The organism is Bartonella raoultii (assembly GCF_019659805.1).
GTDB classification, from domain to species: domain Bacteria; phylum Pseudomonadota; class Alphaproteobacteria; order Rhizobiales; family Rhizobiaceae; genus Bartonella; species Bartonella raoultii.
In genome coordinates this window covers 262,672-320,342 of sequence record NZ_JAIFRO010000001.1, presented here as the reverse complement: position 1 = coordinate 320,342, position 57,671 = coordinate 262,672, and the positions used below count along the sequence as shown (strand labels likewise).

Here is a 57,671-nt window from a genome sequence, read left to right as displayed (position 1 = left end):
CCTGCACAAGCACCGCGCATGTTGAGAGAGACAACGTCCTTTTCAAAACCGTGGAAAGGAATATCTCTTTCATTGTCCAAACCAACCCATTCCTAACATCACTGGCAACGGCTGAACAAATACGTATTTTTCGCTGCTCTTTGATTGTTAAGACGATATCGGTGTCCTTTTCGTCATAAAATTCTTTATGATGAATATGCACTTTGCATGAATTTTATTGCGGCATGGCCTCAACCCCTCGTACTTCAGGAATAAAATGTCGTAGAAGATTTTCAATACCATGTTTGAGTGTTGCTGTTGAAGCGGGACATCCTGCACAAGCACCGCGCATGTTGAGAGAGACAACGTCCTTTTCAAAACCGTGGAAAGGAATATCTCTTTCATTGTCCAAACCAACCCATTCCTAACATCACTGGCAACGGCTGAACAAATACGTATTTTTCGCTGCTCCTTAATTGTTAAGACGATATCGGTGTCCTTTTCGTCATAAAATTCTTTATGATGAATATGCACTTTGCATGAATTTTATTGCGGCATGGCCTCAACCCCTAGTACTTCAGGAATAAAATGTCGTAGAAGATTTTCAATACCATGTTTGAGTGTTGCTGTTGAAGCGGGACATCCTGCACAAGCACCGCGCATGTTGAGATAGACAACGCCATTTTCAAAACCACGGAAAGTAATATCTCCTCCGTCATTGGCAACAGCTGGACGAACACGCGTTTCAAGCAGCTCCTTAATTGTTAAGACGATATCGGTGTCCTTTTCGTCATAAAATTCTTCATTAAGAGCGTGAGCATGGGCGTGTGTGGTAGCATTTGTCGTGATAACTGGATCATTGGAAAGAAAATGTTCCATAATGGTACCCAAAATAACAGGTTTGAGATGTTGCCATTCTCCTTCTTTTTTGCTCACAGTGATAAAATCATAGCCCAAAAAAACACCATTAACATTTGGAATATTAAATAATTTCGCAGCCAAAGGAGAACTTTTAGCAGCTTCTTCAGGGTCACGAAATTCCAATACACTTTCAGGAAGTACCACACGACCTGGAAGAAATTTTAGCGTTGCAGGGTTGGGCGTGGTTTCAGTTTGAATAAACATACACTCTCCTTTGAATAGAGGGGATGAAGAATGGAATCTCCCTCTTTATTACTTAGGCAATAGATTCAATATCTTCATCTGCAAGGTTACTTGGAATGATGGTGACAGGGATGGAAAAAGCTGTCCCACGATTTCCAATGAGTTGTACAAGTGGTCCTGGTCCTTCTGAATGTCCACTGGCTGCTAAAACAATCAGTGCAATTTCTTTATCTTCTTCGATCAGCTTGGAAATTTCATCAATTTTTTTGCCTTCACGGATAACAATTTGTGTTTGAAGAGCATGTGTGGCGCGTACACCACTGGCAATCTCTCCCAACACTTTATGGGCAATTTGCGTTGATTCTGATCGCATAACATTATTTACGCCTAAAAAATGTTGAAAATCTGAACTGTCAACAACACAGAGCAAGACCAATGTTCTATTGGTATTTTGAGCATATTGTGCTGCAAAAGCAACAGCACGACGACATTCCGGCGTTTCATCAATAATGACTAAAACTTTTCGTTTGTACTTTGCTTTTATATTTTCTTGTTTAGAGTCCATATATTTTCTCTACTGTTTAAAAGACGGCTTTCTTCACTTGTTAGGTTTTTAAATGCTATTGTTTCATGAATTTTGTAAAAATCCAACAATTTCACGGATTTTTTTCATATTTTTTTCTGCCATTGTGCTGGCACGTTCTGCACCATTTTGTAAAATAGAATCAATATAACTGCTTTCTTGTTGAAGGCGACGAAATTCTTGTGTGATAGGTGCAAGTTTATGAACGGCAAGCTCAACAAGGGCTGTTTTAAAAAGCGAAAATTGTTGCCCAGAAAATTCTAAAAGAGCCTTTTCTTTGCTGGTTTCTGCAAAGGCGGCATAAATACCAAGCAGGTTATCGGCTTCTGGACGTCCTGCTAAGTCTGCAAGTGTATCAGGAAGAGGAGCAGAGTCTGTTTTGGCTTTGCGTATTTTTTTGGCAATAAGATCAGCATCATCCATCAAATTAATGCGTGAAAAATCGGAAGGATCTGATTTCGACATTTTTTTTGTTCCATCACGCAAAGACATAATCCGCGTTGCTGTTGTTCCAATCAACGCTTCTGGGAGTGGAAAAAAGATTTGCTTCTTTTCTTCCCCTTTTTGCGGGCAGATACCAAAATTTAAATCTGCAATTTGGCAAGCATAATCATTGTTGAATTTTTGTGCAATATCACGTGTAAGTTCAACATGCTGTTTTTGATCTTCGCCTACCGGAACATGGGTAGCACGATAGACTAAAATATCAGCCGCCATAAGGCTTGGGTAAGCAAAAAGTCCAAGAGAGGCTTTTTCACGATCTTTGCCTGCTTTATCTTTAAATTGTGTCATACGTTGAAGCCAGCCAATACGCGCAATGCAATTGAAAATCCATGCCAATTCAGCATGTTGATAAACCCGTGATTGATTAAAAATAATGTGTTTTTGTGCATCAATGCCTGAAGCTAAAAAGGCCGCTGTGACAGATCTGGTCGTTTCACGCAAAATATGGGGATCAGGATTGACGGTTAATGCATGCATATCAACAACGCAATAGAGGCAATGATGCGATGTTTGCAGTTTAACCCAATGTTTAATAGCTCCAAGATAATTGCCAAGATGCAAGTGACCGCTTGGTTGTACGCCAGAAAAGACAAGTGGTGTGAAGGTTTCCATAAAATAGCTCTTTCTTCCGTAAAATTACTTATTTTGTGTTTTTTTTGACAAAGCCTTTTTTTGAAAGCAAGAAAAATCTCAAAAGAGGTGTGTGTGAAATGTTAGTGGCGCTTTTTTAAATTTTTAAGGGTAAGCAAAAAAGAACGCGTGTCGAGAAGAAAATAAGCAATGACATAGAGTAAAAAAAGGGCAAGCATGATTCCTGCCAAAGTGATTGCACGCAAAAAAAATGAGGCTTGTGTGGATAAAGGAAAAGATAAAAAATCAAGCACAGAAAAGAGATAATGGAGAACAAAAACACTAAAAAACGTTATAACAATCAAGCAGGCTATTCGCTTTATGAATTGTAAATCATATTGCCAATAACCACGTTTGAACAGGATACTCCAAAGCAATAATGCATTAACCCAGCCAGAGGTAATTTCAGCAATGACGATACCACGTGCTGATAAAAGAGGAAATAAAGTTAAAGCGAGGCCTATATTGATAAAAACGCAAATACCTGTAAAAATCATCGGGGTTTTGGTATCTTCATGGGCAAAAAAATTGGGAATAAAAACTTTTATAAGAACAAAGGCTGGAAGCCCTAGTCCATAAAGCTCTAATAATTGGGCAACGTGTTGCGTGGATTGACTGGTAAACTGTCCACGTTCAAAAAGCAAACTGACAATGGGAGTAGAGAGCAGCAAAAAAGCAACAGATGCTGGGAGCGTTAATAACAACGTTAACTCAAGAGAGCGGTTTTGCAAATCGTGGGTTTCTTGATGTTTTTTGCTACGCAGGGCACGGGTTAATTCTGGTAAAAGAACAGTAGCAACAGCAATGGCGATCACTCCGAGAGGCAATTGATAAAGACGATCAGCATACATTAAAGAGGAGACAGCACCAGATTGACTAGACGCAATGTTGGTATTGATTAATAAGTTAATTTGTGTAATCCCTCCGGTGATAGCAGCAGGAAATGCTAAAGTTAAAAGTTTGCGGACATTAGAGCTGAAACGAGGACGGCGAAAAAAAATTTTCATACCACTTTGACGTAAAGCAATTGTAATCAAAGCGAGTTGAACCACTCCTGCGGCTAAAACACCCCAAGAAAGATTTAAGCCAATATGCCAAGCATCAAGCTGATAAACCCAAGCATAGGCAAGCACACAAATTAAAATAATATTTAAAAAGAGAGGCGCAATGGCGGCAATAAAATAGCGCCGTAAGGCATTGAGCATGCCCCCCATCATTGCGGCTAGAGACATGCATGTTAAATAGGGAAACATAATGGCAGTAAAATGAATAGTAGCGTTAAATTTTGTCGCATCCTCTGTAAATCCTGGCGCAATGATCGTACGTACCAAAAAAGGCATACTTAATTCCATGGCAATAGTTAAAAGTATCAGCACGGAAAAGAGAACGCCAAACACTTCTTCGGCGAAGGTGCATGCCGTTTCTGTTCCCTCTTCCGTGATTTTTTTGGCAAAAAGAGGAACAAAAGCTGCATTAAAAGCGCCTTCAGCAAAAAAACGACGGAATGTATTGGGAAAACGAAATGCTGCGTTAAAGGCATCAGAAACAGGTCCTGTTCCCAAAGCAGCTGCCATCAACATCTCGCGAACAAAGCCAAAAATACGGCTCATAATGGTTCCAGAAGCAACAGTGGCAAATTTTTTAATCAAGCTCATAAAGATATATTGGGTTGAATAGAAGAAAAGGTGGCGACAGGATAAATAAAATCATTTTAAAGTGTAAAAAATGCATGAACGTGCCAAGACAATCAGATATTTTAAAAATGTTTTACGATGCCTCTTAGCTCTCTGTCAATAAGACTATACGAATGTGAATCCTCTTTGGAGAATACTTTTTACGGATACATAAAGGTTTGCATTGCTTTTATCAAACAATAAAGCGCTCCTTTTTAAAAAATATGTGGGGCGCGCTGAAAAAGAGAAAAGAGCACAGGCTCGTAAAAACTGCGTGATGCTTGTTTCATTGTTTCTAGAGCAGATAAGGACATTATCGCTTTGCTTTTCGTGTATTGGCTTGCATATTCGCTATTGAGCATTCCTTTTATCTTTGCGTTTTGGTTAAAGAGAGTAGCAATTTTTTTACGCGTTTAGATGATCTGTCTGCTTAAAAATACAAAGAGTAGAAAGAGAGAGGATATTATTTGATAAGATAAAGAAGTTTTTGTTTTTTGCACATATTCTAAAATACGATAGTTTCGAGCATGCTCTTGAGAGAGGACATTTATACTATAAAAGTTCTTCTCATTGCATCTGTGATATATATTGAAATGGTTTTCTTTTTGGGGGAGAAGATCCCTATTGCGTTAGGGATGGGGTATAAAATGGTTGGAAGAATCCTCTCATCATAACAATAATGCAGTAAAATTTGATAAAATCGTTTTATTTGAACAACAGAGCATAAAAAGAATTGTACGATCGTTTTATTGAAGCTGATATTTAAAAAAAGCCCTACTTTTCTCGACATAAAATAATCAAAGGCGGTTTTAAAATCTTTTTTATAAGAGAAAGTTTTTGTATGAATGTTTTTGCCCCGCCATGAATACATGATTCATGCTCCATAATTTATGCATGTCATTTCTTCTTAAAAAAGAAAGAATGGAACAGTTGTTGAAAAGCTGTCATACTACTTTGTTAAAGGTTCTTCATAAAAGCTTATATATGTTTACTGGTTATACGAGCCATTGTGCTGTTGCATATTTCGCTTTTGGGGGGTGTGGATTTTGTTTTATTTCTTTTTCTTGTTTGGTATTTTCTTTCATTTCCTTTGCTTTAAATGGTGATTGATCAAGGAGAATTGTGCTTTCTTCTGTTGATTGGCGCAAGTTTGGTGCAGAATGCGCGTTGTATTCATGATAAAAAAAAGACATCCTTTGTAGGTTTTGTTTTATTTCTTTTGTTTGCTGAAAAATATCGGTAATTTCTTTTGCTCTAATCGTAGAGGTACCAAGACTCTGTGCTAGTTTTTCGTAATTTTTTTCTTTTACTGCTTCATGTTCACTTGTTGATAAGCGGGCATTGAGGTTGCAAAGATATGTCTTCGTTTCTGCTTTGAGTTCAGGAGAGCGTGAGAGGGCTTCTTGCTGTTGATCTGGTGATAAGGAAAGGAGATCTTGTATCTTTTGGCTGGGCATATCAACCGCTTGTTCACAGCGTTTTTGTTGCGCATGATGGTTTTGTAAAACCTCTTGTTCTACTTGTTTGAGCGTTTCTGCATAACGCTCTATAGCTTTAGAGAGAGGGAAAATATTTTCTTCTGCTTGCGCGCGCGCGCGGCTTTTTATACCAAACATCTGAACACCAGAAAGCTTAGAAAGAGATGTGGGGAATTCTACAACTTGAAAGGCTAGCCGTTCTCCTTGTGCAAAATTTTCATCAATTTTCTCTATTTTTTTCTGCAAAACATATGGTTTGCCATAAACAATTTTACACAAATATTCGATTTCTTTTCTTTTTTCTTGAACTAAGGCGTTTTCTTGAATCCTTTCGGCAATTTCCTCTTTTGAAAGAGGGGGGATTGTCTCTTTTGGAATAAGCGTTTGATGTTGTTCTTGTGCTGTAAAGGAGAGCAGTGTACCAATTTTTAAAGTCTTTATTTGCTCTGGTGTGAGATCTTTTTTATTTCCTATGATGAAAGTTCCGTGAACATCGACCATAAAGCTATTTAAGCTACAGCCTCTATATGTGCCATGATAGGTTTTACCATCTTGTGCAACAACAGCAAGACGATAATTTTTTTCATCAAGCCCATTTTCTCTCATAATATTGGTAAATTCCTTTAAAAGGAGCACTTTTTCTGGGTGAGAAATATCCTCAAGCATATGTTTCATGGGGCCTGAATTGCCATATTCTATAGCGGCATTATTGATAAATTGGTGGCGTTTTCTCGTTACAAGAGAAAAATCGAATTTATGGCCTGCAGATTCAGCAAGCTTTTCAAAAAATGCATGTTGCGTACGTCTGTTGCCTTCTCTAAAGGGATGTGTACAATATAAATTGGCCATTAATTCAGCAGCATGTGCAACAAATTCTTTACGAGGTAAGCCTTGTAAATTATTTTTTTCAGTAAGCGTTTTATCAAGCTTGTCAAGCTCTGCTTGTATTTGAGAGCCGATAGCAAAAGGTTTTGTATATTCTTTCCTTTTCATATACGGCATAGAGGCTGTTGTGCCATCTGCAAATGTAAAGGAATGTTCACGTGTTTGACCAGCCCATTCAAATGCTGGAGTAAAGAGAACTTTATGAATATGTTTGAGATAGGAAGAGTTAAACTGCTCTGGTGGGGCTTCTTGGCGTATATTGATCATTTGTTGTGAGACATCATGGGCACATTGTGTTTTCAGGATTTCTGCATCAGTGATGTGATATTTATTTTTGAGAACATGGTTCTTAGAATCAAAAAAATTCTGTGATGCTTCCTTTAATTGCCTAGAAAGAGCTGTCTGTTCTATGTGGTGCTGTTTGGAAAATTCTTCTTTTGTGTGAGAGGCTGGATGATCAGCTTGGTTTTTTTTCATGCATGTTTCCTTTCAAGTCTTTTCAATTTTTGGGGAAAAACTCTATGGTACATTCTCTCTTTTTATCGCTTTACTTTTATGATTGCAGCACTACTTATCTGATGGAGAATGCTTTCGTTCACTATTTTAAAATGTTTTTTATAGGCGTTGTTTATGCGGATGATTGTTAATCAATGGGTGTTACTCTTTTGTTGTTTGGGGATAGCAACTTTCTTCTCAAAAACAGAAAATGTTTTATCGTAAAAGAAGAGAAAAAGCTCTTGGTGCATACTGCTTTATCTGTTGCACCAAGAAAGCAGATGAAAAGTTAAAGTTTTAGATGTTAGCAGGTGAGAGACATGGCTTTTGGTGTCTTCGTTTTTCGCGGAATTTCTGGTGGGTGTTTACCGGCATGTTCGCAAGTTTCAAGAGATATGCTGGGTGCGTTTTCTACTGCATGTTGAGAAAGTGGAGGCGACTTTGATAAAGTTTGCTTTTTTTGTAGGTTTTGTGTCTGTTCAAGAGAGGGGCTATGGCGTAGTTGTGTTGCTTCGTGAGTGAGCACAATATGCTCTCTTACTTGTTTTACAGTGTCTGCATAACTTTCAATAACACCACATAGGGTAGAAAGATTTTTTTCCGCTTCTTTACGTGTTTCACTTTTTATGCCAAGTAGTTTCTTGCCAGCAAATGGAGAAAAAAACGCGGGCTGTTTTGAAACTTGCCATGCAAGCTCTTCTCCCATATCAGGACATTTTTGAATGTCTTCCATGTTATATTCTAAAAGATTTGGATTGTTAAAAACAATTCCGCACCAATATCGCACTTCCGTTTGACCATATTGGACCAATGGATCTTTTTGAACTTTTTGGGCTATTTCCTTATCGGAAAGAGGTTTCCATTTTTTTTGGGAATGAGGTGAGTTTTGAAGATTTCCGTCTGTTTGCATCTCTTGTCTTGTTTGTTGTTTTTCTCTTTCTTGTTGATGGTGTTTTCCTTCTGCATGAGGGCGCTGTTGAATGTTTTCTTGTATATATTGAAGAGCATTGACATAACCATCAATGGCTGCACATAGGGATGATAAACCTTCTTCTGCTTTTTTACGTGAATTGCTTTTCACACCAAGTATTTTGCTACCAGCAAATTTGGCAATAGATTTAGGATTTTCCACAATCTCCCGTGAAAATTGCGTACCTATAGCGGGGTTTTCTTGAATTGCTTCTATTTTTTCCTCTAAAGCAAGTTGATTACCATAAACAGTTCCACACCAATATCGGATCTCTTCTTTATAGACATCAACTAAGAAGCTATATTGCATGCTTCTAGACCGTTCCCCTCTGGTAGATAATGTTCTTGATAAAGTTGATGTTGTGTCATGTGGAACACTTTCTTCAGAAGATGTACTGCTTTGTAGATTTTCTCGCATCCGGGGTGGTTTTTTAGGCGCTAGCGTGTCGTAAAGATTTTCGTTTTCTTGAACAGAAATGTTGCTTTGCACCTTGCTTTCCATAGGAGGCGTATGGTGTGGAGAAGATGGTGTGGGGGCAGTTCTTTTTGAAGATATGCCGCTTTGTAGATTTTCTCGCATCCGGGGTGGTTTTTTAGGCGCTAGCGTGTCGTAAAGATTTTCGTTTTCTTGAACAGACATGTTGCTTTGCACCTTGCTTTCCATAGGAGGCGTATGCTGTGGAGAAGATGGTGTGGGGACAGTTCTTTTTGAAGATATGCCACTTTGTAGATTTTCTCGCATCCGGGGTGGTTTTTTAGGCGCTAGCGTGTCGTAAAGATTTTCGTTTTCTTGAACAGAAATGTTGCTTTGCACCTTGCTTTCCATAGGAGGCGTATGGTGTGGAGAAGATGGTGTGGGGGCAGTTCTTTTTGAAGATATGCCACTTTGTAGATTTTCTCTCATATGGGGTGGTTTTGGAGGTACAGCTGGTGGGTGTGCGTGTTCGCTTTCTTGTACAGCTCTTTTGCTTTGCGCCCTGCTTTCCATAGGAGGCGTATGGTGTGGAGAAGATGGTGTGGGGGCAGTTTTTTTTGAAGATATGCCACTTTGTAGATTTTCTCTCATATGGGGTGGTTTTGGAGGTACAGCTGGTGGGTGTGCGTGTTCGCTTTCTTGTACAGCTCTTTTGCTTTGCGCCCTGCTTTCCATAGGAGGCGTATGGTGTGGAGAAGATGGTGTGGGGGCAGTTCTTTTTGAAGATATGCCGCTTTGTAGATTTTCTCGCATCCGGGGTGGTTTTTTAGGCGCTAGCGTGTCGTAAAGATTTTCGTTTTCTTGAACAGACATGTTGCTTTGCACCTTGCTTTCCATAGGAGGCGTATGCTGTGGAGAAGATGGTGTGGGGGCAGTTCTTTTTGAAGATATGCCACTTTGTAGATTTTCTCTCATATGGGGTGGTTTTGGAGGTACAGCTGGTGGGTGTGCGTGTTCGCTTTCTTGTACAGCTCTTTTGCTTTGCGCCCTGCTTTCCATAGGAGGCGTATGGTGTGGAGAAGATGGTGTGGGGGCAGTTTTTTTTGAAGATATGCCACTTTGTAGATTTTCTCTCATATGGGGTGGTTTTGGAGGTACAGCTGGTGGGTGTGCGTGTTCGCTTTCTTGTACAGCTCTTTTGCTTTGCGCCCTGCTTTCCATAGGAGGCGTATGGTGTGGAGAAGATGGTGTGGGGGCAGTTCTTTTTGAAGATATGCCGCTTTGTAGATTTTCTCGCATCCGGGGTGGTTTTTTAGGCGCTAGCGTGTCGTAAAGATTTTCGTTTTCTTGAACAGAAATGTTGCTTTGCACCTTGCTTTCCATAGGAGGTGTATGCTGTGGAGAAGATGGTGTGGGGGCAGTTTTTTTTGAAGATATGCTGCTTTGCATATTGCTTCTTATGTGTGACTGTTTTGGGGCAGAAGGTTGTTTTATGTGCGCTGTGGTGAGGGATTGTTCCTGACGTTTTTGAAATTCCTCCACCATTTGCGCTATAAAAGGGGAGGGCTGTCTTTTTTTCATACATAGTTCCTTTCAAGCGTTCTCAATATTTTTTAGAAAAATTCTTTGATGCATTCTCCACTTTTATGCAGTTATCGTTTTTTATTTAAAGGGAGGATGCCAAATGGAATAACTTCTAAAGAGGTTTGCGTGCTTTAAGGATTGCCTAATTGATGTTTATGACTTTTATACAGCTTTTTTATGAAATTTTATCAATATGTTATAGATAATATGTCTTCTTTTTGGATAATTTTCTTTATGCCATTATACAATAAATTTTAGCGCAAATTATTTTATACATTCGCGCTAAAGAATCCGATGACAAGGCTTTCATTTATGATGATTTATAAAGCACATGCAACGCTTTTTGCGCCCCCGACTTTTTTAGCTGGTAGCGCTGGTAATTGATGTTTAGAAGATTGTGTATTGAGATTTTGTTCATTCTCACCTTTAGATGATAATATTGATGACTTCTGATGTTTGGAGGAGCCCACAGCTTTAAGATGCGGTTGTACAACCTTTGGCTCTTGTTCTTGAGAAGACCTTGAAACTTCTTGCGAAGGCTTTAAAACGGCTTTTTGTTTGTGAAAATCTTGATGTACATGGGATGCAGATTCCTGATGTTTGCGTTGTTCTTTATGGGATTGCTTAAAGGATTCTGTTATCAATTTTATAGCTTCTCCATAATTTTCAATGGCATCACATAGATGTGAAATGCCATTTTCAGCATATATACGTGCATTGTTTTTTAGCCCACAGAGATTTCTTCCTCTCAGATTTCCAACAGATTTGGGAGATGCGCCAACTTGCCATGCAATTTCTTCTGCCATACCTGGGTTTTGTTGAATTTCCTTTATTTTTTTTTGCAAAACATGCTTATGCCCAAAGACAATGGAGCACCAATGTTCAATGCGTGCTTCGTATCTTTGGACAGATGTATTGTCACGGAGCATGCTGGAAATTGCTTCTTGTGAAAGAGAGGATACTCTCCTTTCAGGAGTAGATACGCTTTGCTGCTTTTGAAGATTTACCGCTGTTTCTTGTGATATTCCATGGCGCATTTGTCTTTTCTGAGATGTCAGTGAGCGTTCTTCTTGCGTGTATTTTACAGCTTCTGTTAGTCCATTAATGGCAGAAGAGAGAAAGCGTATTCCTTCTTCAGCTTGTTTGCGTGAACTATCTTTTAATCCCCATAAATTTCTTCCTGCAAGATTCCCAAAAGACATGGGATGTTCTATAATTTTCCAAGAAATCTCTTCTCCCAAAGAGGGCTTTTGAACAATTGCATCTATTTGTTCTTGCAAAGCATTTTTATGGCCATAAACAGTTTCAGCCCAGCGGTGAGCATTTTTCACATAGGCTTTTACGAGTGGAGCAGTACGGACCTTTTTCAGTTTTTCTTCTTCTGTAGCAGGTGTTATAGCGCTTTGTGAAGCTTCTTCTATTGCATAACGCATTTCTTGTCGAATTTTAGATGTTTTTCTATTGCTTTTTTTTATTTCTGCATAGATAACCTGTTCTTGTGGGCTCTTATGAAAAGGAGGATAAGGTTTTTGTATCTGAACTTCTGTGTAGATCACATCTTCTTTTAAGCTTTTTGTGAAAACAGCACTTTCTCTTCCTAGCTTCAAGTTTTCGTAGATTGGATCTTCTACAGTTTGGCTTTTGGGGGCTTGGTTTTGTGATTTTGGAACTTGTGGGGAGAAAGCTTTTGAGGCGTGTTGAGGAGAAGATTGGCTTTTTTTCATGCGTGTTTCCTTTCAAGTTTTTTCATATCTGTTTTAGAAAACCTCTTTGATGCACTCCTCATCTTTTTCTTTGCCCGTTTTTAGACAAAGAAAGATGCTTTTTGAATGACCTTCAAAGATTTCGCGCTATTCGCTGTGAGAGTAATGAACATTCATGACTTTTATACAGTTTTTTTATGAAATTTTATCAATATGTTATATAAAACACATAAAGTGTATTTGATGTATTTCTGTATAATGATATAAAAAACTTGGCACAAATCACTTTGTGTCATTTGTGCCAAGGGATTACATGAAAGTGAAAACGCATATATTTTTATATGCTTTAATCTTACATGGCAAAAGCCATACCACCTTTTTGGGGAGCATGTCTGCGGTGCTCCCTGTTGTGCTCAGGCACCTGCGGTGTCCTTTCTTGCCTATGGTGAGGACCACCTGCTGCTTCAGCAAGGCGCCTTTCTTGTGCCCCGGGGGTTTGTAAAGCCTGCTCTCGTGCCTTTTTTGCGGCATCTGCATAGCCTTTAACAGCCTCACTTAGTGGCGCAAGAGCTTTTTCTGCTTCTTTACGATCATGACTTCTTATGCCAAGCTTTTTCGTACCCGCAAGATCTCCGAAAGATTGTGGATTTTCTAAAATGTCTTTTGAAATTTGTGCTCCTAAAGAGGGGTTTTTAAGGATATCTTTCATTTTGCTTTGTAAAGCATCTTTATTGCCAAAAGCAACTTGACTCCAATGTTGAGCTTCTTCCCCATAGGCTTTAACCAATGGATCTTTTCCTGCTCTGTGTGTGATTTCTGCCTCTGGAAGAGTAGCTGGTCTGCTGCGTGGAGAAACTGACGCATAGGACGTTTCTTCTTGCTGTCCTCTGCCTTGGTGTCTGCCTCTTGTGGTTTGTACATCTGCATAGAGTACTTCTTCTTGTTCTCTACCGCGTCCTTTACCTCTTGTGGTTTGTACATCTGCATAGAGCACTTCTTCTTGTTCTCTACCGCGTCCTTTACCTCTTGTGGTTTGTACATCTGCATAGAGCACTTCTTCTTGTTCTCTACCGCGTCCTTTACCTCTTGTGGTTTGTACATCTGCATAGAGCACTTCTTCTTGTTCTCTACCGCGTCCTTTACCTCTTGTGGTTTGTACATCTGCATAGAGCACTTCTTCTTGTTCTCTACCGCGTCCTTTACCTCTTGTGGTTTGTACATCTGCATAGAGCACTTCTTCTTGTTCTCTACCGCGTCCTTTACCTCTTGTGGTTTGTACATCTGCATAGAGTACTTCTTCTTGTTCTCTACCGCGTCCTTTACCTCTTGTGGTTTGTACATCTGCATAGAGTACTTCTTCTTGTTCTCTACCGCGTCCTTTACCTCTTGTGGTTTGTACATCTGCATAGAGCACTTCTTCTTGTTCTCTACCGCGTCTTCCACCTCCTACAGCGCCTAGGTTTTCGTAGATTGTCTCTTTTGGTTTGGTATCTCTGTTAGGAGCTTGGGGCTTTTGTTTTTTAACCTGCGCATAGACTGGCTCAGTTTCAGAAGATCCTAGCCCACCTTGTTCAAAGCGCCTTCTGAGTTCATCTACGGGGTTAATAGTTTGCTGACTTTTTTTCATGCGTGTTTCCTTTCAAGCTTTTTACTATATTTTAGAAAACCTCTTTGGTGCGCTCTCTTCATCTTCATCCTTTGTGTGCTTTTATACAAAAAGATGCTTCTTGAATAAGCTCCAAAGACTTCGCGCTATTCACAGACCAGTGTAATGGGTATTTATGACTTTTATACAGTTTTTTTGTGAAATTTTATCAATTGGTTAAATAAAATGATAAAAGTATTATCCAAAGATTACGCTGTTTTAAAAATGCATAAAACAAGCGTCTTTATCGTATCGTCATGCGCGTTTTTTAGGAATAGATTTCTGTAGAATTTTGGCGCAACCGAAAAAACGATTTGCGCCAAAAAATCTGATATAAAATAAAAACATATATATTTTTATTTTATTTATGCTCACATAGCAAATGCCATTCCTTTTGGAGAAGGGGATCTACTGCGTTGTTGCCTTTCTTGTTCTGGGCTTTCGTGATTTCTTTCTTTTCTATGGTGATGTTCATGAGCAGTTTGTAATTTGGGGCTTTTTGGTTCGCCAAGATCTTGCTGCTTTTCTTGGCTTTTGGTAAGCTTTTGATGAAGATTTTTGACAGTTTCTGCATATTCTTCAAGCTTTGTAAAAAGCTGACCAAAACCTTCTTCTGCCGCTTTGCGTTGTGTGCTCTTTATACCCATGACTTTGCTTCCTGCAAACTTACCAATACCTTCAGGTTGGTAAAAAAGGTTTTTTAAGACATCTTCTGGATGCTGAGGATCTTCCATAATGTTTTCCAACACTCTGTTTACAGTACGATCATTGCCATAAACAACAAAAGCCCAATCTTTGACTTTTGCTTGCATATATTGAACATCTAAGTCCTTTGCAAGTGCTTCTCTTATATGAGATGGCATTTGTTTTCCAGGAGCACTCTCAGCACCACCTGTCATGGCGTGTTGAAGGGAGCTTCCTTCCGTTTTTTCCATGCCCAGCTTTGAATAGATTGGGTCAGCGGAAGATTGTTGTTGCCTTCCTGTTACTTTTAGATCAATTTCTTCATAGAGATGTTCAGAACGTTGGGAATGCTGTCTTCCTGTTGTCTTCATCTCTGCAGATTCATAGAGGGGATTTTCTCGACCTTGAAATTGTCTTCCCGTTGCGCCTAGCTCTGCGGATTCATAGAGGGGATTTTCTCGACCTTGAAATTGTCCTCTTGTTGCGCCTAGCTCTGCGGATTCATAGAGGGGATTTTCTCGACCTTGAAATTGTCCTTTTGTTGCTCTTGGCTCTATAGGTTCATAGAAAGAATCCTCTTGGCGTTGAATTTCTTGCTGTACATTGGGATCTAGTATATCAACGACTGCATAGGGGGGAACGAGTTTTGTAGCGTGTTGCATACCACGCGGACCTTTGCGAACTGCGTCATAGGCACCTTCTGGTGGATTTTGGGGTGCATAGACCGTTTCTGGTGGAATTGGGGGGGATGCCGCCCCTTGTGGGTTTGGGGATGCATAACCAGTCTCTGACGAGTTTTGGGGAGAGTGCACTTTTTTTGGTTTCTGGATCTTTGCATAGACAGGATCAGAGGAAGGCGCTTCTGCCCCCATTTGTTCAAAGCGTCTTCTGAGTTCTTCCACAGAGGATGAATGACTTTTTTTCATGCCTGTTTCCTTTCAAGCTTTTTACTGTTTTAGAAAACCTCCTTGGGGTCACTCTCCACCTCTTTGCTTTGCCTAATCTTTACAAAGGAAGATACTTCTTGAATGACTTCCAAAGATTTCGCGCTATTCAAGGTGAGTGTAATGGAAATTTATGACTTTTATATAGTTTTTTTATGAAATTTTTCAGTATGTTAGATAAATTTGTGCTACTTGTTTTTTAAAAAAATGTTCTATATATTGCACATCATTCTTGATGCAATACAAGAGAGCATGATTTGCACCAAGAATGGTGATTAACAGTGAAAATGAGCACCTGTTGTGTGGGCTAAAATCGTGATGAGTAGTGATGGGCATTTACTTTTACTTAGCCTGTTAGAGCGAGTAATGAGGAACGGCTGGTTTTAAGAGTGCGTATTTGGCTTTGTGCTTCTTTCGTTTGTTTTTGAACTTGAGAAATTTCTCGTGCTTTGCTTTCTGATATACCCAGCATAGCAGCAAGTCTTGTGTGATCATTTTCCTTTATGGCTGTTCGATTGTCTGATGATAAACGATTGTGTAGCATGCGCGAGAAATGGTGAAGTTTTTGTTGCAGAGGAACAGACTGAGACAATGCTTCTCTTTGTTGTTCTGCTGAGAGGGAAAAAAGAGTTTGCAAATCTTTATCCGGTTTTTCTACAGAATTCTTTAAACGATTTTGTTCTTTTTTGTGATGATCGAGGACGTCTTCTCTTGTTTGTCGTGCTGCGGTTGCATAATTTTTGAGTGCTTCACAAAGCTGTGTAACATGCGCTTCAGCTTGTCTGCGATCGGGCGTTTTCATATTCCACATTTTTCCCCCCGCAAGCTTTGAAACTGAATGAGGGTTTTGGTGTATTTCATCAGCAAATTGTTGGCCCAAGCTTGGATCTGCTGTTAGGATGTCTAGCTTTGCGCTTAATGTTTTCCGACTGCCGTAGACAATCTTTGCACAAGCTTCAACGTTTTTTCGTGATTCTTCAACAAAGGGATTAGATGCAACCCTTTCGAACAGTTCTTCATGGGTGAGAGGCGCTAATGTTTCTTCTGGGATCAGTGTTTCTGTTATAGGCTGGACATTGGATTTTTGAAAGCAAATGTGAGCGCCGTTTTGTAATGTTTTTACTTGTTCTGGTTTGAGATCATCTTTGGAGCCTACAACAAAGCCATCTTTTACTTGCATGACAAAGCCTTCTGCTGAAGCGCCAAGGAAGATGCCATCATAGGTTGTACCTTCTTTGGCTGTAACAACAACATGCTCATTGATCTTATCAAGTCCAGCATCTTTCATTTGAGAGATGAATTCTTTTAAAAGAAGAATTTTTTGTGGATGCGTGGCATCCTCAAAAAGATCTTTCATCGGTTGTGAATTACCATATTGCATTGCTTCAACACTGGATTGTACCATGCGCTCTTTTGTTATAACAGAAAAATCTATTCTATGTCCTGCTGCTTGTCCAAGCTTTTCTAAAAACATTCTATTGGTACGTCCATTGCCTTTTCTGAAGGCATGGATATTATCGAGCGTTAGAAACACTTCAGCTGCTTGTTCAGCAAATTCTGCACGGGATAAGTCTTTTAAATTGTTCTTTGCGGTTAGTGAGTGCTCTAATTGTTTGAGCTTTTTGGGAATCTGTTGGCCAATGGCAAAAGGAATCTCATAACCTTTGGGGCGCATAGCTGGCATACGGGCGGTACTGCCATCTAAAAATGTAAAGGACTGATCACGCGTTTTACCAGCCCATTCAAAAGTTTTATAAAAAAAGCTCCAGTGAATTTGTTTGAGATAGTTGGCATCAAATTTTTGTGGTGGTGGCTCATGGCGGAGATTGACAGCTGCTTTTGAGGCTTCATGGGCAGAACGCTCATAGAGTGTTTTGGGGTCTTTTATGCCATATATGTTTTTTAATGCTTTGCCATTTTTATACAGATAATTGTTTTCGAGCATCGTTTTTCTCCTTATACAGTAGGGGGATAGGTATTTAAAAGGCTTGGTGCGCTATGTTTTCCTGTCATATATGTTTTTTTCGCATCATTTTTTGAGATGTCGCATATTTTTACAGGAAGTGGTTTTCTCTCAAATTTATCGTTTTGATGATTGGAACAATTTCTTTTACGATATTTGGCCATTTCTTTTTTGAGAGAAATAGACCGTGGTCTCGTAGAGGGATCGTGGAGATGTCCTTTTTTATTGGTTTTTTGGAAAAGCTTTTGAAGGTATTTTTGGAGGATTATTATTTTGACAGATGATAATTCTTTAAGCCTTTCTAGGTTGCTTTTAAGAAACCTGTCTTTTCGGTTTTGGTGAAAGGTGAATGCGTCAAGGAAGAAGAATGTGATTGTACTTGATTGCTTGTTTTTTTGCGTGGTTTCAAAAAGAGTCCTTGCGATAAATATCGATCCAAAAGCGAAAGTTGAAGATTTTTTTCTCCTTTGTTTTTCTTGTTGGATCATGCGCATATTCTTTCTTTATGGGCTTTTGGCTTTATGGACTTTTAGAAAATAGGAACAGATTTTTTTACCTTCATGACTTGTGTTGAAAATGTTGTGTTGTTGGAGGGATTTTTCTCCATGAGAGAATATTTTGTTATTTCGTATTCTATTTTGGGGCAAAGCGGTTTTTTTGTGCTGCAGCTAGCATTTCCTTTCTTCTAAAATAGACCGATCGACCACATCGTAAAGGGGGGCGCCCTTGCATAAGAATAATTTGTTCGTCTTGGCGCATTTCTTGAATGATTTCGTGGGGTAAAATGAGCGCTCTTTGTTGATAATTGATGTTGTGAGAGTCTTTTTTAAAAGATAAACCCGCTGCTTTGTTTGTACCAGTGACTTCAATGGTCATTTGACCACATCGTTCTGAAATGTCTTTGGCTGTTTGTAGATCTTTAATGGCGGCATAACTGACAAAGGAGCAGCTTTCAAACCATGATCGGGCGCCCGATTCTCCAAAGTGATTGACCAACTGACCAGAAGATTGATAAAAAAGCATGAGTGATGTACCATATTTACGGCCACGGTCACGCGCTTCTTCTAGAATATTCATATAACCAAGAAGATCAACTTCATCTAAAACAAATAAAACACGCTTTTTGTAATTTCCATCAGCCGTTACCATCGCATTTAAAAAAGCGCCGATAATTACACGCCCAATTCCTGGATAACTGTTCAAAATACTTGCTGGAAGATTCAGAAAAACATCTGTATTCCCATTTGTAATATCTGAGGAGGAAAAATCACTCCCACAGACAAGATCAGCATAATTGGATAAAGAAAGCCACTGGGTGTCTTTTGAGGCTGTAGTATAAACCCCTGAAAAAGTTTGGTCTGCCATTTCTGTAAAAATACCAACCATTTCACGAATAAAAGGAGAAGGGCTTGTTTCTTGAATCGTGCGCAATTGATTGACAACAGCTGTTTCTGATTGAGAAAGAATGCTCCGCAATGTTTTTAAATTGCGCTCATGCTCTTCATATTCATCAGAAAATATAACATGTGCAAGCAGAGCCGTTAAAAGATTGTGTGCTTGTGTTGAAAAATATTCTGCTGAAGAGTTGTCTGATTTTTTATCTGTTAACAGTAATTTGGAAAAACCCACAATATTGGCTTCACGTTGTGTGCGTGGTATGCTGTCATCGAGAAGCCAATCGATAACATTAAAATTTTTTGTTAACAAAGAATTGGGATCTAGAACAATCACATTTCGATGTCCCATTCTTTGACGTGCGAACTTGACCATTGGTGCAACTTCTGTTGAAGGATCAAGACAAACAACCGATCCTGGATAAGTTAAACAGGTTGGTACAACTGTACTTGTTGTTTTATAGCCACCAGAACCGGCAAAAAAGATCATATGCGTAGAGCCAAAATCAAGATTAAAGGCAAGTAAAGGCGCTTTTCCACCCTTACCCCATGTTGTTTTATCGCCCGGTGCAAAGGGCATATTGCGTACAGTATCTTGATCAACACGGTATCTTTCGCCCACAACAATTTGGCCATTGGAGGGAAAGATTTTTGCTGCCTCTTTTAAATTCATCCATGATGCATTGCCAAAAATTCCTTTTTTTGCACGCTTGAAATTGCTTGTGCGCGGAGAGGACACAACAATTTGTATGATGAGAACAAAAACACCAATGATGATACCAAAGATAACCATGATATCCATAAATTGTAGCGCATAGTTCCAAGTAATTCCTTGTTGACCAACATAGGGGCTTAAACGCTTGATCTCTTTGCTTATATGATAAAAAGCTGTTCCTCCAAAAAAGATCATTGAAACAAAGGTAATCGCTTTACGTAGATGCAGTTTTTGTGAGAGGGTATATAATAAAAAAACAAGAGAAATCAGTACCATAATGAGAAGGGGCTGTGATCGAAGAGCCCAATAAATTTGCTTTTTGTTCATTTCATTTATTACAAATAATAATAAATAAGGAACAAGAAAGATTGTTAAAAAACCTAAGGCGATTGGCATTAAAATAAGAGCCAGTTGCGTTTTGGTATATTTCATTTTGGTCTTAACTTTCGTTTTTTTTAATCTGTTGTAAAATGCCCCTTTCTTCATGGGCGTTATTGTGCTTGATGTTTTTTCCACGGGTAGGATTTTATCAAAACAGTTTCTCCCCATGCGGGTCTTTAATAAGCAGGCAAAATCGTATCTATCAGCTCGCTAGAGCAAGCGTTTTGTTTTGATGAACGGTACGTATTTTTGTGTGTACTTCTTGATGTGTTTCTTTGGCGCGCTGAACGATGTCTGTAATATCCTTTGCTTTGTTTTCTGATACACCAAGACTGCTGGCAAGAGTTGTATGATCACCATGTCTAATCGCTTTATGTTCATTTGAGGAAAGACGTTGATTGAGTTGTTTTACAAAACCGCTCAGCTCTTTTTGAAGTGTGGGGGATGCCTCTAAAGCAGCTCTTTGAGATGTTTTTGGTAAGGAAAGTAGAGTTTGTAACTCTTCACTGGGTGTAGCGATTGCTTGAGAACAGCGTTCTTGTTCTTCTTTATGTTCTTTTATGATGTCCTTTTTTGTTTCATAGACCGCATGCGTTAAATTGATCATGGCGCCAAAAAGGAGAGAGGCACTTTCTTCAGCTGCAGTACGTTTTGCATTTTTTATGCCACAGAGATCAAAACCTGCAAGGGAAGAAAAAGAACCAGGGGATTTTTCAAGTTGGTTGGCAAGCTGGTATCCTAAAGAGGGATTTTGAATAACCTCCACCATTTTTCTATTCAATGCTTGTTCATTGCCAAAAACAGTTTTTGATAATTTTTGAATTTGCTGGCTGCATGTGTGAATACGGGCATCTTCTGCAATCAATTCAGCCATTGCATTTTTTGTCAAAGGGGCTAAATTTTCGCTTGGGATGAGGGTGCTTTTCAGCTCTTGAGGTGTAGGAGCGGTAAAGGTGAAGGTGTCTCCTGTCTTTACGGTTTTTCGCTGTTCGGGAGTGAGATGCTCTTTGTTTCCAAGGATATAAGCTTCTTGAACATTGATCATAAAACTTTCAGAATTGGTCTCGTGATAGGTTCCGGTATAGCTTGTGCCTTCTTTTGCGACCATTACAGGATGTTTTTGAATGTCATCGTGCCCCTTTTCTTTCATTTGGTCCATGAATGTTTTGAGATATTGTGCTTTTTGGGGATGTGTAATATCCTCAAACAAGTGGAGCATGGGTTGTAAATTTTGATCTTTTCCCACTGCTGTAGAGGCTTGTGTCATGCGTTCTTCTGTTACAAGTGAAAAGCTGAATGGGTGTCCTGCTGCTTGCCCGAGTTTTTCACAAAAAAGGCGTTGTGTTATTTGATTGCCTTTTCTGAAGGGATGAAGACGATTAAGAGTGTTAAAGACGTTTGTTATTTCTTCAACAAAGTCTTCACGCTGTAAGTTTTTTAGATCGTTTTTTTCGGTAAGTTGTTGATCTAAGCTTTGTAAACCTTCTTTAACCTCGTTATTGTTTTCGTGTGACTTTTTCCACCCTACGGTTTGTGATGATGAGAGGGAAACAGTGCTTTCCACAAGAGAGGAAGGGCGTTCATCGCGCGTGTGTCCTGCATCTTCAAAAATTCCTTGAAACATTTCCTGATGAAGTTTTTTGAGATAGGAGGAGTCAACCTGTTGGGGGAGGGAAGCGTGATGAAGATTGATCATTGCTTGGGCTGATTGATGGGAATGTCTTTCAAAGAGGTTTTTTAAACCTTTTAGCCCATGTATTTTTTTTGATACGAAGCCTTGAGGATGGGACTGGAGGACTGTCGTAAAGGGATTGGCTGCTGTTTGTGGTTCTTGCATCATTTTCTCCTTATAATATAGCGTTGTCCATAAGCGTATTAAATTCCTCTAGGGAAATTTCCCCCCTTGCATATTCTTCTAAAATTTCGAGCGTTTTGGGATGAAGCGTTATACCTTCAAGTGCATGGCTGCTAATGGCTGCATCAACAGCTTCACGGCGTTTTTTTAATTCTTCTGGTGTTATCGATGAAAGATTGTCTGTTGTTTTTGTTGTCACACTTCTTTTCCTTTTCCAACTGTTGTTTTTTAAACTTTTGTTGGTCGTTTTATTTTCTTTTAGTCACCTCCAAAGATGTTGCGTTGTTTGAATGGATCATAATAAATTTCTGTAACTTTGAATTTTCCTTCCACACGTTTGCATTGGACAATGATATCAATCATGGAAATCAAGAGACCTCGAATATCATCACGTTCTAAACTTCCTCCCCCCTCACTTTCTTTGACCAAAAGTGTCATTTGTTCAAAAGCAGAGAGGGCTGTTGATGCATGGACTGTGGTAATTGAACCTGGATGTCCTGAATTGACATTACGAATATAATAAAAAGCTGTTCCATCGCGAAGCTCTTGTAAAAGAATGCGGTCAGGACGCATGCGTAAAGCAGATTCAAGAAGCTGTTTGGGACCAACCGTAGCTAAACCATGGCCATCTTTTGAATAGATCATCGAGACATGGTTGGGTTGTGGTACAATCAATTCTTGTGTGTCTTCAATGGTGATAATACGTTCATCATGAGGGATTTTCGCAATGAAAGCTTTGGACAATGTTGTTTTCCCAGAGCCGGTTTTTCCTGCGATCAAAATATTTTTTTGATATTTTATAGCTTGATTAAAAAAGGAGACAAAATCCTTATTACAATAAGCAGTTGCTAAGTCATGTTCAATGTTTTTAAGTTCGTTAAAACGTACTTTATAGTTTTCCAGGGGGGTGAATGATACCAACTCACACATCGAAAAAAGACCGTTATTTGCGAGCTCTTCAAGAGAAAAACTCTGCGATGATGGTTTACGAATTGTCATACTAATTGTATCTTTTTCCACTGCTGGAGGAATAACAATTTGAATACGTTCATTTCCTGGAAGTGTGGCAGATAATATGGGGTTTTTTTCAGAAATATTTTGTTGTGAATAGGATGCAATAACTTTCGCTATTCCCATCAGCTCATTAAACGAAAGAGCTGGTGCATTGATCGTTTGCCATCCTTTAACGCCTTCTGTCATTATTTGATAGGGGCGATTAATGACAATTTCAAAAAGACTCTCATCTTGAAGAAAATGACTGAGAGGTGCAAGTTTTGTTAAAACAATTGCAACAGTTTGGTCATTTAAATTATGCAAAATTTGGTTCATTTCAAAGTTACCGAAGAATTTTTAGAAAAGTTTCTTGAAAGAGTACGGTTGATAATTTGCTTTTTGTTTTCAATAAGTTTCAATTTATAAACATTGGAAAAGTTTAAATCACGGGCAACAAAGACATTCACCATTTCTCCTTGGTTTTTGTACAATGTTGGGGCAATGTTGGCGTAATTTTCGACAGCAAGATTTGCAATATTTTGTCCCGAAGAAATTGTATCTGTTTCACTTTTTTCTGGGTCTTTGTCTGTTCCTAAACGCTTGTTGGCATAACGGGTTGCATCTTTTATAATGGAAATAAGGAGTGCAGATCCAATGCGTTCAAACCAATGATTGTCAATGTGACCGCTCATACCCGAACGTCCTAAATTATCCGTTGCAGGTGAAGCTAAGGTGATAATAATACCATTTGGTGTTTTTGCCCTATTCCAGAGCATGAAGAGATGTGTTTGACCTCTTTTTAAGCCACCACGATATTCCCCAATAATTTGTGTGCCTTTATCAAGAAGGACAACACGCCCATTGTCTGACAAGATATCTCTGGAGACAATGCAACTGGTAAATCCTTGTTGGTCACTGCTAATGGCAGTTTCTAAGATGCAAGGAATGGAAGTCCCCATCGAGATAATATAGTTTCTATTCCCAAGATTTGAAGCATTAATCCCTTCAAGAATGGTTGGTTTGAGAAGATGATTGAAGCGTTGTGTTGCTTCATCAGATTTGCTTTGTGGCTGTACATTCAAATTATTATGATTTATTCCTGTATTGCTTTTGCTTTGTGTATTTGCATAGGCTAATACAGGGGCGCGTTGTGCGGCATCTAACAGCTCATTATCAGAATGTAATTGATTATTTTTTGTAGGTGTTGGTAATTCAACCGTGGGCAACAGAGCTTTATTGGGTTCTGTTTTTTCTTCTGTGGTTGCCCCAAGGGGAGTAGGAATGGGTTTGACAGGATGAAAAAGCTCTGTTTGTTTAATAACCCCTTCTTTGAGAGGCTCAACCGGTGGAGCGGTTTCTGTGAAAAGTGTTGAATAGGCTAAATAAAGACAGACACCAAAAAGAATAATAAGAGCAGCGGCTTTGCCTGCATTGTTTTGTTGCTGTTTGCCGCGGGCATCTTTTATTGTATCACGATCATTGATATTTGTTTCATCCCTTGCGTCATTCATGGTTGTTTCCTATGTTCACTTTACGTTGTACAGATGGTGATGTTGTACCAGTTTCTGGGTTAATGCCTTCCGGCACAAATCTTTTATTGAAGATGCACAGCACTTCATGTCCACGGCGCAAAGTAAATTGTGCAGATGTGGCATGCACAATGACTTTGTTGCCTTTAATTGTTTTGGGAACCAGAGATTCTTGTCCATCTGGCGATACAAGATAAATAGCAGGAATTTCTATATTGCCTAAAAAGGTAAAGGTTGTTGTTTTTCCATTGTCATAGACAGCCTTTGGTTCAATAAGTGTAGAACCTTGTGCAACATAGGCCCAATTGCGTGGCCCAAAATCTTCATGGATATTTAAAACATCTTCAATAAAGCTTGCTTCGCGCTGTTCGGCTTTTGCTGCTGCGGCTAACTTTTTACGTAAAGCTTCATCTTCTGGATAACGAAATTTGACAAGGAAATAGGTTTCATTCCCTGCTGAAACATCGCCTTCACGTACTTCTAGTTCAAATTGATAAGAGCGTTTTGTTCCATCTTGGCGGCTTGTGACAACTTGTAAATTGGTAATGGGCTGAACTTCCCGCGGTTTGAGAAAAAGAAAGTGTCCAGCTGGTGCAACTTGCCATGCAACGGAATTGCCAATTCCTACATAAGTGACTTCTTCATCTTCAGCAAATTCGAGTTGGACTGAAGAGCGAATAGAGCCAATAACTTTTATAACATTGTGTGCGTCATAATTGACAAATCTGATCCGATTGTCTTTGTGTGCACTCAATGGGACTGTTTCTGCAAACGAGAAGGCTATATGACAATTTATGCCTAACATGAAAGCAAAAAAAAGTGTTTTAAAAAACCTACTCATTTTATCACCTCTGGATCAGATCTATATTCCAGCACTTGAAAACCAAGTGGGTTGATTAATCGATCAGATGTTGAAATGCGTGCATTAATATAGGTAAAATGTAAGATCGAAACCCAATGGGAAATCGTTTCTTTTTCGTTCAATTCTCGGGTCTTTTTATAGTAACGGACTTGAATAAGATTTTTGCTTAAAAAAGAAATGGATTTGATTGTGATGGTTACAACTGCGTGTTGATAGATATTTTGGGGGCTTTCGGGATTGCTGCCTGAATACCATTGTGCAAAACGATTTTGTTCTTCTATTGAAGATAAAAGGGAAATTAAGCGGAAATTGTGTTTTGCTTCTGAAGACTGAAAACCTTCGCGTGCACGAACATATTGGCTAGCAAAGTAGCGTGTGATTGCTTCATCATAGTTGCTGGGAGTTTCTTTAAGGGCTTGAATAGTCTCAACAATGCCTGTGGAATTATCAACGCGAATAACAAAAGGCTCTACGGTTTTTAAAGGCGTTAAGGCTGCAACAGCTAAGGCTAAGGCGATGGTCATTAAGCCAAAAAGTACTGTTAAAGCCATAGCAATTTTCATTCGTTGCCGCATGCTATGCATGCGATCAATATCAAATGAACGTGCTTCTTTTATATATTCTTCAAGGGCATCACTTTTCACCTGGGACCTCCACAGTTTTATCAAAGGACATTTTATGGTTTATGGGATGTTGTGAAGCGCTCTTTGGCGTTACATTCGTTGTTGCTTTTTCGCTTTCTAAGGTATTAAGAATGACAGGTGTCGTAACGTGTTTTACAACTTTCCCTGGTAAATTTATGTCTTTACTGTCCCCATTCCATTTATCTTGGTTGAGAATACGCGTATGTTTTCCATTACATCGTGGGGGTTTTGGGGGGCCACTAAGAATGGCACAGCTATTCAAGAAGACTGTGAGGAGCACAACAAAAAGTATTTTTTGTTTCATTTTTAAAACTCGTAAATATCTTGGAATACAACGCCATAAGCGTTCTTGTTTTGAGCTGTTTCACAAAAGCATAGAATGCAAAATTTCGATTGGTTTTATAAAAACAAAGATATCAAGGTGATCATGTGAAAAAGACATGGGGCGTGCGCTCTTTAGCGCACGCAATGCAAAAACAAAGTTCTTGTTTCTTTTAAAGAGGTGTTTGGCATTAAAAACGGCCACGACCACCTCCAGATCTTGCAATTCCTGCAATACCTCTAGCTGTGCTGCTAGCAGCACTTCTTGCGGCGCTTCCAGCGGCTGCACCTGTAAGCTTTAAAGCAGCATTTTGTGCGGCTCTTCCACCCGATTTAGCACTGTTATAAAGTGTTGAAGCAAGCTGTTCTCCTGAAGCTATACCGGCGCTAAAGTATGGTCCACCAGCAGCAAGTGCTGAGGCAAGGCCTGGAAGCGCACGGAAGATAATAACCCCTATGACCGAAATGACGATAACAGGTGGGAAAAGAATATAGATTGAGTCATAAGAAACTTTGAGAACTTGCAGGATAATTTGACAGATAAGCGTTCCAAGCATGATCACGAGAACTTGTAAAATGGTAAAATTGATTAAAGTTGAAAGCCATGCTTCGGTATATTTTCGCGTTGCATTGAACAAATATAAACTAATGAAAAGAGGACCAAGACCTATGATCAGTACGAGGGCAACTTGTGCAAATATTTGGACAATGAAACCGCCTATACAAAAGAAAATAACAGTTATCATCATAACACCACCAAGAATCGCAACAACGACCTTTTCAAAAAACCAAGCATGGTATAAAACTTCTTGAAAGCGGTAACTTGCCTTTAATAAAATATAATCGAAGACATTGGAATTTGCAGGATTGCTGTTGAGCGCATTTCCAATAGCATTTACCAAATCATTAAAGAAAACCTCTTTGATATAGATATTAAATGTATTCGCATTCGTTGCCATTGTTGTGACAACGACAATTTTAACCACATTATTGAGAAGATTATGCGTAGAAAGGGCGACACGACCTGTCATAACATTATAGCCATATAAAAAAATAAAAATAATTGCAGCAAGATTAAGTGGTGCTGAAATCGCAGAGGACAGCCCCCCCACTGTTGTGTTCATCACATCGTCTAGAGGGGCTACAATATATTCAGAAATACTCCCAAACGGGGCAAACTTAAAGTCGGCCATTCGCTCTCTCAACCATTGCTTTTAATTGTTCTTCTTTTTCTTTCAGAGCTTCTTGAAGTTGTTGACGTTTTTCTTGCGTTTCTTCTTCATGGACCTCTTCTCTGGTTTTGCTTGTTTTTGCGCTCATCATCGCTAAAGATTGCAGTTGTACAGAACTTATTTGAAGATTGGTTTGAAGAAGGGAAAGTTGTGTTTGAAGCTCTTGTTGCAGTGCTTGCCGTTCTTCTGGTTTTAAGTTTTCTGTTGTTTTAAGCTGTTCAAGTTTTGCTCTTATTGCTTCAATCTTTTTTTCTGTTTCTTTGGCACTTTCATAAATACTTTCAGCGGTGTTTGACTGTAAAGCATCATGGGTTATTTTGCTGTGTAATGCTTGTTTATAATACTCCTCCACATCGGTCATTTGCGCCATTGTAGGAGAGACAAAAGATAAAAATAACAAGGTGGCTAAACTATATTGTTTCATTGGTTTTTTCTCCTTTGATGAAATATGGGCAACCATTCATCAGGATCTGCTCCATATTCGTTGATAATTTGATGCATGAGTTCAATATTTTTAGTTGTGCCGCTTAAGACGGCGATCTCATCGTTCATTCCGCGTAAGTTAAGTTCTGCAACAACAGAATTTTGTCCCTGTTTGATAAGGAAACGATGCGATTCTCTGCTTAGCTCTGATTGTATGAGTTCAAATTCACGCTCAGTCAGCTTAAAATCTTCAACATAATCTTTATAATTTGCTTTTTGATTGGGAAAAAATATTTGGGTTGGACATTGCTCGATAATCGTATGTGCAATAGTAGAGTTTAAAGCATCTTTCGGGCTTTGGGTGGCAAAGAGCATCATGCCATTTTGTTTACGGATTGTCTTTAACCGATCTTGTGCAAAAGCTTTAAAGGAATCATCTTCTAAAGCTTTCCAGAATTCATCAACAATAATAATGATACGCCGCCCATCAATAAGATCAAGAATACGGTGGAAGAGATACATCATTAAGGGGCGACGAATTTCTTCATTATCTAAGAAGTCGGTCATGTCATAACCGATAAATTGCGCATTTAAATTGAGATCATCCGTTTCGTTATCAAAAACCCAACCTAAATCATTGCCTCTTATCCAGCGTTGTAATCGTATGGCAATACCTTCTTTTGATGTGTTATCAAAAAAGAGTTGAAGGGCAGCAAGAGAGCGCTGTGCACGGGGCAGGCTTCCCAAGGAATCGATTGCTTTGGCGATATCTTGTCGCTCTTCTTCTGTTACTGTTTGCCCTTCAGAGGTTACAAGCTTTAAGACCCAATTACGAAGGAAAACCTTATTTTTTTCTGTAAGTTCCATGCCCTTTAGGGGTGCAATACCTGCAGGTTCGCCGTTTTTTAAAGGCTTATATTTTCCTCCTCCAGCACGTACAAAAATCTCTGCACCCTGATCTTTGTCGAAAAAAACCATGGTCGGATTATGTTTTTGTAATTGTGCAAGAAGAAAATTAATAATAACCGTCTTACCAGAGCCCGATGGACCACAAACAAAGGTATTGCCAAGATCACCATAATGAAAATTAAAATAATAAGGTGAACCCGCTTGGGTTTTCAACAAGGCAACAGCAGCCCCCCAAACATTGTCATTTAATTTTCCAATAGGAAAAGAATGAAAAGGAGATAAAGCGGCAAAGTTTCTGCTGGTAATGGCTCCAGAGCGTGCACGATAGCTAAAGTTTCCCGGCAATTGCGCCCACCATGCTGCTTCTAACCCCAAATCTTCTCTGGCAATAACGGCGCCCCCATTGGTTAACTGTGAACGGGCTTTTGATAAATTTTCAGCTAATGCTTTGGGCTGATCGGCAAAAACAGCCAAAGAGAGGTGATGCTCCCCCAAAACAAAACGGTTCGATTCTAAATCATCAAGGGCTTCATCAAGCGCTTCAATTTGCGAGCTCGCACGGTCGGCTGTATTGATCATTTGATTTTGTTTGCGCCCCATAATGGCACCAGCGGCAGCTTTACTTTTAAAGACAAAGGATTGCGTTAAGATGAATTCAAAAGAGGCTGTCAACAACTCATCTGTCATACCGGGGCGGGTTTTAGAAGGATATTCTTTCCAGCCAAACATGCCAACAAAACGTTCTTTGCTCTCATGGCGGATTTCAATAATTTCTTTTCCAAAAATAACACGATCGGAATAAATTGTTGAAGCAATGGTACCAAATGTCAGAGGAATACGTTCCCGTCTTCCCCCTACCAATTGATGCAAAAACTCACTTTGTTCAGAAAATAACATGCCCCCATGTTCATAAATGGATAAGAGACGTGGGCTATAAGCTTCTAACCCTTCTATCAAATCTTGGCTTAATTCTTCGATTTTGCGAATGGCATCCTGATCAGGTTCCGATTGGGTTTTCTTTGCTTTTGTTAAACGCTGAAAAAAAGAAGCAAGTTGTTCTGTTTTATCTGAGGCTGGATTCCACAGCAGTGAAACAAACAAATCGTTTCTATAGAGTTCTTGGGAAACCATTTTCTGTTTGTATTTTTCATCTAATTTTGCTGCAAAAGGAGAAAGAAAACGCCCTTCTGGATAAAGCATTTCACGCCGTCTAATAACGTGAGAGTATAAAGCAACGCGTTCATCTGCAATGTTTTTCAGAAGGGTGTTTAATTGGTTGTGTAAGGAATTTAATTGGTCAATATCTGCAGTGTCAAAATTTACACCCTCGACAGCCATCACTGTCATTAAACAACGCGAATTAAGTGCAATGACATGACGGTTAACGTAGCGTACATAGGGAATGTATTCTTCCGGCAAAGATTCCCGTTTCATAATTGACATCTGTTTCACTACTTGAGTTCCTTATAAGTACGGATAAGGTATAATGGGGATATAGATGCGCCTCCCCATCTTTTGAGATTTTTTTGTTTTCCGCGGGTATTGAGCCAGGCAAATAAAACGCGAAATTGATTGTGGTCATGTTTGGTTATTTCACGTAAAATAAAGTGCATCCCAACCCCAAGACCAATCATGGTAAAACCGCTTGTAAGAATAAAAAGAGTGGTTGTTGCCATAACATTGAGCGCCATCGCTTCTATGGTAACACCGGCAAACATTGCGGGTCTGGTACAGGCAAGAAAAAGAGTATCTTCGTTCATTTATGCTGTTCCTGTTCCCACTAATTTACCGACTAAAGCAGGCGCTCCGAAAGCAATACCAAGACCAATCAAGCAATAAGCTGCTTTGCGCAGGTCAATAAAGCCGTACATCCAGCCAATGCCGATGGCGGCAACACAGATAATCGCAATAAGCCTTGCTGTTGTTCCGGTCATCATATCAACAATGTTTTGTAATACGTTATCGACATTTCCCAGTCCTCCACCCGTAGAAGCAGCATAGGAAGGATGTGCTATAATGAACGCAGCAAAAAGCAGCATAATGACGATAAAAAAGATATTCTTGGACGTGTTGTCTGTCATTTTTCCTCTCTTGAAAAAGAATTTTACTCGCGTGTCTTCTTGACTTTAAAACTGAAGTGTTTTGTTCTTTGAGACTTACAAACCAAACTGTCCCCCTCATCGTTTCTCTCAAAATTTTAAAAATGGATTTTTTTCCTTTTAATTTTTTTTCTCAGAGACAGAAGGTTTTCTTTTTAAAATTGTGTTACATAAAAATGGCAATTTTAAGTTGTGAAGTTTGTAAAATATCGTTAATATACAACAGACCTTAGAATCTAGAATTTTTTCACCTTAAATTTTTTTTCATGGACAAGGAGGGAGTGTTGAATCGATAAAAGGGTAGAGGAAAAATGAACTTTTTAATAAAATGTGTTGAGCGTATACGATTTAAACTCATCGTTATTCTTTATATAATGGGCTCTCTTTTATGGGGTATTCACCAATATAGCGATGACGTGGATTGGAGTGTTCTACAACCCTTTAAGCTGCAAGATATGCAAGATATTGTGCATCTGTATACGCAAGGAAAAAATTCTGAAGTCGCTTTCACACAGGGGCCATTGGCAAATGGTAGACATGTTGCAAAAGCTGAATCGGTTTCCTCATTTCAGAAGAATTCTTCCTTTAATTCTGTTGCTGTTTTTCATGGTATGGCATCTGTTACCAGTGGCGTTACATTCAAATTGTTCACGCCTGTTGCACAATCTTGGCGTAAACATCATACCCGTGCTCTTCATCTTTATGGGGTGGATACATGTGCACCGCGCCAAAAAGCCAAATTAAATAATCAAGAATGGCCTTGTGGTGTGGTTACAATGGCTTGGCTTGTCACTAAAACACTTGGTCAGAATTTATCCTGTAAGCAGGCTGTTATGCGTGATGGTATTTATTATGCGCAATGTTTTGTGCAAGGCGTTGATTTAGCTGAAGCAGGTCTTGCAGAGGGGATGTTGTTGCTTGCAAAAGACAATAAAGATCCCATTCCCGTACAGTATCGCCTTGCTGAAGAAACAGCACGCAACAAAAAGATTGGTCTTTGGTCAAGTGATTTTACGGAACCTTTGCAGTGGCGGCGCAATAATGGCTCTTATAATCCTTTTGCGCATGAGTGATCTGGCTGTTGCTTTCGGGCGTTGATGTTTATCGTGAAAATCTCATAAAATGAATAAGAGGGCAAATTGAAAGCGCTCTTAAGAAGAGTTGTCATTTTTTTTCGTGTTGGATAAATTCTACATCCCTCTTAAAAATATATACTCTCAAAACAGTTTTTCTCGTTTATTAAGGTATCTATGTGTTTTAAAAAAACGGTCATTGTTGCCCTAAAAGATTTTTATTCTTTATGAAATCAGCAGTTGGAATCTTCTAGGCAAGAAGCGCGATTATTCTTTACAAATTTACATAAGATTAAGAGGCGCATTTGCGGATAAGGCAAAAATTTAAGACAAAATAAGAGTGCCATCGTTTATGGTGTGTTTTGAGAGGTTTTCCGTGTATGCTTATGCGTAGAAACTGTAGCATAGGATATTATGAAAGAGTTTTAATTCTGATCAGAAATCAATTTTAAAATTGCTTTTTGTTTTCCTGATGTCAGGACTCTAAAACTTTTTAACAGGAGATATTCTTCTTTACTGGAGATGACTTCGTCATAATGGGGAGGGGTGTGTTGTTTTGTGGAGATATCGGCATAAAAAAAGGTTATGGGGACATTTAAAATATCGGCAATTGTCTTTAACTGCCCCGCACTTACACGGTTTAAGCCTTTTTCATATTTTTGAATTTGTTGGAAGCTTACCCCTAAAGAGTGTCCCAATTGTTTTTGCGACATTTTCAGCATGTTTCGTCTGAAGCGAATTTTTTTGCCAATGAATGTATCAACAAACATATCATGAGGATTTTTATCTTGCATTTTCCCCCCACCGGTTGCGAGCGCCCTCGCATTGGTATTCCGGGAGTCTAAAACACTGAACTCGAATCAGCATTTTGCTTTTAGTGCTAAAAAGCACTTGGACATAGCAAAATCTCCCGGAATCCCGGGACACCCACAAAGCGGGATAATTTTTATGTATCGAGTTTTCGGGGTTTTAGATCCCTATTGGTCGTTCGCGTATACGACCAAAACACCCTTCAAGTCATAAAGGAATTTCTGGAAATTTACAATAAAAATGACGATAGCTTTTTAAAACGGACTTTTAAAAAGTGAGAAGAGGGGGGGAGCTCTTTCAAGGATGCGGCTTGTGTATGAGAACTTACCCCCCTTTAGGGAAGATAGCAGTTTATCTTCTATGGCATTTTGAGAGGGATGCTCTTTTAAGAGCAAGGCTTGTGCATGAGAGTTTAAAAGCACTGCTCTTAAAAACGGTGTTGCGCATAAACAAAGCCTCTTGCACGCGTGATTTAACAAGCTTCATTTTGCTCAGAGAGCAATTGTAAAAGAGCATTTTGTTTTCTTATGGTGAGAACACGAAATCTTTTTAAAAGCAGATACTCTTCTTTACTGGAGATGACTTCGTCATAATGGGGAGGGGTGTGTTGTTTTGTGGAGATATCGGCATAAAAAAAGGTTATGGGGACATTTAAAATATCGGCAATTGTCTTTAACTGTCCCGCACTTACACGGTTTAAGCCTTTTTCATATTTTTGAATTTGTTGGAAGCTTACCCCTAAAGAGTGTCCCAATTGTTTTTGCGACATTTTCAGCATGTTTCGTCTGAAGCGAATTTTTTTGCCAATGAATGTATCAACAAACATATCATGAGGATTTTTATCTTGCATTTTCCCCCCACCGGTTGCGAGCGCCCTCGCATTGGTATTCCGGGAGTCTAAAACACTGAACTCGAATCAGCATTTTGCTTTTAGTGCTAAAAAGCACTTGGACATAGCAAAATCTCCCGGAATCCCGGGACACCCACAAAGCGGGATAATTTTTATGTATCGAGTTTTCGGGGTTTTAGATCCCTATTGGTCGTTCGCGTATACGACCAAAACACCCTTCAAGTCATAAAGGAATTTCTGGAAATTTACAATAAAAATGACGATAGCTTTTTAAAACGGACTTTTAAAAAGTGAGAAGAGGGGGGGAGCTCTTTCAAGGATGCGGCTTGTGTATGAGAACTTACCCCCCTTTAGGGAAGATAGCAGTTTATCTTCTATGGCATTTTGAGAGGGATGCTCTTTTAAGAGCAAGGCTTGTGCATGAGAGTTTAAAAGCACTGCTCTTAAAAACGGTGTTGCGCATAAACAAAGCCTCTTGCACGCGTGATTTAACAAGCTTCATTTTGCTCAGAGAGCAATTGTAAAAGAGCATTTTGTTTTCTTGTGGTGAGAACACGAAATCTTTTTAAAAGCAGATACTCTTCTTTACTGGAGATGACTTCGTCATAATGGGGAGGGGTGTGTCGTTTTGTGGAGATATTGGCATAAAAAAAGGTTATGGGGACATTTAAAATATCGGCAATTGTCTTTAATTGCCCCGCACTTACACGATTTATACCTTTTTCATATTTTTGAATTTGTTGAAAGGTTACGCCTAAAGCATGCCCTAAGGATTTTTGAGACATTCCCAACATTTTTCGTCTAAAACGAATTTTTTTGCCAATCAAAATATCATGAGGATTTTTATCTTGCATTTTCCCCCCACCGGTTGCGAGCGCCCTCGCATTGGTATTCCGGGAGGTTGGAAGCACTGACCTCGAATCAGCATTTTGCTTTTAGTGCTGAAAAGCACTTGGACATAGCAAAATCTCCCGGAATCCCGGGACACCCACAAAGCGGGGTTCATGTTTATGTATCGAGGTATCGAGCTTCCAACACTCTATTGATCGTTCGCGTATACGATCAAAAACCACAGAGTAACGAATAAAGGAATTTCAGGAGATTGGCAATAAAATTAAGACAGTTTTCTTAACGCGTAATTTTAAAGAATACGCCTAAAAAAGTAAGAGTTTCTGCAGTTTTAGAGCACTGCTCCTAAAAGAGCACGTGTTTTATGAAATGGGTAACAAGAGGAGGTAAGCGAGAAAAGCTTGAATTGTTTACAGGTTTGGAAGAAGAGAGAAGCTTCTTTTTTGGGGTTTGTAGAGCTTTGTAAAACATGACTCTTAGGGAAAGTCCGTAAAATATGCCAATATTTAAAGAACATGCCTATTCTCTAAGCTCTTTTTTTAGAGTTCAAACAATGTATTATTGCATAAGTAATATTGTGTCATTTATGTCCTATATGTTTTGTTTATCTTCAAAAAAGGAGGTTTTGTCATTTTCATGGGTGTTTTTTCATGAAAATATTTTATTTGTTTAGTTTTTAAATAAAAACTTGAGTTTTTTGGGGGAGAGACTGTATCAATATAGTTGTTTTTAGTGTTGCCGTTTTCATTCTTTGTGGAATTATAAGCTTTTGATATGAAGTATTTTAGAACGTTTCATCACTTAACGTCCCTTATTTTTTATGCCCCTTTTTTGCAATGTAAAGCAAAAGAGGCAAAAATCCAGTGTTGAGAAAAAGAATGTACTTCAGGTAAAGTAAAAGGCAGTATAATAAATGGCAAAAAAGAAAGACTAGGTGCTTCATGAATGAATTAACCCATATTGATAGTATTATAGCGCATTATGATGCTGTTTTTTGCGATGTATGGGGTGTTGTGCACAACGGTGTACAGGCGTTTCAACCAGCATTGGATGTGTTGTACAAAATTCGACAAATGGGAAAAAGCGTTATTTTTTTGACCAATTCTCCTCGACCACGAGAAGATGTTATTGTCCAGTTAGAAAGCATGAATGTGCATAGCGGTTATTATGATGCCATTATCACTTCAGGGGATGTGACACGTGATCTTATTTGTGCTGCACCACGTAAAGTTTTTTTTATTGGCCCACAACGCGATTTGGTTTTATTTGAAGGATTAGAGAGTGAAATTGTTGAAGAATGGGAAGCTTCGGTTGTGGTTTGTAGTGGCTTTCTTGAAGATCTTGAGGAAACACCTGCTGCTTATGAAGAGATGTTTCACCGTATGCGGGCGCGAAAATTGCCTTTTATTTGTGCAAACCCTGATGTCATTGTGCATTATGGAAATCAAGAATTTTGGTGCGCTGGTGCATTAGCGCGTCTTTATCAACAGTTAGGAGGGGAGGTGCGTATTGCCGGTAAGCCCCATGCCCCCATTTACAAATGCGCTTTTGAACACTTAAAAAAAATTCGTGGAACAGTGGAAAAACATCAGATTCTAGCAATTGGTGATGGCCTTTTGACCGATATTAAAGGTGCTGTCCATTTTGGCCTTGATGTTCTTTATGTTATGGGGGGAATTCATCGTTATGATTATATGAAAAATGGTGAGGTTGATAAAAAAGCTTTGCATTCTTTTCTTGAACGTTATGGCTATAAGCCACAAGCAATTATGTGGGCACTTCAGTAATGTCTGATTTTTTACGTCTTCAGGGAACCCAAGGGATTCCTTTGGCTTGGAAGGGAGCGGTTTTAGCACTTGGAAATTTTGATGGTGTTCATCGTGGACATCAGGTGGTACTGCAAAAAGCACTAGATTTAGCGCGTCTTCAAAAAAAACCTGCTCTTGTTTTAACTTTTGAACCGCATCCGAGAAGTTTTTTTCAACACTTAACGCCCGTTGATCGTTTGACAGAAGCTAGTGAAAAAGCCGAAATTTTAAAAATACTTGGATTTCAAGGTGTTGTTGAACAGCCCTTTGATATGCGTTTTGCGACTCTTTCAGCAGAAGAATTTATCAAAGTGGTTTTAAAACAAGCCTTTGATGTTTCGGTTGTTGTAACGGGTGAAAATTTTCAATTTGGTCATCAGAAAAGTGGAAATGCCTCTTTTCTTTATCAAAGAGGAAAAGAGTATGGCTTTGAGGTCGTAAAAATTCCTTGCATATTAAACACACAAGATTCTTCGCAACAGATCATTTCTTCAAGCACTATTCGTCAGCTTCTTTCACAAGGGCAGGTACAAAAAGCAGCGCATTTATTGGGCTATCATTATCGGGTATGCTCTAATATTATTGAAGGCGAAAAACTTGGTCGTCTGTTGGGATTTCCAACCGCTAATCAAATGCTTCCTCCTCAAGTTAGTTTGGCACAGGGAGTTTATGCTGTACGCTTGCGTCGCGCTAACGGCGTTTTATATGATGGTGTTGCAAGTTTTGGATGTCGTCCAACTGTGGTTAAAGATGGGGCACCACTTCTGGAAACCTATTTGTTTGACTTTAATGATGATTTTTATGGAGAAAACTGTACGGTTTCCTTTTTGCAATTCCTACGGGGACAAGAAAAATTTGATGGCCTTGAGCCTTTGATTGCACAAATGAAACGTGATGAAAAAACTGCAAGAGAAATTTTGACAAAAGCACAGCCATTGTCACAGTTGGATCAATTGCTTACTTTTAAAAATAAGCCTTTATTTGATCCGAAAAAGCAAAAAGAGCAGCACAAAGAGCACTGAGATTCACAATAATCAGAAAAAGATATTCTAAAACATCATGGATTATATGCATTTTTCGTTGTTGGGAGGAGGAGTCAAATATTTGGAGATCTGATTTCATCATTTCTTTGTCTTTATTTAAAGCTTGTAGGGTGTTGATAGTATTTGTGCAGTTTAAAATTTTACTGCTGTTTTCTTGCCAATCGGTTAAGACAAAGAATGTGACGATATAAAATATATTTAACAACACGCCAAACGATAAAGATGCATTGAGCGTGTTCCCTGTCCACAATAGGCGAGAAGAGGGAGAGAGGCCGTTTTTAAAATTGTTTGCATTGCTTCAATATTTGATTGTTCGATGCGAGGAGGAAAAATAGGAATGTGATAGGCTTTTATACCATATTGATGTGCTGTTTCTTGAATGAGAGAAAAGTCAGGTTGATGAAGTTCTTCTTGATCTGGACGGTTACAAATAATGGTTTTAAAGCCTGCTTGTGCTAATGTTTTGATATTTTCAACGCTGATTTGACCGCTAATAAAAATATTTTGTTCAATTTCTTGCAAGTTCATTTCTGTTTTCCTCATGCGGCAGATCTTTATGGTATTTTTTTCTGTTCCCCAAAATATGATACCCAAAGACATGATAGAAGGGAGGTCTTTCGTGAAGAAGAGTTTAACAAAAATCTTTTCTTTGTCGAGCAAATAACCGCAATAAAGAAAAAGAGGGAAAGGAGATTGCATGTATCTGTTGGGTAGAATCATCATCATCTTATGAAAAGAATATTGCTGCAGGTGTTGCATGATTTTTCTCTGCTCTTTTTATCGGATCACAGTGTTGTAGATAAGAATGCTAAAATGAAGAAAATTGATTTTATAAGATTGAATTTTATGATTTTTGTTTGTATTTTTTTCCAATTAAAGCGTGAAGAAAAGATACAAGAGTGGGATTGGTTTTAGCTCTTTTTATAGTCTAGTGAAGAATGTTGTTCTTCTTAAGAAAAAGAGGTGCGTTTCTCATTCAATATGTGAAACAATGTATTTTCTATATAAATCAACTTTTTGCTGCAAATAGAAGATGGAGGAGGACCTTTGTTGGTGCTTTCTTCATAAAGTGGGAAAAGTGTGTGTGGGCCCCTTAGATACTTGCCTCTTTTGTAGTTTTCAGTATTATCGTTTTTACGATAATACTGAAAGATGTTATATAATGATCATTGGGCTCTTAAATCAAAAGGGAGGGGTTGGAAAAACAACGTTGAGTGTGAATCTTGCGGCAAGCTTCGCACGCGCTGGTGCGCGCGTCTTGCTTCTTGATATCGATCCACAAGGTAGTGCATTGGATTGGGCGGCGGCGCGTGAAGATGCTCCTTTGTTTCCTGTAGTTGGTTTGCCACGTGCAACGATTCACAAAGAAATTACACAGATTGGTCATGGTTATGATTATGTCATTATTGATGGCGCTCCGCGGGTGACAGATCTAACACGCAGTGCACTTTTGGCTTCGGATTTAGTGCTTATTCCTGTGCAGCCTAGTCCATATGATATTTGGGCTGCAGATGGAATCGTAAAGCTTATTGATGAAGCGCGCGTCTATAAAGAAAATCTGAAATCTGCTTTTGTTGTTAATCGTAAAATCGTTAATACAGCAATAGGACGCGATGTGGCGGAAGCGCTTGGCATATATCCGATGCATGTTTTTTCTGCCAGTGTCGCGCAACGGGTGATTTTTGCAGAAGCGTCAGCTCAGGGAAAAGCTGTCTATGAAATTAATCAACAAGGATCTGCAGCAACAGAGATTGAAGCTGTAGCAGCAGAAATCAAGGAGTTGGTAAAATGAATAAAAAAATTAAGATTGGAAAAAAGCCAACCAGTAAATCTGTTCCTGTGGATGCATGGGTGGAAAGCCGGAAAGGGCCAATGGATGAAGCTATGAAGCGGTTGACAATTGATGTGCCGGAAAGTCTACATCGCTTGATTAAGGTAAGTTGCGCAAGTCGTGGAACAAAAATAGCAGATGAGGTACGTGAACTACTTTTACAGAAATACGGAAAACTGTAAAAAAATATATACGATAATAAGCTTTGCCGATTTTATTGCTTTTCCTAAAAAGTAGAGATTGCAGATGTTGAAATTGATGGAGCTCATTTTAGATGCGTATTATAGCTATTTTTTAGTTTATGAGCATTTTTAAAAGAGGTTAGATTTTATCATTCTCATAGAGTTTCTCACTATAAATTCCATGAATATCTTATGAATTGAATTTCAGATGGTTTTTAATCTACCTTAGAAGCATTCTTATAAGGAAATGCTATGTTAATGTTTGCATCATATCTGCTCTTGTAACAAGAGTATTATAAAAACACAAATAGCAATGAACATTGTTATCACACAAATAATCATATCCCATTCTGTTTTCCATAACCTTATCACGACTTCAGTTGTTTTCAGTTTTTCGTTGTCATTATTTTCAACAGTTGTGTGGTTATTTTTAAAAATCTCGTGATAAAATTGATCGTAAGCTGCTCTTTTTTGGGGATCTTTAAGAATTTCATAGGCTTCACAAATTTCTCTAAATTTTTCTGTTTCTTTTTTAATTATCACATTATGGTCAGGATGATATTGCATTGCTAACTTACGAAAAGCATATTTTATCTGTTTATCATCGCTTTCAAAGCTTATGTTTAGAATTTTATAATAATCAGTCTTTTTTATTTTATCTCTATGCAGTGAATTAAATGCGTTTGACATAATTTTCTTTTATCGTTTGCTCTGTATGAATAGTGTGCTCTTGTCTGCTCATACCATTTAGAGAATCTAAGCAGTTTTCTGTACACTCAAATAGTGGATAAATAAACTATGTTTCAAATTTTTTTTGCGAAAAAAATATTTAAAACCAGACTTGGAAGAGGCATATTTTACGAAAAAGCATCCTCAAAAATATAAGCATTGTATAGTAATGTTTTAAAATATCGAACTTTAGAAGATTCATTGGCAATATTATTAAATATCTCTACAAGGAACTATTTGTATGAGGCCTGTTTATAGTATCTATTAGATGCGGGGTTGTAATATTCGATATATTCTTTTTCTTTTTCTAATTTTGGGTAAAACAGATCATATACAGTAAGATCCTTTACCTTCGTATATTCCAAGAATCCTAATACAGAAAAATAATTATAAACCTTAAACATGCACCATGGATAATGATTTTTTTAGTTAAATCTTTAATGATCAAAATAGAATTTTTTAATTGATTCACATAGAATATATCAAGATGTCTTATTTATTGTAAAACGTATTGGATAAAATCAGAGTCTTGAGGTCATCTTATATCTAAAAATGGTTTTGTATGGTGTGAAATCCTTGCAAAGATAGCTTTATTCTCTAGAGAAAATAGTCTCAGGAAATATAGAGCAGGTTGTATAAGCAATAAAAGTAAGATTCCTCAAAGCTTGGATAAAGTATATAAGGTTAAGCTTATTTTAAAAGACGCTATATAGCATCATCCTTTTAAATTATATGGATTTTATTCAAGTAAGATCGAGTCTTTTATCTAAAACACTATGGTACAAAACAATTCTTTTTCTTTGCTTTATTTATCAGTCTCTTCATTTTTAAGCTAATAGCGTTTGTTCTTTTTAAAGATTTATACAATTTTTTATAAAATTGTGTTGATAATGTTTCTAAAGATAAGTTATTCCTTGTTTATTCTTTTAAAAAAAAGTTAAGAGCGTTCAACAATAGTGCTTATTTTGTTCACTATAAAGTATTATTATTCACTAAGGTTAAAGTCAAAGGGGGGATAAAACAACTTGTTTGTTTACTGTATTGGTGTTTTATAAAATTTACTTTTCTTCAAAATACAAAAAAATCTCAAAAACATAAAAGAAAGAGTTTGCCATCTCTCTTAATAGGATTTCTTCCATTTGTACGCTTTTATGGTTGTGCATTGGTGTGATGTTATTGTGATGCCTTTTCAAAGGGATGTAATCTCAATTTTATCTCTTGAGATGTACAAGGTTGTTTTTTTTGTGTTTTTATTGTCGTTGCTGTAAGTTAAGCGGAAAAAATTACATAAAAATATTCTTTGTGTTTTTAGCGCTTTAAAAAGGCTGGAAGTGAATTAGTTAAATGAAGAGATGTTATTTTGTTTGCTAAAAGTTGCAATTTAAAGGCATTACAAGTGTTTAATGAAGATATTTGTTTGCTGCATTTCTTATTGATGAAATGATTTTGGAAAAGAAGTGCTTCAAAAGTTTCTTCAAAGTACAAAGAAGTTGAAATTGCTGCTGAAGTTTAAAAAATTAAAACACGATAAACAGCTGTGCAAGCAATGTTACAAATGTAAGCGCGTTATTATTGCAACATGGAATATGTTGAAATGATGAATATTCGTTTAGAAGATGTGTTTTAAGCGCAAAATGGCAAGATGTATGTGAACTATTCTATAGTTGTAAAAATATAAAATAAGAGAGGGGTTAAATGATGAACAAAGTTCTTATAGTAACACTGCTATTTTGCACAGGATTTGCTCTTGTTGGTTGCGAGAAAACCCATAGTGTAGAAGAATTTAAGAATGATAAAGAATTGTTCAAAGAATGGGAAAAGAAATGTGATGAGATGGGACCATCTTCTTTAGAAAAATCTAAAAACTGTCGAAATGCTGCACAAGCATATATGGAACTGTTTATAGGACGTTAAAAAAAATTATGCAAACTTTATAAATTCAAAGGGGAATAAAATTATGCATAAAATCATTATCACAACATTACTGCTTTGCTCAGGGGGGGTTCTTGTTGGTTGCGAGAAAACCCACAGTGTAGAAGAGTTTAAAAAAGATCAAACTTTATTCAAAAAATGGGCGAAGAAATGTGAAAAGATGGGACCGGTCGCTTTAGAAAAATCTAAAAATTGCCAAAATATTGTACAAGCTGATATGGAACTTTTTCAAGAACATTATAAAAATCTTGCAAAAAAGCTTCGTGAAAACATTAAAAAAGATAATGAAACGAAGACACAACAAGATAATCATTAAATTGTAAAAAATATCGGTGGTAGCATTCTGGCTTTGTAAAGAGTTGGTTGTTGTGGTGTATGGAAAATCAAATATAAAAGCCATATTTTAAAAACGAAGAAATGGATGATTGATCGAATCTGTCATTGGGGGAACAGGGAGAGTGGGCCCAAATTTTGTTAATAAAAAAGAACAGGGGAACTGTGCATTCATAGACAAAAAGAAAGATGATAAAATTGCTTTTACTGGTATCTTAAGAGGGGCTTATTGCTTAAAGAGAGAGACCGCATAAATGAGAAGATTTCTCATTTATTGTTGAGATTTTTGCTTGATTTTAGGTGCAAGAAAAGTTGAAATATAAATGATATATAAAGCAGAGTCTTTATAAAAGAAAAGAGATTGGTGTTTAAAATATCCAATTTGATATATGTCGTCGTGTATGGCGAAAATCTTTTTTATAAAAGTCTTTGTTATATTTTCATAAAGGCGGCTAAAATGCGCATAACAAAAGCACTTTATAATCGCTTTTATGAACTGCTCTCAAAGTTGAGGTCTTGATAAAGAAGTGTAACATTCTTTTGTGTTTTTAAATATTAAAATCATCATAGCTCTCATAGTTTTATTTTTGCAGAGAAGGATATTGTTTCTCTGATTTTTAAAGAAAAAAGCGTTAAAAAGAGGTGTGTGCTCTTTATTGCTCCTTGTAGGTTATTGAGGGATGAGCCCAAAAGATTAATGTCGTAAAAAGCAAATAAAGATATCCGCGTGAGGATAAATTTGAAAGCTTATAATTTTGAAGAATAATAAGGTTTTAGCACTTTTGAAGGCTCTTGAAAGGAAAAGAAAAATCCTATACTATAGGTTGTTAATTGCAAAGAAAAGCAAATGATAATTGAAAATAAGAAATCTCTGGTTGCTTAACTTGTTAAGATCTCTTGTTTGATGTTGTTCTATATTGCATTTGTTTAGAAAGGGGTGTTCTTCTTTTGTTGTATAAAAAGAGTAGGGGGCTCAAAGAGAATAGGTAAGAGGAGTAAAGCTTTCTGGACTGGTGTAAATGAATCCTGTGTCGTGCTAAATGGTATGGTGTTTTAGATAGATAAAGCGAAGGGCTATGGAGGGTAAAGAGTTGAAATTTTCAAAGAATTAAAATCTTTGTATGCTTGCATTTTTGTTAAGCAGAAGGGTACCTGTTAATGTATGAGATTTTTTATTCAAATCATTTCTGTCGAAAAAAGGCAGAATAGGGAAATAAAATAAGAAAAATAAATGGACGAACTTGTGATATAGAGTAGGGGCGCACATTTATAGCATTTTGGTGGGGCTTTTAGCGGTAAAGAGTAATGAGGGGGAAAGTTTAAAAAATATATAATCTCATAGAGTGAAAGTTGAAGAAGTATAGCTTTTAAAGCTTATCGTACTGTTATTGGTACAATCTTTATGCACTATGCAATAAATGCAAGGGAATGTATCAGCATTGAAATTCGTGTATCAGCTGTGTATCAGCATTAAAATGGTTGTTTAATCGCCCTTACTTTGAGAACAAGATTAAACAAGAATGTGGAAGGGGAAAGAAAATGTCTATAATGCAATATGGTGATGAGAGTTTTGCATCAAAAGCTAAAACTCTTGATAACAACCTTATTGATCGCGATTGGGCAATGACAAAATTTGTAGCTGCCGTGAAGGGATTAACACAAGTGATTGATTATGAAATTTCTATGCTTGAAAGCAATAGAATTCCTGATTATGAAGAAATCAATTTATGTAAAACGCGTGGCTTACGCGACCTTAATAAATCTATAAGTGATATAAAGCGCTATATGAATGAAGATATTGAAAATGAAGTTGAAAGTTTGTTAGCAGATTTACAGGAAAAATTACATCGCAATAGTGAATTGCTTCAAATGCATTTAGATGAGATCAATGATCTTTCTCAAGTGGCGCAAAGCGCTGTGCGCACAAAAGAAACAGAGGGAAATGCTGATCTGGTTTTGTCCAATATTGGGCGCTCTAAGTGATGCAGAAAAGAATGTAAGATTTTTTTTCACGCATCTTAGCGTGTTTTTATGAAAAACATTATTTTTTAGAATTTTGCTATTGTAAAAAATAAGTCTTTTGGTGTTTGGAAAGACTGATTTTGAATGTAAGGGGGGATGTATTTTATTATCCTATTGCTTTTAAAATATTTTTCTTGATATGAGGTGCCTTTTAGCTTCTCTGTTTAGGAGTTTTTATCTTTATCTAAGAATATTATGGAAAAAGAGATTTTTATTTACAAAAAGGCAGCATATTTTATGCTACCTGTTTGTAAAATTAATGAATATTATTTTTAAAACAATATGAAGCTTTTTTTAAAAGCGATAATGTATTCCACCAGAAATATGGGTTCCAGAGACACCGGCTTTTTGAAGTTTTTGTCGATAGCTCACATCACCATGGAGCGCAATTTTTTGAGAAAACTGTGCATTGATACCAAGACCACCTTCAAGAGAAGACCCAATCGGATCAAGAGAGAAGGGATCAGCAATTTGTATTGTACCACCATCACCAAAAGCTTTAAGAACATTCACTTTACCATAGAAAGAAAAGGTATTGTTTGCTGGTGAGTCCATGAGCGTTTGCGTTAAACGTCCACCTATACGAACCAACCATTGACGTGGATTGCCCATATCGACTTCTAAATTGTTTGCATCAGAGATTATATCAAACATAAGATTTTGATAAACAAATTGTACTTGCGGTTCAAAGGTTAAATCCTTCACACCTGTTTCTAATTGTTTCCCCATGGTTGTAGATACGCTTAATGTTTTTGTATCATCTAATGTTGCAGCATTGCCGATAAGTTTCGTGGTGACATTTCCTTTTAGAATTCCATAAGAAAGGAATGTGTTTATGTACAGACCATTGTTGTGTTGGATGCCACTATAAGCGGTTAGAGACCATTTATTGAGTGTCGTTTTTTCAGAATCTTTCATACCTTTAGGTGTGAAAGCAATTTTTCCGTATGTTCCTAGAAGACCTAAATATGTGTTCATCTCTGTTCCTTCTAGGGCCGCCAATATCGTTCCCATCTGTACAGCACCATAGTTGACATCAGCACCATAGCCATAATGCAAGGGGTCATGGTTAGAAGATAAAGTGATTTTTTCACCATAAGAAGAGAAAAAGATGCTATTCTCTTTTTTCTTTTCTGCTCCAAACACTTTGATGCGCATATTATCTAACAGCGTATTTTGATTGTTGATATCTGCTAATCCAGAAGAAAATAAAGCATTAGGCATGACCAAATAGTTTGCTACCTGTGGCAAAAGTGCTCTGATTTTCTTATCACTATCAAGATAGTCATTTTGTAGGCGAAAATCCCAAAAATTGTTACCATTTTGACCAAAGAGATTCTGGTTTTCATGAGATTTGCCGGGCCCATAAGCTTTGAGTACATATTTGTAAGGTTCATGTCCTATGGTCATATAGCCTCCTGCTAATGCGAAAGAATTTTCGTTAGCATTGCCAGAAACTTGCACAACGGAAACTCCATGCGTTGAGAGAGGTAAGGAATGCATCTGTTGTGTCCAAACAGAATGATGATTTGTTCTGCTTTTTTCGCTTTCTACAAGATGAATGTGAAGCATTGTTGTCCCTGATACATTACCGTTAATCACAAGGCGATCAGTTTCTTGTTTAGCTACTGGAGAAGAAGGACTCCATTGCGTGTTTAAATAAATTCTTGCATCACCCTCTGCACTATAAACAGTTGTTGCTTGGGAAGTATCATCTGTTTGTGGATTAAATCCTACAAACAGAGTTTGATAATCTCTTTGGGTTGGAGGAGCAAACAGAATGGTACTTTCTGTAAGGCTCAGTTTAGAAAGTTGAGAGGATAATTTTTTATCAACATTAAATTGTTCATGCTCTAATATATCGCTTTCATTATTCATGAAATTTTTATGCGGTGTTAAGAGCCATTTTGTACCGTTTTGTAAAGTAAATACTGTTTTGCTTTCTCCTAAGGTTCTTGCCCCACCTTTTAAAAGGGAATGGTCTGCCGTTAACGTTAGAGTATTTGTATAGCTGCTTTTATTGTCTCCATTGCTTGATAAAAGAGCAGCATAAATTTCTGAACTTTTCAAGATAATCTCGCCGTTTGCAATTGTTGCTCCAACACCAATACCTTGTTCAACAGAAACTTTCGTATTTTCTAGTATTACGCTATTGGAAATTTTTTGTTCTTGGAGCGTAGCTATGCTTCTTTCAGCACTGCGCGCATGTCGCCTTTCAGATGGATGTGGCAAATCATAGAAAAAAATACCATAAGCATCATAACCTCCCGTAACATTTACGGTAGAATCCTTTAAAATGATGGTAGAATTTGTGCTAACGAGACCAACAGATACAGCTGTTGCTGTAATGGCTGTTGCATCAATTCTTCCTCCGCCTGATGCACTAAGTCCCACAAAACCTGAAGTTACTGTTCCTCCCTTTAATGTTAGAACAGAGTTTTCGCCTTGCACATGCACAGCAAAATATCGATCATAGATTTTAGCATTCTGTTGCGTAAGAGTTGTGCCATTTTTAATGCTTATATTTGTGGATGGTTCTGCAATCTGTACGGGATTTTCTAAGGCTTTTGATTCTGATAATATTGGTTTTTCCCATTCTGCTTGTACTTTTGGTACCAGTTTTATAGGTATTTCCAGTTTTGCCGATGGTGGATGTATGGATGTTGAAGAATGAGATGGCATTCTTTGAGTGGGAGCATCTGGAGAAGAAGATTCTGTTATCGGATTTTTTGTCGATTCAGAATTTGTTTTGCTTTGTATCGGTTTTTCAGCAGTATTTTGAGGGGGTGTTTTCTGATCTCTCTTTGAAGGTTCTACAGGATTTTCTGATTTTTTAGGGGGTAGTTGTGATGCGGGAGGATGAGATGGCATCCCTTGAGTGGGAGAATCTGGAGAAGAAGATTCTGTTATTGGAATTTTTGTCGCTTCAGAATTTGTTTTACTTTGTATCGGTTTTTCAGCAGTATTTTGAGGGGGTGTTTTCTGATCTCTCTTTGAAGGTTCTACAGGATTTTCTGATTTTTTAGGGGGTAGTTGTGATGCGGGAGGATGAGATGGCATCCCTTGAGTGGGAGAATCTGGAGAAGAAGATTCTGTTATTGGAATTTTTGTCGCTTCAGAATTTGTTTTGCTTTGTATCGGTTTTCCAGCAGTATTTTGGGGAGGTGTTTTCTGATTTCTCTTTGAAGGTTCTACAGGATTTTCTGATTTTTTAGGGGGTAGTTGTGATGCGGGAGGATGAGATGGCATCCCTTGAGTGGGAGAATCTGGAGAAGAAAATCCTACTTCTGGACGTCTTCTCGATTTGGCATTTTCTCTTGTTGGTATTGCTTCTGTTGCAGCATCTTGCGCTGGTGCTTTTTCATTTACCCTTATGGTTTCTGTGCTGTCTGTTTTTTGCGTTTGTGTATTTGTTTGAACCGTTTGTAAAGCTTGTGTCCTTACAGATTGACCATTTGTTTGCACAGATTGACGTGTTTCTTTCGTGCCAAGAACTGTTTCTCTAGAGGAAGGGGGACTATTGGAAGCTCCCAGTTTTTTAGGATTCTTTTTTTCAGATTCGTTGTGCGGTTTTTGAGATATAGGTTCTCCTCCTATGGGAGGAATGCTACTTAGAAGAGAATTCTCAATGCTGTTTGGTACTTGCGCTTTAGAAGAGATTGTACTGCTAAGTGGAGGTGTTTCAACTATAGATTTTGAAGATTCTGATTTTTGGGAGTCTTTTGCTGTTGTGTTTTCAGAGTTATTTTGTGTTGAAGAATCTATAGAGGAAAGAACTCTTTTTCTAGGTTTACCTTCTGCTGCTCTGGATCCTTTTTCAAGTATTTTTGTTGGATCTTCCGGTTTTAAGCTTTTCTCTGTAGAAAGAACGGGTGTTGCAACAAGCTGTGGCGTTCCTTGCTGTGGAAGTTGTGGAATTGAAGGTTGAGAAGATCTTAATCCTTCAGTAGATAAAGGGATCTCTTTGTTAGAAGACTTTATGGGAGAGGGAGGATGTGAAAAAGAAGAAGAATTTCCACTCGTTATGGGAAGAGGAGGCATAACAGGTGTAGAAAGAGAGGAGGCTGGATAGGGTGAATATGTACCATTTGAAGCTCCATTATATGTAGAGCTTTCAGAATTATGGCTTGAAGAGTTGTTTTGATACTCTGGAAAAGTGGTATAACGCTGCCTTCTGCTTTTTGTTACAGAGACTGAAGCGTCATCATGAAAATCTTTGTTAAAGGATATAGCATATCTATCATCTTGAGAATATTCATAGATCTTCAATAAGTGCTTCGCTACAGATTGTGCACCTGTTGTATGAAGTGCATAAGAAAAGCTTGAAGAAGAGTATAATAAAACCCCAGAGATTGTACAAAATAAGAAGCTTTTTTTCATATAAATATATTCCTAAATTTTATGCCCCCTCTCTTTATGAATTAAGGTTAAAATCAGACTTTAATTCATTATGTTGTTATTTTTAAGTAATAGGAAATTTATATGAAGCGCTTCTTATTTTTTAGGAGAGAGGGCAAGGTCTTTTTAAAAGCGGTAGCGTATTCCAGCGGAAAAATGCAGCCCAGATACTATGGATTCTTTCAATTTATATTGATAACTGATATCACCATGCAGTGCGATATTGGGCAATAAATAGCTATGAATGCCTAGACCGCCTTCAATTGAAGTGCCCATAGGGGTCACTTGGAAAGGCTTATCAATCTCTATGCTATGGCTGTCTTCAAAAGTCTTTATGAAGTTTAATTTACCATAAAAGGACAGGGCATTACCTGTATTTCGCGTTACACGTCCACCAAGACGTAGCCACCACTGATGAGGATGCCCCATATTTACTTTAAAGTCTTTATTTTCTGAGTGGAGACCAAATATGAGACGCTGATAAACAAGTTGTGCTTGAGGTTCAAGGATTATTCCTTCAAAGCCCGTTTCTAATTTTTGTCCAACAGTTGCAGAAGCGCCTAAGGTTTTTGTATCATGGTTTTTTTTTATATTTTCCATGAGAGGCATGTCACTCTGGTCTTTGAAAATTCCATAAAAGAGAAAGGCACTTGCATAGATGCCACTATCATGCTGGATGTCGCCATAGGCTGTAAGGGACCATTTGTTAAACATCTTTTTTTCTGGAATGTTGTTTTTGTTTTTAGGGGCAAAAGCTAATTTCCCGTATGTCCCAAAAAGACCAAAGTTTGTGCTGATATTCGGCTCTTCTAATGTCATTAACGTTACGCTTGTTTGTAAGGCATGATAATCAATATTGGCGTTATAGCTCTTTGGGGCAGATTGAAGAAAAGAGGATAATGTAATCCTATCGCCATGGACTGATAAAAAGCTTCCTCTTTCTTTTTGATTTTTAGGTTCAAACATTGTTATTCTGAGGCTATCTAACAATGCACTTTGATTATTAACATCAGAAAATCCCGTGGCAAGCATAGCATGTGGCATGAGTAAATAATGTGCTATTTGAGGCGTAGGCGCTTCTGCTTTAGAAGCAAGAGTTTCATCAGAGGAATCTGTGCTCTCCGTTGTTATTTGATTTGTAGAATCATCCTTTGAAGGTAGATTGTCCTGTACTTTCGTCTGGGATGAAGGGGCTTTCTGTTGTGAAACGCTATGGTTTGATGGGGATTGATCAAGAGAACGCTTTGCCTTGATTTTAGAGCCGATAAGGGATGGTTTTTGTTCTTCAGAGGAATGTAGGGAAAGCTGCGGGAGCTGCATTTTTGTTCTTGTATCGGTATTCCAAGTCTGTGTGAATGCATTGCTGAAGCTATTGGAAAGTTCTTTTTTTTGTCCTTGGAGGGTGCTCTCTATGCTTACTGTTTTATGTCGTATATCTTCCTGATTGTGCTGCTTATCCCAGTCGCGATTGTCTTGTCTTGTTCCTTGTTTACGCGCAATATCAACGAATCCTTGGTTATCTGCAGAAAGTATTGCTGTTGCTTGCGTTGGTGTGTTGACGAATTCAAGGGCATGGTGATCTTGATGCGGTAAATGGATCAAATCTTCACGTGCACTGCGTGTTTGAGGATTTAGGCCAGAGGCATTACTTATGTAAGTTCCGTTAAAATAAGAAAAAAACAACGCACAGGTCGCTGTGTAGAATAATAAACTCTTTTTATGCATAAAGATGCCCTTTATATATTTTTTCTTTTTTTGATAAAAACGTCATAACTTTTTTATCCATTATATTTTTTACAATGGATAAAATGGAAGCAGCGCTGCTTTCTTTACAGCGCTGCCTCTCTTATCGAAGGAGAGAAAAGCTTGTTTAAAATTTGTAGCGCAATCCAGCGGAAAAATGCATTCCTGATATACCGGACTTTTGAAGTTTATGTTGGTAATTTACATCAGCATGAAGCGCGACATTGTGCATAAACTGCGCATTGACACCCAACCCACCTTCGAGGGAAGATCCCATTGTATCAAGGTGGAAACTATCACCAGCTTGGATCGTTTTTTGATTTTCAAAAGCTTTTATAATGTTTAGTTTACTGTAGAAAGAAAAAGCACAACCTTCCTCTATAGTCGAGGTTGTTTGCATTAAACGTCCGCCAACACGTACCAGCCATTGATGAGGGTTACCCATATTGACTTCAAAACCATCACTATCTTTGAGTGTTCCAAAAAGGATACGCTGATAAATAAGTTGCGCTTGTGGTTCAAAGATCAATCCTTCAACACTTGTTGCTAATTTTTGACCAATAGTGCCTGATGCGCTCCATGTCTGCGTATGTTCTAGACTTGCGGTATTTCCAGCGAGCTCTGTCGTGATATTTCCCTGTAAAGTTCCATAGGAGAGGAAGGCGTTAAGATAAAGACCACTGTTATTCTGGATATTACCATATGCAGAAAGTGACCATTTATCCAATTTCGTTTTTCCAGCACCGTCTATATCCTTTGGGGTAAAGTCCAGTTTTCCATAGCTTCCCCAAAAACCAAAGTTTGTTGTGATGTTTTGGTCTTCCATTGCTGGAAAAATTGCTCCTGCTTGTAAGGCTCCATAGCGTATATTCGCGCCATAGCCATATTCCAAAGGAGTCCGGTTGGAAGAGAGAGTCATTTTTTCGCCATAAGGCGCTAAGAAGAGTCCCTTTTTATTTTTCTCTTGTACGCCAAAGACTGTGGATTGCAACGTACTTAACAGGGTATTTTGATTTTTTATATCCGCCAATCCAGCAGAGAATACGACGTTAGGCATGACCAAATAACTTGCCATTTGCGGGACAAGGGCTTTGATTTTCATCTCAGGATCAAGCGTAGAATTTTGTAAGCGGAAATCCCAAAATCCGTCACCTTCTCCCAAGAAACTTTGTTCTCTATTTGCTTTTCCATGGCTTGATGTTGGTCCATAGGCTTTGAGAATATATTTATAAGGAAGCTCACCTATTGTGGTGTAGCCCTTTGCAAGCTTAAAGGCATCTTCACTGGCTTTTCCAGATACTTGAACAAGTGAGAAACCACGCCTATTGGAAGGAAGAGGATTTTCGACTTCTTCTTCCACTTCTTTTTGTTTTTCTAGGTTGATGAAATGAATTTTTGTTGTTCCTGACACATCACCATATACCAGAAGCTTATCAGTTTTTTGTGCCTCTTTTGCAGCACCATTACTCCATTGGCTATTAAAATAAATTTTTGCATCACCCAAGGCTTTGTAGACTGGGGTACTATCAGGTTTTTTATTTTCTTGTAGGCTGGATTCTGTACGGAATTGGGGCGCCGATGTATGAGATCCCATAGGTGATGAAAGCAATCCCATCAGTGACGTGTTGGATTCTGCTGTTTGTGGTCGTTGTCCTACACTCAAAGTTTGGTAATGGTTACCTGTTGGTTCATTAAAAACAATGCTACTTGCATTAAGATGGAGAACAGAAACATGAGAACGTGCTCTTTGCTCAATGTTCAGAAGATCGTAATTAAACAGCTTCATTATATCAGTATTATCGGTTTCGTTTTTACTAATCTTTAAGAGCCATTTACTGTCATTGTTCAAATTAAAAACTGTTTTGTTCTTGCCTAATGTATTGGCTCTTCCTTCTAAAGTTGAATGATCGGCGGTTAAGGTAAGAGTAACAGGTTCAGCTCCGGGCATTGCTTTATTTTGCAATAAGACATCTGCACGAATTTCTGAATTTTTCAGTGTAATTTCACCATTTGAGAATGGTCCTATGATACCATTACCATCTTCAACTAAAAGCTTTGTATTGACAAAGTTTGCTTGATTGGTAAATTTTCCGTCTGGGGCTGAGAATTTTGTAATAAAACCAAAATTGATACCATAGCTTTCATGGTTTCCTTTAACAACGACAATGGAATCTTCAAGGTTGATAATACCGTTTGTAATTTCAAGACCTTTTATGAGGGTTTTTGCATGAATGTCCTTCGCATTAATGCGCCCACCTTTTGCTGCACTTAGCGCAACCATTTCTGAAGTTATCGTTGCTTTTTTTATTGTGGCTGTAGCGCCTTTTCCATTGGCATTTACAGCGCTTACTCTATCGCGGATAACTACGTTATCGAATGCTTTTTCTCCTTGGGTAACGTCAACTTTAGAAATTTCGAGGGGAAGAGTTTGTGCATAAGCGGAACTGAAATGAGAGAAAACAAAAGCTCCAGCAATTGTACATAATAAAAAATTTTTCTTATATATCTTATACATAGATATGCCCTTAATGTTGAGATATGCCTTTAATATTGATACGCTCTTGATGCTTATTTATCCCCTCACATTTAAGTACCAAGAGGCTTTTATATCATTATGTTTTTAATGTAAAGAACAAATCAAATTAATGTATGGCGTCTCTATACTTGAAGAATTTTTTTCAGAAAAGTTTTTTTAAGGGAAATCAAACGCGTAGAGAGAAGAAAAACCAATTTAAAAATACTCTAGATATTTTTAAATATTGTAAGATTTAAAAAGTACTCTAAATAGAGCCTTTTCGAAAGCTAACTCTTGTTTAATCCTTGTTCTCCTGAGTGCTCTATAGCATTAAGAGGTGCTTTGTTTCAGCTTCTGTTTATATTTTTATATAAAGTCTTTACAAAAATGTGATGATGATAAGAAGTATTGAGGATTTTTTTATAAGCTATTAAATAGTATTATTCTATAAGGGCAATCTATAATAAAATATATTTTTACATATAACGCCAGAATTATTTATTTTGTTTATATAAATATTCTTTTTATAAGAACAGTTCTATATAAAAATCATTTAAGTGTGTTCGTAATTTTTTTACTTATAAGAAGAGAATATTATTATTAATAGTCTAAGTTATATGTCTTGATAATAAAAAAACTTTGTTTTTTAAATAGCCATTTATTGTTAAAAAAGACTGTTTTATCTTCTCTCTTTACGTTTTTCTTTTATAATAATAATTTGTATAAAAAGTTGTTCTTTTCTTCATGAAAAAATAAAAACAGGGTTAAAAATCAGAATAAGGCTTTTTATAGAAAAAAATCAATACGTTAAAGAAGAAAAGACAAAATTTTCCATAAACTCTAAGCACATGTAAAAAGATTTTTTTGTGTGGGAAATGAACAAGAAAGGACAAAGTGGTATTGATTTATAAAAAAGGCAGCAAATTACGCTGCCTTTTTATTTAAGTTAAAAAGCGATTATGTTTAAAAGCGATAACGTATTCCACCTGAAAAACTAGCCCCAGAGATACCCGTTTTTTGAAGCTTTTGTTGATAGCTGACATCTCCTTGGAGTGAAAGGTTAGAAGACAATTGCGCATTAATGCCAACGCCACCTTCAAGGGAAGTTCCCATAGGATCAAGTTGATAGTTTTTATCAACAGTTATAAACTTTCCATCGCCAAAGGTTTTAAGAATATCTGCTTTTCCATAGAAGGCAATGGAACGGTGGCTGTAAGTGGTAGTTACAGTTTTGTTTACACGTCCGCCAACACGTACCATCCATTGATGAGGATTGTGCATCTCAACGGTAAAGTGATCAGCATCTGAAATAGGATCAAACATCAAATGTTGATAAGCAAGTTGTGCCTGTGGCTCAAATGTTACCCCTTGAATGCTGGTTGCAAATTGTTTTCCCATGGTGGTGGAGAGGCTGAATATCTTGGCATTCTTCAACTTTGCTGTTTTTCCAACGAGGGCATTGCTGATATTGCCTGTTAAGATTCCATAAGACAAAAAGCTATCGATGTAGAAACCATTTTGATGTTGAAAGCTGCTATAGGCTGTAATTGTCCATTTATCCAGAGTGCTTTTACTTGCATCTTTCATCCCTTTGGGCGTAAAGGACAGTTGTCCATAAGTTCCTAAAAGACCAAAATCTGTTGTGGTATTTTCTCTTTCTACTTCAGCAACTGTCATCCCTGCTTGGAGAGCTGCATAGCGTATATCAGCTCCATAACCATATTGGAGTGGCCCACGTGCGGATGAGAGGTTTGCTGTACTTCCATAGGCATATAAGAAGAAATTTTTCTGTTTCCCTTCTTCTCGTATTCCACCTGCATATCTCATATTGGTGTTTCCTACATTGGCGTTTCTCATATTGGCAACAAGCATGTTTTGTTTAGCAATGTCGATGAGACCAGTGTAGAAGATGGCATTTGGCATGACCAAATAATTTGCCATTTGTGGAACAAGGCTATGTACATGGCCTGGACCACCATTACCATTGCCGCCACCATTACCATTGCCGCCACCAGAACCGGACCCATTGCCGCCACCAGAACCAGATCCATTGCCGCCGCCAGAACCAGATCCATTGCCGCCGCCAGAACCAGATCCATTGCCGCCACCATTGCCGCCACCATTACCAGAATTTGGATCAAGCAATTCAGGTTGTAAGCGGAAATCCCAGAAATTTGTACCACTTCCCAACAAGTTTTGAGTTTCCTCAGCTGTTCCATTCTTTGATCCGGGGCCGTAGCCACGCAGTGTATATTTATTGGGTGAACCATTTTTTGTGGTATAGCCATGGGCCAGTTTGAAAGAATCTTCTGCTGCTTTTCCAGAAACTTGAATAAGTGAAAGCCCACGGATGTTATGAGGATCAGAACTGCTGATTGTAAGATCTTGATTTTCTAGATCTCCATCCACATAAACTGTTGTGGTGCCTGTGACATCTCCATAAATGAGAAGTCGATCGGTTTTCTGCTCAGAGATTTGATCACCATCACTCCATTTTGCATTCAAATAAATTCTTGCATCTCCAGAAGCATTGTAGACCGCATCCGTGCCTGGTTTTCCAGAGCCTATATACAATGTTTGGTAATAGCCTTCTGTTGGTTTATCAAAGATAATAGAGCTATTGTTGAGATTAAGTGAAGAAATATCAGAGCGTGCTCTTTGCCTAATATCAAGCAGGTTTCCAGAAGCGTCCTTTTCGTTTTGGCTGATTTTCAATGTCCATTTTGTATCATTATTCAGGTTAAAGTGCACGTTTCTTTCTTGTGCAATATTTGCTTTGCCTTCTAAAGTGGAATGATCTGCATTTAATGTGAAGCTGCCATTAGATATTTCCTTTAGTCCTTCATCAGCCCACATATTCTTATTGTTCCAAGATGTACCATCTCCTAACAAAACATCGGCATGGATTTCTGAATTTTTGAGTTCGACTATACCAATTGAAGGGTCTGTATTGTTGTCAATATTATCATTCGTGAGCGCTGCAAGAAGAATTCCAGTGCCACTTTCGACTTGAAGTTTTGTATTGGTTAAGTGAATTTCATTGCTTTTAAATTTTGGTAAATCCGTTGTATTTTTTAAATCAGCTTGAGGAAAACTTATCAGTTGTATACCAGCATTTCCTGCTGTAATAGAGCTGTCTTCTAGATCAATATGTCCATTTGCTGCCGCTGTCAGTGCAACGTTTTCAGCTTCTATGATATTGTGCGAAGCGTTGGATGTACCGTCGAGATCTCTCACAGGTTTTTCATTGTCATCAATAGCACTATTGGCCATCTTAATTGTACTGTTATTGGCTGCAACAAGACCAAGATCAACTTTTTTAATGATTGTTTTGCCTGTTAATTCAATGGTGCTATCGGGTTCATTAGCTTGTGCCCCAATGCGTTCTATAGAGCTATCATGATCAATTTTTTCACTCCCTGTTATCGTTAAATCTTTACTGATGATTTTGCTGCCACCATCTGCAACAAGACCAAAATCAACATTTTCAATTGTGGTTTTTCCTGTTAATTGAATTTCGCTCTCGCTATCATCGGTCCAGATTCCATAACGTTCTTGATCAAATTCAGAATCCTTTCTTTTGTGACCAATTATTTTTAAATCCTTACTGATGATTTTACCACCATTTGTTGCGCTAAGACCAATGGAAGCATTGTTAATTGTTGTATTCCCATCGAATGCAATGGTGCTGTTTGCACCACTGCTTCCTGCACCAACCCCACTGTCATCTGTTGTAAGAGTAACATTTTTAGCTGTAATATATCCGCCGTCATTTGCTTTTAATGCTGTTTCTTTGGCGGTTACTGTTCCTCCTGTCATCGTGATTGTGGATTGTGCATTAGTCGCTTGAAGACCAATCCCATCAGAGGATATTATCTGTGCATTGTCGTTTAAAATAATACTACTGCCTTGTTGCGCAGATATCCCTACATCTTTCCCACTAAAAGATCCTCCGGAGATTATGATGTGAGAATTATCATGAGCTAAGATCGCTTGTTTTGCTTGTCTGACTGTTACATTATTTAAAGTAACAGTGCTTTTCTTGTCGGCATTTATGCCTATAAACAGAGGCTTGCTTTCTTGACCGCTAGAGATCTTTACATCTTTTATAATATTCTGATTACTTTGTGTATTAGAAAAGAGCGCCCCCGTTTGAGAGACTGTTATAGAACCGCCTGTCATACTGATTGCACCACTGTTTTCTGCTTGAAGTCCAATTGCAGCATTACTAATGAGGGTGTTACCTTGCAGTTCAATCATATTCTTTAGGCCATCAGCATTTGCACCGATTCCATTGTTATCCAGTGTGATGAGATGAACATTCGTTGCTTGAATATAGATCCCATTTTTTGCAACCAATGCTGCTTCTTTTCCTTTTAAGATACCTCCAGTTATTTTCTGATCAGGTTCTGAATTCTTTGTTTTGGTCTTATCGTGTGCTGTTGTTATAGCATTTGTAAAAATGGTCGCTTTCTCAATGGTAGGGCGAGCAGTTGTGTTTTTGGATAAGACAAGAGAATTGTTAGGATTTATCGCTTTTTCAACGTCTATAGAAACATTTTTCCACTCTTTTGGGACTGTCATACTTTCTGTGAAATGTTTATCTATATTGCCCTTTGAAGCAATAAGATCTTCATAAATTGTATCAGTTATAATTTTCGTTTTTTCTTCGGAAAGATCGAATAGCTTAGCTTGTGCGCTGGAGTGGGCGCCAAATAGAACTATAATCGTGATGGCTGTATTTGATAGAAAAGCTTTTCTATACATCAATATTCTCCTTTAAAAGCCCCTGAATATTCATTTCCCCACCCACTTCATAAGAAGAATGGCAAATGGATAATTGTTTTTAGCTTTAGTAAATTAACTTGTGTTTGTTTATCAAATTTAAAAAGAATATATTAAAATTCTATTATTTAGACTTTAATAAATATATAATTTTTATTAAGTAATATTTAATT

40 protein-coding genes and 3 pseudogenes (1 of these 43 running past the window's edge) are annotated in these 57,671 nt (G+C 37.9%); 8 read left to right on the top strand and 35 right to left on the bottom strand.

From position 1 onward, the window contains the following. The 26 genes and pseudogenes from K3248_RS01255 to K3248_RS01130 form a co-directional block, all read right to left on the bottom strand. Positions 1–190: pseudogene (locus K3248_RS01255) on the bottom strand (NifU family protein) (its annotated part extends 97 nt beyond the left edge of the window); the annotation flags it as partial. A 24-nt stretch (positions 191–214) separates the two neighbouring features. Beyond that, positions 215–501, bottom strand: a pseudogene (locus tag K3248_RS09245) (NifU family protein); the annotation flags it as partial. Positions 502–525: 24 nt separating this feature from the next. Then, complete coding sequence (locus K3248_RS01245) at positions 526–1,104, bottom strand: NifU family protein (RefSeq protein ID WP_220716549.1); 579 nt, start codon at positions 1,102–1,104, stop codon at positions 526–528. Between the two features lie 52 nt (positions 1,105–1,156). Continuing rightward, positions 1,157–1,648, bottom strand: a complete 492-nt coding sequence (locus K3248_RS01240) for a universal stress protein (protein ID WP_220716548.1) — start codon at positions 1,646–1,648, stop codon at positions 1,157–1,159. Between the two features lie 63 nt (positions 1,649–1,711). Beyond that, entirely contained in the window at positions 1,712–2,782 is a 1,071-nt protein-coding gene (trpS, locus tag K3248_RS01235; RefSeq protein ID WP_220716547.1) for a tryptophan--tRNA ligase, read from the bottom strand. A gap of 101 nt (positions 2,783–2,883) precedes the next feature. Beyond that, positions 2,884–4,455, bottom strand: a complete 1,572-nt coding sequence (murJ, locus tag K3248_RS01230) for a murein biosynthesis integral membrane protein MurJ (protein ID WP_220716546.1) — start codon at positions 4,453–4,455, stop codon at positions 2,884–2,886. A gap of 1,013 nt (positions 4,456–5,468) precedes the next feature. Continuing rightward, the gene (locus tag K3248_RS01225) at positions 5,469–7,313 is read right to left on the bottom strand and encodes a BID domain-containing T4SS effector (protein WP_220716545.1); all 1,845 of its coding nucleotides are present in this window, start codon (positions 7,311–7,313) and stop codon (positions 5,469–5,471) included. A 322-nt stretch (positions 7,314–7,635) separates the two neighbouring features. Then, positions 7,636–10,296 (bottom strand): BID domain-containing T4SS effector, encoded by a 2,661-nt coding sequence (locus tag K3248_RS01220; RefSeq protein ID WP_220716544.1) that lies wholly within the window; start codon positions 10,294–10,296, stop codon positions 7,636–7,638. A gap of 323 nt (positions 10,297–10,619) precedes the next feature. After that, entirely contained in the window at positions 10,620–12,023 is a 1,404-nt protein-coding gene (locus tag K3248_RS01215) for a BID domain-containing T4SS effector (RefSeq protein ID WP_220716543.1), read from the bottom strand. Positions 12,024–12,354: 331 nt separating this feature from the next. Further along, on the bottom strand, positions 12,355–13,629 hold the full coding sequence (locus tag K3248_RS01210; protein ID WP_220716542.1) for a BID domain-containing T4SS effector: 1,275 nt from the start codon (positions 13,627–13,629) through the stop codon (positions 12,355–12,357). Between the two features lie 389 nt (positions 13,630–14,018). Next, positions 14,019–15,257: a BID domain-containing T4SS effector gene (locus tag K3248_RS01205; protein WP_220716541.1), complete on the bottom strand. Its 1,239-nt coding sequence runs from the start codon at positions 15,255–15,257 to the stop codon at positions 14,019–14,021. Positions 15,258–15,621: 364 nt separating this feature from the next. Continuing rightward, positions 15,622–17,220 (bottom strand): BID domain-containing T4SS effector, encoded by a 1,599-nt coding sequence (locus tag K3248_RS01200; RefSeq protein ID WP_220716540.1) that lies wholly within the window; start codon positions 17,218–17,220, stop codon positions 15,622–15,624. An 11-nt stretch (positions 17,221–17,231) separates the two neighbouring features. Continuing rightward, a complete protein-coding gene (locus tag K3248_RS01195) occupies positions 17,232–17,726 on the bottom strand; it encodes a hypothetical protein (RefSeq protein ID WP_220716539.1) in 495 nt (164 codons plus the stop codon). Positions 17,727–17,871: 145 nt separating this feature from the next. Continuing rightward, positions 17,872–19,779: a Ti-type conjugative transfer system protein TraG gene (gene traG, locus K3248_RS01190; protein WP_220716538.1), complete on the bottom strand. Its 1,908-nt coding sequence runs from the start codon at positions 19,777–19,779 to the stop codon at positions 17,872–17,874. A 151-nt stretch (positions 19,780–19,930) separates the two neighbouring features. Continuing rightward, positions 19,931–21,565, bottom strand: a complete 1,635-nt coding sequence (locus K3248_RS01185; protein ID WP_220716537.1) for a BID domain-containing T4SS effector — start codon at positions 21,563–21,565, stop codon at positions 19,931–19,933. A 10-nt stretch (positions 21,566–21,575) separates the two neighbouring features. After that, entirely contained in the window at positions 21,576–21,782 is a 207-nt protein-coding gene (locus tag K3248_RS01180; RefSeq protein WP_220716536.1) for an antitoxin VbhA family protein, read from the bottom strand. A gap of 59 nt (positions 21,783–21,841) precedes the next feature. Beyond that, positions 21,842–22,912 (bottom strand): P-type DNA transfer ATPase VirB11, encoded by a 1,071-nt coding sequence (gene virB11, locus K3248_RS01175; RefSeq protein WP_220716535.1) that lies wholly within the window; start codon positions 22,910–22,912, stop codon positions 21,842–21,844. Further along, positions 22,909–24,087 carry a type IV secretion system protein VirB10 gene (gene virB10, locus K3248_RS01170; protein ID WP_220716534.1) on the bottom strand — a complete coding sequence of 393 codons (1,179 nt, stop codon included), beginning with the start codon at positions 24,085–24,087 and terminating at the stop codon, positions 22,909–22,911. Before virB10 ends, virB11 begins: the two co-directional genes overlap by 4 nt. Then, positions 24,080–24,946 carry a P-type conjugative transfer protein VirB9 gene (gene virB9, locus K3248_RS01165; RefSeq protein ID WP_220716533.1) on the bottom strand — a complete coding sequence of 289 codons (867 nt, stop codon included), beginning with the start codon at positions 24,944–24,946 and terminating at the stop codon, positions 24,080–24,082. Before virB9 ends, virB10 begins: the two co-directional genes overlap by 8 nt. Beyond that, positions 24,943–25,611, bottom strand: coding sequence for a VirB8 family type IV secretion system protein (locus K3248_RS01160; RefSeq protein WP_220716532.1), 669 nt, complete (start codon positions 25,609–25,611; stop codon positions 24,943–24,945). The genes virB9 and K3248_RS01160 overlap by 4 nt, the downstream gene beginning before the upstream one ends. Further along, positions 25,601–25,915, bottom strand: a complete 315-nt coding sequence (locus K3248_RS01155) for a type IV secretion system protein VirB7 (RefSeq protein WP_220716531.1) — start codon at positions 25,913–25,915, stop codon at positions 25,601–25,603. Before K3248_RS01155 ends, K3248_RS01160 begins: the two co-directional genes overlap by 11 nt. A 208-nt stretch (positions 25,916–26,123) precedes the next feature. After that, complete coding sequence (locus K3248_RS01150) at positions 26,124–27,125, bottom strand: TrbL/VirB6 family protein (protein WP_220716530.1); 1,002 nt, start codon at positions 27,123–27,125, stop codon at positions 26,124–26,126. Continuing rightward, entirely contained in the window at positions 27,112–27,588 is a 477-nt protein-coding gene (locus tag K3248_RS01145) for a type IV secretion system protein VirB5 (RefSeq protein ID WP_220716529.1), read from the bottom strand. The genes K3248_RS01150 and K3248_RS01145 overlap by 14 nt, the downstream gene beginning before the upstream one ends. Then, positions 27,585–29,939 (bottom strand): VirB4 family type IV secretion/conjugal transfer ATPase, encoded by a 2,355-nt coding sequence (locus K3248_RS01140; protein ID WP_220716587.1) that lies wholly within the window; start codon positions 29,937–29,939, stop codon positions 27,585–27,587. Before K3248_RS01140 ends, K3248_RS01145 begins: the two co-directional genes overlap by 4 nt. 8 nt (positions 29,940–29,947) lie before the next feature. After that, on the bottom strand, positions 29,948–30,256 hold the full coding sequence (locus K3248_RS01135) for a VirB3 family type IV secretion system protein (RefSeq protein ID WP_220716528.1): 309 nt from the start codon (positions 30,254–30,256) through the stop codon (positions 29,948–29,950). Beyond that, complete coding sequence (locus K3248_RS01130) at positions 30,257–30,577, bottom strand: TrbC/VirB2 family protein (RefSeq protein ID WP_220716527.1); 321 nt, start codon at positions 30,575–30,577, stop codon at positions 30,257–30,259. A 329-nt stretch (positions 30,578–30,906) separates the two neighbouring features. On the opposite strand from K3248_RS01130, the gene K3248_RS01125 reads away from it, so the two are divergent. Further along, entirely contained in the window at positions 30,907–31,668 is a 762-nt protein-coding gene (locus K3248_RS01125; RefSeq protein WP_220716526.1) for a hypothetical protein, read from the top strand. Between the two features lie 425 nt (positions 31,669–32,093). Here K3248_RS01125 and K3248_RS01120 read toward each other — a convergent pair whose 3' ends face one another. The 3 genes from K3248_RS01120 to K3248_RS01110 form a co-directional block, all read right to left on the bottom strand. After that, a complete protein-coding gene (locus K3248_RS01120) occupies positions 32,094–32,462 on the bottom strand; it encodes a helix-turn-helix domain-containing protein (RefSeq protein WP_220716525.1) in 369 nt (122 codons plus the stop codon). A 488-nt stretch (positions 32,463–32,950) separates the two neighbouring features. Further along, the gene (locus tag K3248_RS01115; RefSeq protein WP_220716524.1) at positions 32,951–33,328 is read right to left on the bottom strand and encodes a helix-turn-helix domain-containing protein; all 378 of its coding nucleotides are present in this window, start codon (positions 33,326–33,328) and stop codon (positions 32,951–32,953) included. Positions 33,329–33,816: 488 nt separating this feature from the next. After that, a complete protein-coding gene (locus K3248_RS01110) occupies positions 33,817–34,182 on the bottom strand; it encodes a helix-turn-helix domain-containing protein (RefSeq protein WP_220716523.1) in 366 nt (121 codons plus the stop codon). A 936-nt stretch (positions 34,183–35,118) separates the two neighbouring features. Between K3248_RS01110 and K3248_RS01105 the strand changes: the two genes are divergently transcribed. Together K3248_RS01105 and K3248_RS01100 are read left to right on the top strand one after the other, a co-directional pair. After that, a complete protein-coding gene (locus K3248_RS01105) occupies positions 35,119–35,964 on the top strand; it encodes a TIGR01459 family HAD-type hydrolase (protein ID WP_220716522.1) in 846 nt (281 codons plus the stop codon). Continuing rightward, a complete protein-coding gene (locus K3248_RS01100) occupies positions 35,964–37,007 on the top strand; it encodes a bifunctional riboflavin kinase/FAD synthetase (protein WP_220716521.1) in 1,044 nt (347 codons plus the stop codon). Before K3248_RS01105 ends, K3248_RS01100 begins: the two co-directional genes overlap by 1 nt. Before the next feature lie 219 nt (positions 37,008–37,226). Here the strand turns inward: K3248_RS01100 and K3248_RS01095 are convergent, their stop codons facing one another. After that, positions 37,227–37,556, bottom strand: a complete 330-nt coding sequence (locus K3248_RS01095) for a protein tyrosine phosphatase family protein (RefSeq protein WP_220716520.1) — start codon at positions 37,554–37,556, stop codon at positions 37,227–37,229. Positions 37,557–38,190: 634 nt separating this feature from the next. On the opposite strand from K3248_RS01095, the gene parA reads away from it, so the two are divergent. After that, positions 38,191–38,820, top strand: coding sequence for a ParA family partition ATPase (parA, locus tag K3248_RS01090; protein ID WP_220716519.1), 630 nt, complete (start codon positions 38,191–38,193; stop codon positions 38,818–38,820). After that, the gene (locus K3248_RS01085; RefSeq protein WP_220716518.1) at positions 38,817–39,041 is read left to right on the top strand and encodes a hypothetical protein; all 225 of its coding nucleotides are present in this window, start codon (positions 38,817–38,819) and stop codon (positions 39,039–39,041) included. The genes parA and K3248_RS01085 overlap by 4 nt, the downstream gene beginning before the upstream one ends. A gap of 423 nt (positions 39,042–39,464) precedes the next feature. Here the strand turns inward: K3248_RS01085 and K3248_RS08585 are convergent. Continuing rightward, positions 39,465–39,731 (bottom strand): annotated as a pseudogene (locus K3248_RS08585) (DnaJ domain-containing protein); the annotation flags it as partial. Positions 39,732–41,468: 1,737 nt separating this feature from the next. On the opposite strand from K3248_RS08585, the gene K3248_RS01075 reads away from it, so the two are divergent. The 3 genes from K3248_RS01075 to K3248_RS01065 all read left to right on the top strand — a co-directional run bounded on the left by K3248_RS01075 (position 41,469) and on the right by K3248_RS01065 (position 44,018). Then, positions 41,469–41,684, top strand: a complete 216-nt coding sequence (locus tag K3248_RS01075) for an EexN family lipoprotein (RefSeq protein WP_220716516.1) — start codon at positions 41,469–41,471, stop codon at positions 41,682–41,684. A gap of 43 nt (positions 41,685–41,727) precedes the next feature. Further along, the gene (locus K3248_RS01070; RefSeq protein WP_220716515.1) at positions 41,728–42,018 is read left to right on the top strand and encodes an EexN family lipoprotein; all 291 of its coding nucleotides are present in this window, start codon (positions 41,728–41,730) and stop codon (positions 42,016–42,018) included. A 1,556-nt stretch (positions 42,019–43,574) separates the two neighbouring features. Next, positions 43,575–44,018: a flagellar protein FlgN gene (locus tag K3248_RS01065; protein ID WP_220716514.1), complete on the top strand. Its 444-nt coding sequence runs from the start codon at positions 43,575–43,577 to the stop codon at positions 44,016–44,018. 333 nt (positions 44,019–44,351) lie between these two features. Here the strand turns inward: K3248_RS01065 and K3248_RS01060 are convergent, their stop codons facing one another. The 4 genes from K3248_RS01060 to K3248_RS01045 form a co-directional block, all read right to left on the bottom strand. Continuing rightward, entirely contained in the window at positions 44,352–48,437 is a 4,086-nt protein-coding gene (locus K3248_RS01060; RefSeq protein ID WP_246588196.1) for an autotransporter outer membrane beta-barrel domain-containing protein, read from the bottom strand. 144 nt (positions 48,438–48,581) lie between these two features. Next, on the bottom strand, positions 48,582–50,180 hold the full coding sequence (locus tag K3248_RS01055; RefSeq protein WP_220716513.1) for an autotransporter outer membrane beta-barrel domain-containing protein: 1,599 nt from the start codon (positions 50,178–50,180) through the stop codon (positions 48,582–48,584). 145 nt (positions 50,181–50,325) lie between these two features. After that, positions 50,326–52,713: an autotransporter outer membrane beta-barrel domain-containing protein gene (locus K3248_RS01050; RefSeq protein WP_220716512.1), complete on the bottom strand. Its 2,388-nt coding sequence runs from the start codon at positions 52,711–52,713 to the stop codon at positions 50,326–50,328. Between the two features lie 963 nt (positions 52,714–53,676). Further along, a complete protein-coding gene (locus tag K3248_RS01045) occupies positions 53,677–57,480 on the bottom strand; it encodes an autotransporter domain-containing protein (protein WP_246588195.1) in 3,804 nt (1,267 codons plus the stop codon). Between the last annotated feature and the right edge of the window lie 191 nt (positions 57,481–57,671).

Bases quoted from the DNA above. Each gene is read 5' to 3' on its own strand.
- K3248_RS01200 (WP_220716540.1), bottom strand. From the start codon at position 17,220: ATGCTCGAAAACAATTATCTGTATAAAAATGGCAAAGCATTAAAAAAC.
- K3248_RS01185 (WP_220716537.1), bottom strand. From the start codon at position 21,565: ATGCAAGAACCACAAACAGCAGCCAATCCCTTTACGACAGTCCTCCAG.
- K3248_RS01055 (WP_220716513.1), bottom strand. From the start codon at position 50,180: ATGCATAAAAAGAGTTTATTATTCTACACAGCGACCTGTGCGTTGTTT.
- K3248_RS01140 (WP_220716587.1), bottom strand. From the start codon at position 29,939: ATGTCAATTATGAAACGGGAATCTTTGCCGGAAGAATACATTCCCTAT.
- traG (WP_220716538.1), bottom strand. From the start codon at position 19,779: ATGAAATATACCAAAACGCAACTGGCTCTTATTTTAATGCCAATCGCC.
- K3248_RS01205 (WP_220716541.1), bottom strand. From the start codon at position 15,257: ATGAAAAAAAGTCATTCATCCTCTGTGGAAGAACTCAGAAGACGCTTT.
- K3248_RS01215 (WP_220716543.1), bottom strand. From the start codon at position 12,023: ATGAAAAAAAGCCAATCTTCTCCTCAACACGCCTCAAAAGCTTTCTCC.
- K3248_RS01045 (WP_246588195.1), bottom strand. From the start codon at position 57,480: ATGTATAGAAAAGCTTTTCTATCAAATACAGCCATCACGATTATAGTT.
- K3248_RS01110 (WP_220716523.1), bottom strand. From the start codon at position 34,182: ATGCAAGATAAAAATCCTCATGATATTTTGATTGGCAAAAAAATTCGT.
- K3248_RS01100 (WP_220716521.1), top strand. From the start codon at position 35,964: ATGTCTGATTTTTTACGTCTTCAGGGAACCCAAGGGATTCCTTTGGCT.
- K3248_RS01065 (WP_220716514.1), top strand. From the start codon at position 43,575: ATGTCTATAATGCAATATGGTGATGAGAGTTTTGCATCAAAAGCTAAA.
- K3248_RS01130 (WP_220716527.1), bottom strand. From the start codon at position 30,577: ATGACAGACAACACGTCCAAGAATATCTTTTTTATCGTCATTATGCTG.
- K3248_RS01075 (WP_220716516.1), top strand. From the start codon at position 41,469: ATGAACAAAGTTCTTATAGTAACACTGCTATTTTGCACAGGATTTGCT.
- virB11 (WP_220716535.1), bottom strand. From the start codon at position 22,912: ATGAACCAAATTTTGCATAATTTAAATGACCAAACTGTTGCAATTGTT.
- K3248_RS01050 (WP_220716512.1), bottom strand. From the start codon at position 52,713: ATGTATAAGATATATAAGAAAAATTTTTTATTATGTACAATTGCTGGA.
- K3248_RS01115 (WP_220716524.1), bottom strand. From the start codon at position 33,328: ATGCAAGATAAAAATCCTCATGATATGTTTGTTGATACATTCATTGGC.
- K3248_RS01240 (WP_220716548.1), bottom strand. From the start codon at position 1,648: ATGGACTCTAAACAAGAAAATATAAAAGCAAAGTACAAACGAAAAGTT.
- K3248_RS01060 (WP_246588196.1), bottom strand. From the start codon at position 48,437: ATGAAAAAAAGCTTCTTATTTTGTACAATCTCTGGGGTTTTATTATAC.
- virB10 (WP_220716534.1), bottom strand. From the start codon at position 24,087: ATGAATGACGCAAGGGATGAAACAAATATCAATGATCGTGATACAATA.
- parA (WP_220716519.1), top strand. From the start codon at position 38,191: ATGATCATTGGGCTCTTAAATCAAAAGGGAGGGGTTGGAAAAACAACG.
- K3248_RS01150 (WP_220716530.1), bottom strand. From the start codon at position 27,125: ATGGCCGACTTTAAGTTTGCCCCGTTTGGGAGTATTTCTGAATATATT.
- K3248_RS01095 (WP_220716520.1), bottom strand. From the start codon at position 37,556: ATGAACTTGCAAGAAATTGAACAAAATATTTTTATTAGCGGTCAAATC.
- K3248_RS01155 (WP_220716531.1), bottom strand. From the start codon at position 25,915: ATGAAACAAAAAATACTTTTTGTTGTGCTCCTCACAGTCTTCTTGAAT.
- K3248_RS01120 (WP_220716525.1), bottom strand. From the start codon at position 32,462: ATGCAAGATAAAAATCCTCATGATATGTTTGTTGATACATTCATTGGC.
- murJ (WP_220716546.1), bottom strand. From the start codon at position 4,455: ATGAGCTTGATTAAAAAATTTGCCACTGTTGCTTCTGGAACCATTATG.
- K3248_RS01085 (WP_220716518.1), top strand. From the start codon at position 38,817: ATGAATAAAAAAATTAAGATTGGAAAAAAGCCAACCAGTAAATCTGTT.
- K3248_RS01245 (WP_220716549.1), bottom strand. From the start codon at position 1,104: ATGTTTATTCAAACTGAAACCACGCCCAACCCTGCAACGCTAAAATTT.
- K3248_RS01105 (WP_220716522.1), top strand. From the start codon at position 35,119: ATGAATGAATTAACCCATATTGATAGTATTATAGCGCATTATGATGCT.
- K3248_RS01135 (WP_220716528.1), bottom strand. From the start codon at position 30,256: ATGAACGAAGATACTCTTTTTCTTGCCTGTACCAGACCCGCAATGTTT.
- K3248_RS01145 (WP_220716529.1), bottom strand. From the start codon at position 27,588: ATGAAACAATATAGTTTAGCCACCTTGTTATTTTTATCTTTTGTCTCT.
- virB9 (WP_220716533.1), bottom strand. From the start codon at position 24,946: ATGAGTAGGTTTTTTAAAACACTTTTTTTTGCTTTCATGTTAGGCATA.
- K3248_RS01210 (WP_220716542.1), bottom strand. From the start codon at position 13,629: ATGAAAAAAAGTCAGCAAACTATTAACCCCGTAGATGAACTCAGAAGG.
- K3248_RS01220 (WP_220716544.1), bottom strand. From the start codon at position 10,296: ATGAAAAAAAGACAGCCCTCCCCTTTTATAGCGCAAATGGTGGAGGAA.
- K3248_RS01225 (WP_220716545.1), bottom strand. From the start codon at position 7,313: ATGAAAAAAAACCAAGCTGATCATCCAGCCTCTCACACAAAAGAAGAA.
- trpS (WP_220716547.1), bottom strand. From the start codon at position 2,782: ATGGAAACCTTCACACCACTTGTCTTTTCTGGCGTACAACCAAGCGGT.
- K3248_RS01070 (WP_220716515.1), top strand. From the start codon at position 41,728: ATGCATAAAATCATTATCACAACATTACTGCTTTGCTCAGGGGGGGTT.
- K3248_RS01195 (WP_220716539.1), bottom strand. From the start codon at position 17,726: ATGATCCAACAAGAAAAACAAAGGAGAAAAAAATCTTCAACTTTCGCT.
- K3248_RS01125 (WP_220716526.1), top strand. From the start codon at position 30,907: ATGAACTTTTTAATAAAATGTGTTGAGCGTATACGATTTAAACTCATC.